Source organism: Streptomyces sp. NPDC018031 (genome assembly GCF_044327625.1).
GTDB lineage: Bacteria > Actinomycetota > Actinomycetes > Streptomycetales > Streptomycetaceae > Streptomyces.
Window position 1 is genome coordinate 30,280 of the sequence record NZ_JBIRFT010000022.1, and the last position, 55,452, is coordinate 85,731.

Genomic DNA, 55,452 nt, shown 5'->3' on the forward strand with positions numbered 1-55,452 from the left:
GTTGGGGTTGGGGTGTGTGGGGGGGGGTGGGGGGGGGGGGGGGGGGGGGGGGGGGGGGGGGGGGGGGGGGGGGGGGGGGGGGGGGGGCCCGCGGGGCCGCCCCCCCCCCGCGGCCGCACCGCGCACCCGCCCCGCGACCCGCCGCGACGGTCCGGATGGGCGACACCCCGCCCCTCTGGAGTCGTGCACGTCTCGGATGCGCTGAGACCATGGTGTCCGGCCGAGAAACGGGATGTGTGTCCGTATGCGCAGTGCCAAGGGTGAGGACGGCTACACCTTCGCCGCCCACGACACAGCCGCCGCCGTGGTGGACGGCACCGGCACCCTGGTGGCCTGGACATCGGCGGCGGAGCGGATGGTGGCGCGCCCGGCCGAGGAGGTGTGCGGGCACCCCGTGGCGGAGCTGCTCGCCGATCCGGCCCGGCTGGGCGAGGTGCTGGCCCAGCGGCCCTCCGGCCCGGAGCCGTGGGAGGGGCGCGCGGTCCTGCGGCACGGTTCCGGCGGCGAGGTCGAGGTCGGGTTCCGGGTGCTGCCGCTGGGCCGGGCGGCGGCCTGCGGCGTGTCCGGCTACCTGGTGGTGGGCGCGCCCGGCGAGCAGATCACCCGGTTGCGCCAGGACCACGCGCTGGCCGTCGGACTGTTCCAGCAGAACCGGTTCGGGCTGGCCGTCTTCGACACCGGGCTGCGTCTGGTGCGGACCAACACCCCGCTGCTGCCCTACACCGGGATCCCCGCCGACCTGCGCGGGCACCGCCTGGGGGACTTCCTGTGGGCGCGGGACGCCGAGGCCCTCGACGAGCGGCTGGCACAGGTGATCGCCACCGGGGACCCGCTGCTGGGCTTCACCACCCCCGCCCGCACCCTGCACGACCCGCGCAGCGGCGTGATCCTGCGGGTCTCCGCCTTCCGGCTGCAGGAACCGGACGGGCGGTGCCTGGGGGTGGCGGCCACCTTCAGCGACGTGACGGCCGAACACCGCATCCACGAGCGGATCGAGGTGCTGCACCGGGCCACCTCGGTGCTGGGCGGCTCGCTGTCGGCCCAGGCCACCAGCGAGGACCTGGCGGGCGCCCTGGTGCCGTCACTCGCCGACGCCATCGCGGTCGACGTCACCGAACCGGTGTTCACCGGCGGGGAGCCGGTGCCGGACCGGCGGGAGCGGCTGGCGCTGCGCCGCACCGCGGTGGCCGGGGAGGGCACCGCGGCACTGCGGACGCCCGGCACCGTGCACACCGGGGCCGTCCCGACCTCCCCGAGCCGCCCGGGCCGGGGCGTGCTGGTGCCGGACCTCGGCCTCCTCGGCGAGGAGGGTGCGGGCGGGGGCACCGGCCCCGGGCCACCCGACTGGTCGACCGCGGTCCCCGGCACCCGTTCGGCGATCAGCGTCCCGATGTGCGCCGGGAACACCCTGCTGGGCAACCTGATGCTGTGGCGGACCGCGCCCACCCGGCCCGCCTTCGAGAAGGGCGACCTGCACCTGCTGGAGGAGATCGCCGCCCGTGCCGCGCTGGCCCTGGACAACGTGCGCCGCTACACCCGCGAGCATCTGGCGGCGGTGAGCCTGCAGCGGTCCCTGCTGCCGCCGGCCACGGCGGACACCGCCGCGGTCAGGACCGCCAGCGTCTACCTGCCGGCCGATCCGATCGGCGGGGTCAGCGGGGACTGGTACGACGTCATCCCGCTTTCCTCGGCGCGCGTCGCCCTGGTGGTCGGGGACGTGGTGGGGCACGGGCTGCGGGCGACCGCCTCGATGGCCCGGCTGCGCACCGCCGTGCGGACCCTCGCCGACCTCGATCCGGACCCGGACGAACTGCTCACCCATCTGGACGACCTGGTGCTGCAACTGCCGCTGGGCGCGCCGGAACCGGCGGGGGCCCAGCAGCCCGTGGGCGCGGAGCAGCCCGGCGTGCCGACCCTGCCCGGCCCCGGCCTGTCGGGCGACTCCTCCGCCCAGAGCGGACCGGACACCTTCGCCGCCACCTGCCTGTACGCGGTGTACGACCCGGTGAGCGGCCGCTGTTCGATGGCGAGTGCCGGGCACCCGCCGCCGGCCGTGGTGGACGCCGACGGCACGGTGACCTTCGTGGCCATGAACCCCGGCCCGCCGCTGGGGGTGGGCGGGCTGCCGTTCGAGAAGTCGGTGATCGACGTCACGCCGGGCGGTGTGCTGGCGCTGTACACCGACGGCCTGATCGAGCGGGGCGAGGGCGACGTCGACGAGGGCATGGAGCAACTGCAGAAGCGGCTGGTGCAGACGGACGCGCTGCACCGGCCGCTGCACGACGTGGCCCGGGAGATCGTGGCCGGGCTGCCGCCCACCCGCCTGCCGGACGATGTGACGCTGCTGGTGGCCCGGACGCGGCGGGTGCCGGAACGGGACACGGCGACCTGGGCGCTGGAGGCCGACCCGGCCGTGGTGGCCCGTGCCCGGGAGCTGGTGATGCGACAGCTGACCGCCTGGGAACTGGACCTGCTGTCGTTCACCACCGAGCTGGTCGTCAGTGAGCTGGTCACCAACGCGATCCGGCACGCGGGCGGCCCGATCGAACTGCGGATGATCCGGACCGACGTGCTGACCTGCGAGGTGTCCGACCCCAGCAGTACCCAGCCGAGGATGCGCCGGGCCCGGGACACCGACGAGGGCGGTCGCGGTCTGTACCTGGTCGCCCAGCTCACCACCCGATGGGGCAGCCGCTACACCCGCGGGGGCAAGACCATCTGGGCCGAACAGGCGCTGCCGCCGATGCTGTGAGGGCCCCGGCGCCGGGTCCGGCGGCCGGCTGGGCACCGCCCCGGGCCGCCGGTGCGGCGGTTGTGCGCTGCTTGCCATGGCTTGTCGTGAGCACGTATGGGGCACTAAGGTCACAGGGCCTTGGTGCACGGGAAACCGGTGTGGAACCGGTGCGGCCCTCGCCACTGTGATCGGGAAGTCCGGCTCCATCCCCGCGGGGAAGCCACTGGGACGGCGTGGAAGTACCGCGGCGCCCGGGAAGGCGGAGTTCGGGCGGCATCACCCGTCAGCCAGGAGACCGGCCAGGGTGTGTCGTCCATCCACGAGGTGCTGGAGAGGTCTCCCTTCTCATGCATATAGCCGAGGGCTATCTGCCCCCTGTGCACGCCGCCGCCTGGGCCGCGGCTTCCGCTCCGTTCGTCTTCCACGGGGTGCGCGCGCTGACCCGCGAGGTCAAGACGCACCCCGAGAGCACACTGCTGGTCGGCGCCTCGGGCGCCTTCACCTTCGTCCTGTCCGCCCTCAAGATCCCTTCGGTGACGGGGAGCTGTTCGCACCCCACCGGCACCGGGCTCGGCGCCATCCTGTTCCGGCCGCCCGTCATGGCCGTGCTGGGCACCATCACGCTGCTGTTCCAGGCCCTGCTGCTGGCCCACGGCGGACTGACCACGCTGGGCGCCAACGCCTTCTCCATGGCCATCGTCGGCCCGTGGGCGGGATACGGCCTGTACCGGCTGCTGCGCCGGTTCGGCGCGCCGCTGATGGTCTGTGTGTTCTTCGGCGCGTTCGCCGCCGACCTGAGCACCTACTGCGTCACCAGCGTGCAGCTGGCCCTGGCGTTCCCGGACCCGAGCAGCGGATTCGCCGGCGCGCTGGCCAAGTTCGGCGGCATCTTCGCGGTCACCCAGATTCCGCTGGCGGTCAGCGAGGGGCTGCTGACGGTGCTGGTGATGCGGCTGCTGACGCAGTCGAGCAAGGGCGAGCTGGCCCGGCTGGGCGTGCTGCCGGGCGAGCGGTCCGGCGACGCGAGCGGCACGACCGGCACGAAGGGCGCGGTGGCCTGACATGAGCCGTAACGCGAAGATCAACGCACTGATCCTGGCGGTGGTCGCGCTGCTCGCCGTGCTGCCGGTCGTCCTGGGGCTCGGCGACGACAAGGAGGAGCCGTTCGCCGGGGCCGACGCCCAGGCGGAGACGGCGATCACCGAGAACAAGCCGGACTACGAGCCGTGGTTCAGTCCGCTGTACGAACCCCCGTCCGGAGAGATCGAGTCGGCGCTGTTCGCGCTGCAGGCCGCGCTGGGGGCCGGGGTGCTGGCGTACTACTTCGGGCTCCGCAAGGGGCGCCGCCAGGGCGAGGCCCGCGCCGCCGCGGCGGCCGCCGCCGCAGACCTGCCGCCGGCACCCGACGCGGGCGCGCCGGAAGAGCCGGCACGGCCCTCGGGCACCGCCGCCGACCGGTCCGCCTGACCCGGTGCTGCCCATCGACGCGGCGGCGCACAGCAGTCGCTGGCGCCACCGCCATCCACTGGAGAAGGCCCTGCTGGGTCTCGGCCTGACGGTGACCGCGGTCTGTCTGCCGCCCTGGCCGGGCGCGCCACTGGTGGCCGCCGCCACGCTGGCACTGCTCCTCGGCCCGGCGGGGGTCGCCGGACGGCAGCTGTGGCGGGCCTTCCGGATACCGCTCGGATTCTGCGTCACCGGGGCGCTGCCGCTGCTGGTGCAGGTGGGCGGTCCGCACGGGCCGCTCTCCCTGGCGCCGGGCGGCCCGGAGCAGGCCGGACAGCTGCTGCTGCGGACTTCCGCGGCCTCCTTGGGGGTGCTGCTGTTCGCCTTCACCACACCGGTCTCCGACGTGTTCCCCCGTCTGGTGCGGGCCGGCGTGCCGGCGGCCGTGGTCGACGTCGCGCTGGTGATGTACCGGATCAGCTTCCTGCTCCTGGACACGCTGTCCCGGGTCCGCCAGGCGCAGGCCGCCCGGCTGGGCCACACCAGCCGGGCGGCGGCGTGGCGGTCGGTGGCCGGGCTGGGCGCGATCGCGTTCGTCCGGGCCTTCGACCGGGCCGGCCGGCTGCAGGCCGGGCTCGCCGGCCGCGGCTACGACGGCACGCTGCGGGTCCTGCTGCCCCCGGCGACCGTGTCGAGGCGCTTCGTCGGCGCCACCGCGGCCCTGCTGACGGGCCTGGTCGTCCTCACCCTCGTACTCGAAAGGCTCGTCCCATGACCCCGTCGTCCCCGCCACCGGTCGTGGAGCTCGTCGACGCCGGATACGCCTACGAGGACGGTCCCCCGGTGCTGCGCGGGGTGTGCTTCGCCGTCAGCGAAGGGCGTTCGGTGGCGTTGCTCGGCCGCAACGGCAGCGGCAAGACCACCTTGATGCGGCTGCTCAGCGGCGGGCTGCGGTGCGCCTGGGGCGAACTGCGGCTGGACGGCGAGCGGGTGGGCCACGACCGCAAGGCGCTGACCCGGCTGCGCACCGCCGTCCAGCTGGTCGTCCAGGACCCCGACGACCAGCTGTTCGCCGCCTCGGTCGGCCAGGACGTGTCCTTCGGCCCGATGAACCTGGGGCTGCCGCCGGAGGAGGTGCGCGACCGGGTCGCCGAGGCCCTGGAGGCGCTGGACATCACGGCGCTGCACGACCGGCCCACCCATCTGCTCTCCTACGGGCAGCGCAAGCGCGCGGCCATCGCCGGGGCGGTGGCCATGCGTCCGCGGGTGCTGATCCTGGACGAGCCGACGGCCGGGCTGGACCCGCACGGGCAGGAGCGGCTGCTCGAAGTGCTGGGCCGGCTGCGGGAGACGGGCACCACGGTGCTGATGGCCACCCATGACGTGGACCTGGCGCTGCGCTGGGCGGACGACGCGGCGGTGCTGGCGCCGGACGGGCTGCGCACCGGCGAGGTCTCGGCACTGCTGGGCGACCAGGCGCTGCTGGACGCGGCGAGGCTGCGCCGCCCGTGGGGCATGGCGGCCGCGGAGGTACTGCGGGCGCACGGACTGCTGTCCGCGGGCGAGCCGGGGCCGCGGACGCCCGAGGAGTTCGCGCGCTGGACGGCGGCGGTGTCCGGCGGCTGACCGGCGCGGCCGCCCGCCGCCGTCCGCCCTCCGATGCGCTCAGGTGACACTGCCATCCGGGTCGAGGAGCACCCATCGAGCGGCTGCTCGGCCTTCCGCCTGTCCTGCCATCCGTCCGTCCGCAGTGTTCAGGGGTCTCCCAAAGAGCGCGCGTGACCGTATCCGGCCGGTGCGGAATCACGCCGGGGAGCAGGGAGCGGAGGCGTGGTGGGCGAGCGGTAGAGATAGCCGACGCCGCGGACCGAGACGATGGATCCACCGCCCACAGGCGTACGGTCGAGCTTGCCGCGCAGCCGGGAGATGACGAATTTGACCCGCCCGTGGGCGGTCGGGTCCGGATCGTCCCAGCCCTCGTCGAGGAGCCTCCCGACGTGCTGGATGACGCCCGCGTGGCGAACGAGTCGGTTCAGCACGCGGAACTCCGCTGTGGTGAGCGGCAGTCGGGAACCAGCGGCCCACGCCTGTTGCCGCTGCGAGTCCAGCCGCAGCAGGCCGTCGTCGTACACGTCGTCGCCCCGCCCCTCCGCGGCCCGGTAGCGGTGCAGTACGCGTTCGATGCGCGCGGCGATCTCGACGGGCTGACAGGGCTTGACGATGTAGTCGTCCGCGCCGCTGGTCAGTCCGACGACCACGTCGACGCTGTCGCTGCGCGCCGTCAGGAAGATGACCGGGACATCGCTGACGGTACGCAGTCGCCGCAGCACTTCGAATCCGTCGATGTCGGGCAGCATCACGTCGAGCAGCACGAGGTCCGGGCGCTGGAGGTAGGCGCTGCGCAGACCGGCTCGTCCGGTTCCCTCGACAAGGACCTCGTAGCCCCAGCGCATGAGCACCGCCCGGAGGGCCAGGAGAACCGCCTCGTCGTCCTCGACCAGCAGGAGTTGCGTCGGGCGGGCGGGGCCCGACTCCGGGCGGGCGGTGCCGGTCGGGAGCGTCCGGCCGGGCTCGGACGGGACCGGGCGCCGGGGCACTTCGATCCCGGTTGCCGGAACGCCCTGGTCCAGCAGGTACTGCGTCGCCATGGGGTAGCAGGCGGGGCAGAACCGGAACGGCACCCCGTTCACCAGCAGCGTGTACTCGGCCTGCCGGGGACAGCGCCGGCCCGCCAGCTCGACCGTGCAGGGGCCGCGCTGCCGCGCCTGACGGGAAGCCTCGCGCGCGCGAGCGCGCCGTCCCGCCGAGCGGCATGTGGCCGAGCAGTACTCCCGGGGGCGTCCCACGTTCCGGGGCGGCGGCAGCGCCCGGCCGCAGGCGAGACAGGCATCGGTCTGGGCGGACAGAGCGCCCCCCTTCTTCCCGCGCACGAAAGGGATTTCGTGCGCCTGCTTGAGCCCGATCGGACGGACTGCCCTTGGCCGCCGTCTCCCGATGCTGTTACCTGTAAGGAGCACGCCGGAAACGGCAGGGGGCCCGGCCGCCGCAGGGCGACCGGACCCACGTGTCACGGTCGCTCGGGCTTGCCGGCGTCGGCGACCGTGCCACTCACCGCGGTGAGCGCCCTCGCCACAACGGCGAGGGCCTGCGCGTCGGTCAGGACCGCGACCGCCTCGACCACACCGAGCACGGTACGCACCCCCTCCCACCACACATGCCGTGAAGCGCCCACTGACGGCCACCTCCGCGGCGACCCGGAAGGCACCGGCGCGGGAGCCCTCCCCGCCGCCGCGCCCTCCGCCACGTCCCCGTCGTCTCCGCACGAGCCGTCGCGCATCGGGATCCTCCTCTCGACGGCGCCGGCGACCTTCGCGGGCCGTCGCGACTTGCACGCGGCGGTCGGGCCGCGAGAGGTGCCACTCGGTGCGCCCCGGCCTGGTGCGGTCACCGGGGTGGTGTGGTGTCAACCGTCGCGTGCCGGACGGAGGGGTGGCAAGCAGATGCAAACAAGGTAGTCGGGGCGGTGGTGGCCGGGGCAGCGCGAGCGGGCCCGTGGCCCGGAGGTCACCGCAGGCCGCTGAGGGCCGCCGCGCACCTGCGCGCGCCGGTGCGGCGCAGGCCGGTCGCGCGCGGGGCCAGCATCACGGCCAGCGCCAGCAGCCGCAGCGGCACCAGCACTCGGGCCACCCGGCACCCGCGCGCGGCGCGGACGCCGGGCCACAGCGGCACCGCGCCGGCCGGTCCCGCCCCCGCCCGGACCGCCCGGTACACCGCCGCCCCCACCCGGACCACCCGGTACGCCGCCGCCCCCGCCCGCCACACCCTCGCCACCACCACGGAACCCTTCCCTCGACCGGTCGTGCCGCCGCCGAGGACCTAGCTCACCATCTCGGCGGGGTCCGCGTCCGGTTCCGGCGCGCGGGCACCCGGCACCGCCCGGGACGCCAGGCCGCCCGGCCGGCGCCCTCAGCGGCCGGCCGGCGGGTGGCGGCGCACCAGCACCACGGCCACGTCGTCGTCGTGACCGGACCCCGCGACCGCGGGCGCGAGGACGCGCTCGGCCAGCGCCTCCAGGTCCGGCGGTCCTCCGGAACCGTCCGCGGCGCCCGGCCGGTACCCGAGCCGCCCGGCCAGTCGCGCCACCCCGTCGTCGTAGTCGACGCCCGGCTCCTCGACCAGGCCGTCCGTGTAGAGCAGCAGCGTCGCGCCCTCCGGCAGGTTCACCTCGGTCACCGGGTAGTCCCGGCCCGCGCACGGGAAGATGCCCAGCGGCACCCCGCCCGGCACGTCGAGTGCGACGACCCGGCCGTCCGGCCCCAGCACCATGGGCGGCGGGTGGCCGGCCCGCACCACCCGCAGCGTGCCGTCCGCCGCGGTGATGTCGACGATGGCGCAGGTGGCGAAGAGGTCGGTGTCCAGGTCGCACAGCGTGCGGTTGGCGCGGGACATCAGCGAGGCGAGTTCATGGCCTTCGGTGGCATGTGCCTGCATCGCGATCCGCAGCTGGCCCATCACCGCCGCCGCCCGCGCGCTGTGGCCCTGGACGTCGCCGATGACCATGGCGATACGGCCGTCCGGCATCGGCAGCGCGTCGTACCAGTCGCCGCCGACGTCCAGCCCGTCCGAGCCGGGGCGGTACCGCACCAGCACGTCCAGCCCGGGCAGCCGCGGCAGCCGCCGGGGCAGCATCAGGTCCTGCAGTTCGGTCAGGTGGGCGCGCCGTTCGTCGAAGAGGCGGGCGCGGGCCAGGGACTGGGCGAGGATGCCGGACAGGCCCGCGCCGAGCACCTGGTCGTCGGCGGAGAACGTGTGCGGGTGCTCGTAGACGATCACGCAGACCCCGACCAGGCCGTCGGCGGTCGCCAGCGGCAGCACGGCCCAGGCGTGCAGGCCCGGCAGCGGCGTCAGCCGGGGGTCCCCGACCCGCTCCATGAACTCCTCCCGGGAGCTGATGAACATCGGCTCACCGTCGAGCAGCGGCGCCAGGTAGGGGTTGTCGACACCGATCTCACCGATCCAGCGCAGCCGGTCCTGGTGACCGTCGAATCCCCGGGAGCCCAGCAGCCGCATCCCGCCGTCCTCGGACTTCAGGAAGATCGCCATGCGCTGGCCGCCGAACGCCGGGAGCACGGTGTCCGCCATGGTCGAGACGATGTCCTCGGAGGAGGAGGCCGCGGTGAAGGCCCGCGTGATGCCGAGGACGAAGTCCTTGCGAGCCTGGCGTTCGTACTCCCGGGCCCGCTCCTCGGTGCTGTCCCGGGCCACGCCGACCATGCCCCTGGGCTCCCCGCCCGGCGTGTAGACCACCCGGCTCTCGGCGTCGATCCACCTGACCGCCCGGTCGTCACGGCGCACGATGCGGTAGTGCACCACGTAGCGCCCGGTGCGGAGGCTCTCCTCCAGCGCCTGGTCGACGGTGGCCCGGTCGTCCGGGTGCAGTGCCGCGTAGAACGTCTCGACCCGGCCGTCGAACTCGGCGGGGGCGATACCGAAGAGCCGGCAGATCCGTTCGTCCCAGACCAGCCGGCCGGAGGGGAAGTCCCAGTCGAAGGAGCCGATGCCGGCGTTGGCCATGGCCATTTCCAGCATGCCGGCCCGGTCCCGGGTCCGGAACGGCAGCAACCGGGTCCCGGCCTGCGGCTTCGTGCCGCCGGTGGCCTGGCGTTCCAGGTCGAGCAACTGGTCCAGGCGGTACGCGCACAGCGCCGCCAGGGCGAGGAAGTCGCGGTGCCGGGCGGTGTCCAGGGTCTCCCGGCGGGAGAGTTTGAGGACCGCCGAGCCGATGCAGCGGGTGCCGATCAGCAGCGGCAGCACCGCGAACTCGGCCGCCGCGGTCTCCGGGGCGGGCTGCCCCGACTCCTCGGACTCCCCGGGCAGCGCGTAGACGGCCTCGTGCTCGCGGACCACCTGGGCGGCCGGCAGCCCGGCGTCGAGCGACATCACCCGGTACTGGTCCAGCACCCGCTCGTCCAGCCCCTCCGCGGCCACCAGCCGGATCATGCCGTCGTCGTCCGCCCGGTAGAGCAGCCCCATGTCCACGGCGTCGCCGCGGCCCGGATCGACCGCGGCCATCAGCGCGGCCAGCAGGGATTCGGCGTCCGCGCTGGACAGCAGCCGGGCGACGGCATGCTCGTCCAGGCCGCTGCGGCCGCCTTCCGGGCCCCGGTGACCGTCCGCCGGGCCTACACCCATTCCCTGTCTCCGTCTTCCGCCACACACTCCGGCCCGCCCGCCGCGGTCCCATGTTCTCCCAGGCCGGTGCGGTTCGCATCAGCAGCGGGCGATGTCCGATTCCCGCCAGCATCCGGCCCGCGGCTGCCGCACAGTGGAGGCGTGATGGATGAGGACAGCATGTACGAGGCGGTGTGCAGCCGGGACGCCAGGTTCGACGGCGAGTTCTTCTTCGCGGTCTCCACGACCGGCATCTACTGCCGGCCGAGCTGCCCCGCGGTCACCCCCAAGCGGCAGAACGTCCGGTTCTTCCCGGCCGCCGCCGCGGCCCAGCGGGCGGGCTTCCGGGCCTGCCGCAGGTGCCGGCCCGACGCGGTGCCGGGGTCGGCGGAGTGGAACGCGAGGGCCGACGTGGTGGGGCGGGCCATGCGGCTGATCGGGGACGGGGTGGTGGACCGGGAGGGAGTGGCCGGACTGGCGGTCCGGCTGGGCTACAGCGCCCGGCAGGTGCAGCGCCAGCTGAACGCGGAGCTCGGCGCGGGCCCGGTGGCGCTGGCCCGGGCCCAGCGGGCGCACACCGCCCGGGTGCTGCTGCAGACCACCGCGTTGCAGTCGGCGGAGGTGGCGTTCGCGGCGGGATTCGCCAGCGTCCGGCAGTTCAACGACACCATCCGCGAGGTGTACGCGGCGACGCCGACCGAGCTGCGGGGGCACCGGCCGGCGGCCGCGGCCCGGGCCGGACGGGCGACGGCCGGCCGGGCCGGACGGGCGGCGTCGGCGGTGCGCGAGCGTCCCCCCGGCCCCGGTGACGGGCCGGGCGACCGGGCGGGCGGCACCCGGCAGCCGGGCCGGGTGGTGATCCCGGCCGCCGTGGCCGCCGGGACGGGCGGACCGCCCACGCCGCCCCAGGGGCCGGGGGGCATCCCGCTGCGGCTGGCCTATCGCGGCCCGTACGCGGGCGCCGAGCTCTTCGACTACCTGGCCCACCGGGCCGTCCCGGGCGTCGAGGAGGTGACCGGGGGGCACGGTGCCCGGACGGCCCCCGGAGCCGGTCGGGGCCGGGTGTACCGGCGCACCCTGCGGCTGCCGCACGGCTTCGGGGTGGCGGAGGTCACCGAGGGCCCGGACGACCAGGGCTGGCTGGCGTGCCGGCTGCACCTGAGCGAGCTGCGCGACCTGACCACCGCCACCCAGCGGATACGGCGGCTGTTCGACCTGGACGCCGATCCGTTCGCGGTGACCGAGCGGCTGGGCGCGGACCCGGTGCTGGGCGCCCGGGTGGCCCGCCGGCCGGGCATGCGGGCGCCCGGGGCGGCCGATCCGCAGGAGCTGGCGGTGCGGGCGGTGCTGGGCCAGCAGGTCTCGGTGGCGGCCGGGCGCCGGCTGGGGCAGGCCCTGGTGGAGGCGTACGGCGAGCCGCTGCCGGCGCCCGCCTGGGGCTCGCCCGGGCCGGGGGCCTGGGGCTCGCTGACCCGTCTGTTCCCGTCGGTGGAGACACTGGCCGAGGCGTCGCTGGCGGAGATCGGGATGCCCGAGTCCCGCCGTGCCGCGCTGCGCGCGGTGAGTACGGCGCTGGCGGACGGCACGGTGTGCCTGGACGCGGGCGTCGACCGTGAAGAGGCGGAACGGGCGCTGCTGGCGCTGCGCGGCATCGGCCCCTGGACCGCCGGGTACATCCGGATGCGGGCACTGGGCGACCCGGATGTCCTCCTCACCGGGGACGTCGCGATCGCCGCCGGCATGCGGGAGGCGGGGGCCCGGCCCGGCGACACCGAGGGCTGGCGTCCGTGGCGCTCCTACGCCATGCACCATCTGTGGCACCGGGAGCCGGCGGCCGGCGCGGCGGCGCGGTCCGGCCCGGAGTGAGGGCGGCGGGGCCGGCGCCGCGGGTGCGGGCCGGTCCCGGCAGGGGGCGGCGGGGCCGGGGCGGCGGCACCCGCTCGGCGGCGGCGCCCCGGGGTGCCGTTCCGGCGGCCGGCCGCCGCGGGGGTACCGGGGCCGGGCGGCGGACCGGTGCCGTGGCGCGGGTGCCGTGGCGCGGGTGCGGCGGGTCCCCGCGGCCCCCACAGCCGCGGCGACCCGCCGCACCGGCACCGGCCGGGTGGTCAGCGGATGTGGACGCCGGACAGGGTGCGGGCGATGACCAGCCGCTGGATCTCGCTGGTGCCCTCGAAGATGGTGTATATCGCCGCGTCCCGGTGCATCCGCTCCACCGGGTACTCACGGGTGAAGCCGTTGCCGCCGAGGATCTGTACGGCCTGGGCCGTGACGGTCTTGGCGACCTCGCTGGCGAAGAGCTTCGACATGGACCCCTCGGCGGCGGTGAACCGCTTGCCGTTCACCGCCATCCAGGAGGCGCGCCAGACCAGCAGCCGGGCGGCGTCGATCCGGGTGCGCATGTCGGCGAGCTGGAAGGCGATGCCCTGGTTGTCGATGATGGGACGGCCGAACTGCTCCCGGGTGCGGGCGTAGTCGAGGGCGACCTCGTACGCGGCGCGGGCGGTGCCCACCGCCATGGCGCCGACCGCCGGGCGGGACGCCTCGAAGGTGGCCATCGCCGCGTTCTTCACCCGGTCGCCGGCGGACCGGGCCTTCTCCCGGGCCCGGGCGAGACGCTCGTCGAGCTTCTCCTTGCCGCCCAGCAGGCAGGAGCCGGGCACCCGGACGCCGTCCAGCACCACCTCGGCGGTGTGCGAGGCGCGGATGCCGTGCTTCTTGAACTTCTGCCCCTGGGACAGGCCGGGCGTGCCCGGCGGCACGATGAAGGAGGCGTGGCCCTTGGACCCGAGCTCCGGGTCGACGACCGCGACCACCACGTGGACGTTGGCGATGCCGCCGTTGGTGGCCCAGGTCTTGGTGCCGTTCAGCACCCACTCGTCCTTGGCCTCGTCGTAGACGGCCCGGGTGCGCATGGCGGCGACGTCCGACCCGGCGTCCGGCTCGGAGGAGCAGAACGCGGCGACCTTCACGTCGTCGGCGTCGCCGTACATCTGCGGGATCCAGGTGCCGATCTGCTCCTCGGTGCCGTTGGCGAGCACGCCCACGGCCGCCAGCCCGGTGCCCATGATCGACAAGGCGATGCCCGCGTCGCCCCAGAACAGCTCCTCGGTGGCCATCGGGATGCCCAGTCCGGTGGGGTCGAAGTACTGCTGGGCGTAGAAGTCCAGGGAGTAGATTCCGACCTTCGCGGCTTCCTGGATGATCGGCCACGGCGTCTCTTCGCGCTCGTCCCACTCGGCGGCCGCCGGGCGCATCACGTCCGCGGCGAAGCCGTGAATCCAGTCACGTACGGCCTTCTGGTCGTCGTTGAGCTCGAAAGAGAACTCGGCCATGGCCCCTCCTGCACACTTGTTACTAGCGGTAACGTGAGTCTGTTACTCGTGAGTAGAAGATGTCAACTCCCTCGTTCGGCACGCCCCTCACCTGCGGCGAAGTGTTACGTTGCGCATGCGTCGCGGAAACACCAGGGGCGGGGAGGCAACCACCATGAACACCGGGACCGGCCGACGGGACGACGAACGGCCACGGGACGGCCGGGACACGGCCGCGCCCGGCCGCAGACCGGGGGACACCGAGGAGCGCCGCAGGGAGCTGCTGGAGGCGGCGGACCGGGTGGTGCTGCGCGACGGCCCCGAGGCCTCGATGAACGCCATCGCCGCCGAGGCGGGCATCACCAAGCCGATCCTCTACCGCCACTTCGGCGACAAGGGCGGCCTGTACCGGGCACTGGCCCAGCGGCACACCGACGCCCTGCTGGCGTCGCTGCGGGACGCGCTCGACGCGCCCTCCGACCGGCGGGAGCGGGTCGAGGCCACCCTGGACACCTACCTGGCGGCGGTCGAGGCGCGCCCGCAGGTGTACCGGTTCCTCATGCACCCGGCCGAGGACGACCAGCAGACCGAGTCCGACCAGGGCTTCGACGTGGGCCGGCACTCCGCTCCCCTGCTCCGCCGCATGGGGGAGGAACTCGCCGAGGTGATCGCCGAGCGCGTCGACCTGGACTCCGGGGACCGGGCGGCGGCCCGCGCCTGGGGCCACGGGATCGTCGGCATGATGTACGCGGCGGGCGACTGGTGGCTGCGGGAGCGCCCGTGCCCCCGGGCCGACCTGGTGCGCAACCTCACCGACCTGCTGTGGGGGCGGCTGGCGACGGCAGGCGACCGGCGGGACGGTCCCGGCTTCTGACCCCGCCCGGCGCGCGTTCCCGGCCGGTCAGCCCCGCCGGGGGCGCGCCCACGGCGCCCGGCGTGCCGCCCGCAGCGCCCGGCGCTGCCGCAGCCCCGCCAGCCGGTCGGTGAACAGCCCACCGTCGAGGTGGTCGCACTCGTGCTGCAGACAGCGTGCGAAGAAGCCGGTCCCCTCCACCCGCAGCGGCTCGCCGGTCATGGTCACCCCTTCCACGACCGCGCGGTCGAAACGGGGCGTCCCCGCCTCGATGCCGGGCAGCGACAGGCAGCCCTCGGGGCCGCGGACGGTCACCCCGTCCGCCTCCACCAGCCTGGGGTTGACGATGTGCCCCAGATGGCGGCGGTCCTCGTCGTCCGGGCAGTCGTGGACGAACACCCGCAGACCGACCCCGATCTGGTTGGCGGCGAGGCCCACGCCCTGGGCGGCGTACATGGTGGCGTAGAGGTCCTCGACGAGCGCGGCGAGCGACCCGTCGAAGACGGTGACCTCCTCGCAGGGAGCGCGCAGAACCGGATCGCCGAGCAGCCGCATCGGGTGCACCACGCCTGAGCTGCCGGGAATCACGCTCTTTCGCATGCCCGCAAGGGTACGGTCATGCGGGCCGGGGGTACCTCTCCCGGCCGAAGCGCCGAGGGGGAGGGATTCGGGACGACGGCCGGATCTCGATAGGCTGATCCACGACCGATGCCTCCCGGCAGGGGGTCGCTCCCGTGGCGGAAGGGCCGCGAGGGTGATTCAGGCGTGACGGGGGCGTATCCACCGGCGCCCCAGGGGGCATGGGCGCGGCGCCGGACGCAAGGAGGATCTAGGAGATGGCAGGCAACTCGGACCCGCTGTCGCCGCGGGCCAAGCTGGCCGTGACGGCGGGCAAGGCAGCGGCCGCGGTATCGAAGGCCGCGGGCCGGGGCAGTGGCTCGGTGATCGGGGGCAAGGTGGCCCTCAGACTCGATCCGGACCTGCTCCGCGCGCTGGCGCAACACCTCGATGTGACCCTGGTCTCCGCCACCAACGGCAAGACCACCACCACGCGGCTGATCGCCGAGGCGCTGCGGGCCGCCGGTCCGGTGGTCTCCAACGCGCTGGGCGCCAACATGCCGGCCGGCATCACCTCCGCGCTCGCCGCCGGCAGCGACGCCCGCTACGGCGTGATCGAGGTGGACGAGAAGTACCTGGCCGGAGTGGCCCGGGACACCGAGCCCAAGTGCATCGCGCTGCTGAACCTCTCCCGCGACCAGCTCGACCGGGCCGCGGAGACCCGGATGCTCGCCGAGAAGTGGCGCGAGGGGCTGTCCGGCACCAAGGCCGTCGTGGTGGCCAACGCCGACGACCCGCTGATCGTGTGGGCCGCCTCCTCCTCCCCCAACGTGGTGTGGGTCGCGGCCGGCCAGGAGTGGAAGGACGACGCCTGGTCCTGCCCGTCCTGCGGCGGCGTGCTGCAGCGTCCCGGCGACGACTGGGGCTGCGGCGAGTGCGGCTTCCGCCGCCCCGCGCCCAGCTGGGTGCTGCACGGTGACTACGTGCTGGACCCGCAGGGCTCGGCCTGGCCGATCCACCTCCAGCTGCCGGGCCGCGCCAACAAGGCGAACGCGGCCAGCTCGGCCGCCGTCGCCGCGGTCTTCGGCGTGCCGCCGCAGGTCGCGCTGGAGCGGATGTACCAGGTGCAGGCGGTGGCCGGCCGGTACGACGTGGTGACCTTCATGGACCGCCAGATGCGTCTGCTGCTGGCGAAGAACCCGGCGGGCTGGCTGGAGACCTTCTCGCTGATCGACGCCCCGCCCGCGCCGGTGATCCTCTCGGTGAACGCGCGCGGCGCCGACGGCACCGACACCTCGTGGCTGTGGGACGTGGACTACACCCGGCTCGCCGGGCGACCGATCTGCGTCATCGGGGACCGCAAGCTGGACCTCGCGGTGCGGCTGGAGGTCGCCGGCCTGGAGTTCCGGGTCTGCGAGGACGTCGACGAGGCGGTTCGGATGTGCCCGCCCGGCAGGATCGAGACCATCGCGAACTACACCGCGTTCCAGGACCTGCGCCGCCGCGTCGGCAACTGACCCCCCAACGCAGCCCGCTGGGCAGTACGTAGAAGGATTGCGATCATGAGCCAGAACAGCCTGCGCCTGGTGTGGGTCTACCCCGACCTGCTGAGCACCTACGGAGACCAGGGGAACGCGCTCGTCGTGGAGCGCCGCGCGCGCCAGCGCGGCCTGGACGTCTCCCGGCTGGACGTCCGCTCCGACCAGCAGATCCCCACCTCCGGGGACATCTACCTGATCGGCGGCGGCGAGGACCGTCCGCAGCGGCTGGCGGCCGAGCGGCTGCGCCGCGACGGCGGGCTCAACCGGGCGGTCGCCAACGGGGCGATCGTGTTCTCGGTGTGCGCCGGGTACCAGATCCTGGGCCACGAGTTCATCAACGACCTCGGCCAGCGGGAGCCGGGCCTGGGCCTGCTGGACGTGGTCAGCACCCGGGGCGAGGGCGCCCGGTGCGTCGGCGACGTGCTGGCGGACATCGACGAGCGGCTGGGCCTGCCGCCGCTGACCGGGTTCGAGAACCACCAGGGCGTCACCCACCTGGGGCCCACCGCCCGCCCCTTCGCCCGGGTGCGGTTCGGCAACGGCAACGGCACCGGGGACGGTTACGAGGGCGCGTACAACGACACCGTGTTCGGCACCTACATGCACGGACCGGTGCTGGCCCGGAACCCGCTCATCGCGGACCTGCTGCTCAAGCTGGCGCTCGACGTGAACGCGCTGCCGCCGGTCAACGACCAGTGGTACGACGCGCTCCGGGCGGAGCGGATCGCGGCGGCCACCCAGTCCGCCTGAGCCGTCGTCGACCGGTGGGCGCGCCCGCCTCGGGGGGCGTCCACCTGTTGGCCACCGCCCCGACGGAGCGCACCGGCTGGTTTAGGGTGGCGGTGATCCGACCGGACGAAGGGGTCCGGGCCCCGTCCGGTTGAGTTGCAGAGGTATCTCGGACATATGCGTATTGGTGTGCTCACCTCCGGCGGCGACTGCCCCGGTCTGAACGCCGTCATCCGCTCCGTCGTCCACCGTGCCGTCGTCGATCACGGCGACGAGGTCATCGGCTTCCACGACGGCTGGAAGGGCCTGCTGGAAGGCGATCACCGCCCCCTCGACCTGGATGCCGTCGCGGGCATCCTGGCCCGCGGCGGCACCATCCTCGGCTCCTCCCGGGTCCAGCCGGCGCACCTTCGGGACGGCGTCGAGCGGGCCAAGGGGCACGTCGCCGAGCTCGGGCTGGACGCGGTCATCCCGATCGGCGGCGAGGGCACCCTGAAGGCGGCCCGGCTGCTGTCGGACGCCGGTCTGCCGATCGTCGGGGTGCCCAAGACCATCGACAACGACATCGCGGCCACCGATGTGACGTTCGGTTTCGACACCGCGGTCGGGGTCGCCACCGAGGCCCTGGACCGGCTGAAGACCACCGCCGAGTCGCACCAGCGGGTGCTGATCGTGGAGGTCATGGGGCGGCACACCGGGTGGATCGCGCTGCACTCCGGCATGGCCGCGGGTGCCCACGCGATCGTGGTCCCGGAGCGGCCGTTCGACATCGACGAGCTGACCGACGTGGTCGGCCGGCGGTTCGCGGCGGGCAAGAAGTTCGCCATCGTGGTCGCCGCCGAGGGGGCCAAGCCGCGGGCCGGTTCGATGGAGTTCGACACCGGCGGCAAGGACATCTACGGGCACGAGCGGTTCGCGGGTATCGCCCGCCAGCTCTCGGTGGAGCTGGAGCGGCGCCTGGACAAGGAGGCGCGGCCGGTGATCCTGGGGCATGTGCAGCGGGGCGGCACGCCCACCGCCTACGACCGGGTGCTCGCCACCCGCTTCGGCTGGCACGCGGTGGAGGCCGCCCACAGCGGGGCGTTCGGCATGATGACGGCGCTGCGGGGCACCGACATCACCCTGGTGCCGCTGGCCGAGGCGGTGGAGCGGCTCAAGACCGTGCCCGCCGACCGGTACGTGGAAGCCGAGTGCGTGCTGTGAGCTGATCACGCGCCCCGACGCCGGGTCGCGCCGCTCGTACGGCGGCGCGACCCGGCGTGGTACCGCCCCCGCCCGGAACCGCCGGCGGGGGCGGTTCTAGTCTGGTGGGGCGGATCGGCGCAAAACCCGGCAGAACAGGGAGATCGGATGGACCACGGCGGACACGGCATGATGATGGATCTGCCGCCGTTCACGCTCTCGCGCGGGCTGGAGTTCGGGGGCGACACGTTCTTCCTCGTCGCCTGCGCGCTGGCGCTCGTGCTGTACGGGTGGGGCGTGCTGCGGCTGCGGCTGCGCGGGGACGGCTGGCCGATCGGCCGCGTCGTGGCGTTCGTCCTCGGCGTGCTCTCCATCGCCCTGGTCATGTGCACCAAGCTCAACGACTACGGCATGGTCATGTTCAGCGTGCACATGGTGCAGCACATGGTGATCAGCATGCTGTCGCCGATCCTGATCCTGCTGGGTGCCCCGGTGACGCTGACCCTGCGCGCGCTGCCCGCCGCCGGGCGCGGCCGCAAGGGCCCGCGCGAGCTGCTGGTGGCGCTGCTGCACAGCCGGTACATGCGGGTCGTCACCCACCCGGTCTTCACCATCCCGCTGTTCATCGCGAGCCTGTACGGGCTGTACTTCACCCCGCTCTTCGACACCCTGATGGCGAGCAAGCCCGGCCACATCGCGATGATGGTCCACTTCCTCGCCGTCGGCCTGGTCTTCTTCTGGCCGATCATGGGCGTGGACCCCGGACCGCACCGGCCCGGCTATGTGATGCGGATGCTCGAGCTGTTCGCGGGCATGCCGTTCCACGCCTTCTTCGGCATCTCCCTGATGATGGCCTCCGAGCCCATGGTCGACGCCTACAAGCACCCGCCGGCCTCCCTGGGCATCGACGTCCTCGGCGACCAGAACGCGGCCGGCGGCATCGCCTGGGCCTTCAGCGAGATTCCCTCGGTCGTGGTGCTGCTGGCGCTGGTCTACCAGTGGTACCGGTCCGAGCAGCGGCAGGCGCGGCGCAAGGACCGGGTCGCCGACCGGGACGGTGACCGCGAGCTGGAGGCGTACAACGCCTACCTCGCCTCACTGCAGGCGCGCAGCCGCTGAGCCGGACCGGATCCGCGCCGGCTATGGCGGTACCGGCCCCGCCGGTGGACGATGGTCTCCTAGGCCGTGGTCCGGGCGGAGCGCCGCCGGGACCTCGTTGAGGAGGTTGCGGGGATGCCCGGATCTGCGAAGGCGATGGCGTGGTGCACGGTGGTGGGGCTGGTCCTGGCGACCGCCTACACGGTGGTGCTGGGCAGCAGCAGCTGGCTGTGGTTCAGCTGGGCGGTGCTCGGACTGCTGACCGTGGGCGTGGTCGCGGCCCGGACCTGAGCGGGGCGCGGACGACGCAGGACGAACGGGCGGGGTGATGCCACCCCGCCCGTTCGCCGTGTCCGCCTGGCCCCTCCCCCTCAACGCCTCAGCGCCCGTCCGGGCCGGCCGGCGGCGGCGGAGCGGCCGGGGCTTCCGGGGCCGCCCCGAGCGAGCCCAGCCGGCGCCGCAGATGGACCCGCTCGGATTCGGTGCCGGCCAGTTCGAGCGCGCGCCGGTAGGCGGCCGCGGCCTCCGGGAGCCGGCCGAGCCGGTGCAGCAGGTCCGCCCGCGCCACCTGGTAGGGGTGGTAGCCGCGCAGCCGTTCCTCGCCCGCGAGCTCGTCCAGCAGGTCGAGACCGGCCTGCGGGCCGTCCCGCATCGCCACCGCGGCGGCCCGGTTCAGGGCGACGACCGGCGACGGCGCCAGCGCGAGCAGCACGTCGTAGAGCGCCACGATCTGCGGCCAGTCGGTGTCGGCGAAGTCCGCCGCCTCGTCGTGCAGGGCGGCGATCGCGGCCTGCACCGCGTAGCGGCCCGGCGCGCCGCCCACCAGTGCGGCGGGCACCAGGGCGCGGCCCTCCTCGATCAGCGTGCGGTCCCAGCGGCCGCGGTCCTGGTCCGCCAGCAGCACCGGCGCCCCGTCGGGGCCGGTCCGCGCCCCGCGCCGGGCGTGCACCAGCAGCATCAGCGCCAGCAGCCCGGTGACCTCCCGCTCGGCGGGGAGCAGCCGGTGCAGTATCCGCGTCAGCCGGATGGCCTCCTCGGCGAGGGCCGGCCGCTGCGGGTCCGGGCCCGAGGTGGGGGCGTACCCCTCGGTGAAGACCGAGTAGAGGACCTGCAGCACGCCCGCCAGGCGTGCGGGCAGCTCGTCGGGGGCGGGCACCCGGAACGGGATCCGGGCCTCCCGGATCTTCTTCTTCGCCCGCACGATCCGCTGGGCCATGGTGGCCGGCGGGACGAGGTAGGCCCGGGCGACCTCGGGCGTGGTCAGCCCGGCCAGGCAGCGCAGGATCAGCGCCCCGCGCGCCTCGGCCGGCAGGGCGGGGTGGGCGCAGGTGAAGAACAGCCCGAGCCGGTCGTCGGGCAGCCCCGTGCCGGTGTCCGCGGGCGGGGCGGGGCCGGCCCGGTCCGCCTCCACCTGCAGGAGGGCGAGCCGGGCGGCGTAGGCCTGGTCACGGCGCAGCCGGTCGACGGCCTTGCGGCGGGCCGTGGTCAGCAGCCACGCCCCGGGCCTGGCCGGTACGCCCTGCGCCGGCCAGTGCGCCAGGGCGGCCTCGATCGCTTCGGAGGCGACCTCCTCGGCCAGGTCGAGGTCGCCGAACCGGCGTGTGAGGGAGGCGAGGAGCCGGCCGTGTTCCTCGCGGAACACGGCCTCCACGGCCCGGCCGGCGCCACCCACCCGCTCCGGCACCGGTTCAGGCCCCGAAGTCGGCGACCGGGCGGACCACGACCGAGCCGCTGCCGCGCGCTCCGGGGCAGCGGGCGGCCCAGTCCAGCGCGGCGTCCAGGTGCGGGACGTCGATCACGTAGAAGCCGCCGAGGACCTCGCGGGTCTCGGCGAACGGCCCGTCGGTGACCGTCCGCTCGCCGTCCGGGCCGACCCGGACGGCGGTGGCGGTGACCAGGTCCGCCAGCGACTCCCCCGAGACCAGGATCCCGGCGTCCCGGACCGCCTTGTCGTACTCGGCCCACTCCCGGACGTCGCACTCGGCGGCCGCCCCGTTCTCGTCGATCGCGCCGGCGTTGATCAGCAGCATGTACTTCACGGTCGGAACTCCTTGTCGGTGCTGTGGTGTCCTCGCGCGGCGAGGCGCCGCACACCATGACGACGAACGGGGCGCGCCCGGATCGACATCGCGCGGGAGGATTTTCCCGCGGGCCCGCGCCACGCGCACGGCCCGGCCGCGGTGCGGGCCGTGGCCGGGCCGGTGTCCCGGCGGCCCGCCGCACCCCGCCACGGGCGGCGCCGGGCGCACCGCCGCCGCTCAGGGGTGCATGCGCGCCCCCTTGAGGACCCGGTCCACCGCGTTGCGCGGCCCGTGGAGGGCCATCCCCACCAGGTCGAGCCGGTCCCTGCCCACCGCCCGCACGGCCGCCCGGTTGTCCCGGTCGTCGCCGGTGCCGAACAGGTCCGAGGTGAAGACGGCGGTGGGCAGCTCACGGGCGAGCGCCCGGCCGTGCGCGGCGGTCAGCGTCGCCTTCGACCCCTCGAAGACCAGCACCGGCTGGCGGAACATCGGCAGGTACCCGCTGCCGTCGGCGTCCTCGTACGGTTCGCCGATCAGCTCGGGGACGGCCGTGCCGATCCCGCTGACCAGGAAGGCGGTCACGTTCAGCCGCTGCCAGGGCTCCAGGTCCTCGCGCAGCAGTACGGCGATCTTGGTGTCGAAGCGGACGGCGGCGGTCCCGCCCCCGGCGCCGCCTGCCCGCTCGGTCTCGTCGGTGTTTCTCATGCCGCGAGACTGCCGGGTGCCCGCCCGCCGGGTCTTGTACGTTCCTGGCATGGTCCCCGGTCAGCAGCTCTCCGCCTGGCGACCGCCGGTGGCCGGCGTCGTGGAGGTCCTGCACGCCCGCTTCACCGAGCACGCGTACCCGATGCACGTCCACGACGCCTGGACCCTGCTGATGGTGGACGACGGCGCGGTCCGCTACGACCTGGACCGCCACGCGCTCGGCACCCCGCGGGACACCGTGAGCCTGCTGCCGCCGCAGGTTCCGCACAACGGCTCGCCCGCCACCTCGCACGGCTTCCGCAAACGCGTGCTCTACCTCGACATGACGCAGCTGGACGAGAGCCTCATCGGCCCGGCGGTGGACGGCCCGATCCTCTCCGATCCCGTCCTGCGCACCCGGGTGGGCCAGTTGCACGCGGTTCTCACCCGGCGGGGGGAGGAGTTCGAGGCGGAGAGCCGTCTGGCCTTCGTCAGCGAGCGGCTGCGCGAGCACCTGCGCCCCAAGGCGGTCCGGCGCGGCACCGCGCCCTCCCGCGGGGTGGCCCGGCGGCTGCGCGAACTCCTCGACGAGCGGCTGCCGGACGCCGTCACCCTGGAGGAGGCCGCGCGCCTGGTCCACGCCCACCCGACCCATCTGGTGCGCGCCTTCAGCGCCGCCTTCGGTATCGCGCCGCACCAGTACGTGACGTCCCGCCGCGTCGACCTGGCCCGCCGGCTGCTGCTCGACGGGCGGCCACCGGGCGAGGTGGCGGCCTCGGTCGGCTTCCACGACCAGTCCCACCTCACCCGGCACTTCAAGCGGATCGTGGGCATCGCCCCCGGCCGGTACGCCCGCGCCGGGTCCGGCGGCGGGCCGCCGGCCACCCGTGCCTGACACGGCGGCGGGCGGCCGCCGCGCGCCGGAGGGGCCCCGCGTCGGGCCCGGCGGGGTGGCGGGCCGGCCTCCGCGGCCGCGGCGGGCCGGCTAGCGGAAGTCGTCCGCGTGGTCCTCGGCCCATGACCGGAAGGTCCTGGCGGGCCGTCCCAGGAGCCGTTCCACCGTGTCGGTGACCCGTTCCGGGGTGTCCACGAAGCCCGCCCAGGCCCGCAGCCGGGCATCGGCGAACTCCGCGCTGGCCCACGCGGCGGCCAGTTGCTCACGCGCCACTTCGGCGGGCAGTTCCTCCCACCGCACGTCGCGGCCGGTCACCTCGCCGATGATCCGCACCAGTTCGGCCTGCGGGATCGACTCCGGTCCGGTGATCACGTACGCGGCCCGCTCGTGCCCCCCGGTGGTGAGCGCGCGGACCGCCACGTCCGCGATGTCGCGCTCGTGGATCAGCGACCGGGCGGCCTGCCCGTACGGCAGCCGGACCACGCCCCGCCGGATCTGGTCCGCCCACCCCAGGGTGTTGCCGGCGAAGTCGATGGCCCGGACGAAGGTCCAGCTGAGCCCGGTGTTCCTGATGAGCCGCTCGATCTCCTGGTGGAAGACGACGGGCCGTTCGCCGTCCCGGAGGTCGGTGACGTCGGCGGACAGGTACACCACGCGCTCGGCGTGCTCGGCGATCAGCTCCACCACCCGGGGGCTCACCGGAAGGCCGGGCCACATCAGGAACACGCTCGTCACGCCGTGCAGCGCGGCTTCGATGCTGCCGGGGTCGGTGAGGTCGCCGCGGACCGCCTCGACCCCCGCGGGCAGCGAGGCGCGGTGCGGGTCACGGACCAGGGCGCGTACCCGGTGTCCGGCCGCCGCGAGTGCGGAGACGATGTGCCTGCCCACGTTGCCGGTCGCGCCGGTCACCAGAATCGTGCTCATGCCGCGACCGTAGAACCTCGACCGCGGTTGAGGTCAACCGCCGTGGCCGCCGGCCCGGTCGGGGCCGGCGCATGCCGCGTCCGGCGCCGGGAGCGCGCCGGAACACGACCGCGCCCCGCTCCGGTCGGAGCGGGGCGCGGGTGCCGCGGCGGTCAGGCCACGGTCACGACGGGGTGCGTCGCGGCACTACTTCTTCGGCTGCGGGGTGGCGTGCGGCTCGCAGGTCACGTCCTTGGCGTCCACCGTGCCCTCCAGCAGGTAGGCGTCCACCCGCTGGTTGATGCACGGGTTGGCCAGGTTGGTGACGCCGTGCGATCCCGCGTCCTTCTCGGTGATCAGGCGCGAGCCCTTGAGGCGCTTGTGCAGCTCCACGGCGCCCTCGTACGGGGTCGCGGCGTCGCGGGTGGCCTGCACGATCAGGACCGGCGGCAGACCCTTGCCGGTCTTCACCTCCAGCGGAGTCTGCTGCGGCACGCCCCAGGTGGCGCACGGCAGGTTCATCCAGGCGTTCGACCAGGTCAGGAACGGGTAGTCCTTGTGCAGCCGGGTGTTGTCCCGGTTCCACCGGCTCCAGCTGGTGGGCCACTTGGCGTCGGCGCACTCCACCGCGGTGTACACGGCGTTGCCGTTCTCCGAGGCGATGTTGCCCGCGGTGTCCGACATGTCGGGTGCCGCGGCGTCGACCAGAGCCTGCTCGTCACCGGCCAGGTAGGCGCTCCACACCTCGGCGACCGAGGTCCAGGCGGAGTCGTAGTACGGGGCGCTCTGGAAGAAGCCGAGAAGCTCGGCCGGGCCGACGAGGCCGCCGATCGGGTTCTTCTTGGCGGTCGCGCGCAGCGTCTCCCACTGCTTCTGGACCTTCTCCGGCGTGTCGCCGATGTGGTAGGCGGCGTCGTTCTTGGCGACCCACGCCTTCCAGTCGTCCCAGCGCATCTCGAAGGCGACGTCCTGGTCCAGGTTGGCCTGGTACCAGATCTTCTCCCGCGAGGGGTTCACCACGCTGTCGACGATCATGCGGCGCACGTGGTTCGGGAAGAGCGTCGCGTAGACACCGCCGATGTAGGTGCCGTAGGAGACGCCGATGAAGTTGAGCTTCTTCTCGCCGAGCGCGGCACGGACCACGTCGATGTCGCGAGCGGTGTTGGGCGTCGTCATGTGCGGCAGCATCCAGCCGCTGCGCTCCTTGCAGCCCTGCGCGTACTCCTTGGCGAGCTTGCGCTGGACCCGCTTGTCGGCCTCGCTGTCGGGCACCGGGTCGAGCTTCGGGGCCTTGACGTACTCCTGCGGGTCCACGCAGGAGATGGGGGTGGAGCGGCCGACGCCCCGCGGGTCGAAGCCCACGAAGTCGTACGCCTTCGAGGTCTTGGTCCACAGCGGGTTCTTCGAGGTCACCCGGGCCGGGAAGCGCAGACCCGAGCCGCCGGGGCCGCCGGGGTTGTAGAGCAGGGCGCCCTGGCGCTCCTCGGGCGTGCCCGTGCTGCCGATCCGGTCGACCGCGATCTTGATCTGACGACCGTTCGGCTTGGCGTAGTCCAGCGGGACGCTGACATAGCCGCACTTGATGGGCTTGGCCAGGCCCCAGTCGGCCGGGCAGTCCTGCCAGTCGATGCCTGCCTCGGCGGCACGGTCCGCGGCGATCTTCACACCGCGGGCCTCGGCGGCGCCGCCGGGCACGGTCTGGCCGGCGCTCGCCGAAGGCGCGGCGAGCGCCCCGGCTATGAGCACGCCGGTCACGACGCCACCGGTGGCGCCGAAGATTGCTGTACGTCTCACGTAGGTAACTCCCCCTGCTTTGATACGCCGCTTGTGGCGGCGGTGGTCACAGTGGCAGGAGGATCCTCGCCTGCCGTTCCCCGATCGGTACAGGTCAAACAGGTGTTTCTTTACCAACCCGTGAGGTCGGACGCATCGTCGAACAATCTGCGCAACCGCAGCGCGTCCGCCGCGACCGCCGTGACGAGTACGGCCGGTCCGGCCAGCGGGGTGGCCACGGCGGTGTCGCCGAGCCGCGGCAGGCGCGGCGGCCGGTCCGCGAACGCCGGGTCCACCACCAGGAGTTGACCCACCGCCCGGTGGCCGCCCAGCACCGCGGGGCCGTCCCAGCCCGGTGCCCGGGGCCCGTAAGCCGACTCCTGGTCCAGCAGCGGAACTCCCGAACGGTACACGGTGAGCCTGGTGGCGAGGCTGCCGGGCCCCTCCCCGGCGCGGCCCAGAACCTGCTCCTCGCGGAACGTCAGCCGGGCGGTGGCGGCAAGGGTGATACGGGTGTGCATCCGCAGGTCGCTGCCGTGGGCCGAGATCAGCGGCTCCGGCAGCCAGGCCAACTCCGCATGCTCCCCCACCGTGATCGACGTGTCGTAGTGGGCGGGCGCGCCGGTGCGGCCGGGCAGCGCGATGGTGGCCGCGGTGGTGGAGAACCGCAGCCGCGCGCCGTCGGCGAGTTCCGCGGTGAGGCCGAGCCGGTCACCGCCCAGCGGCGCGCTCATGGCGCCGACCAGCGCCACCCGGGCCTCCGGGCCGCGGGTGGCGAGCCGGCGCAGCGCGAGGGGGCCCTGGCCGTCGAGTTCGGCCAGTGCGGTGCCGCCCCGCCCGTCGGGCACCGCGCTGATCCGGGCGGCGGCCAGGACGCCGGAGGGGGCCGGCCCGGCCGCGGCGCCCGCGCCGGGAGCCGGCCGGGTGCCACCGGGCCGCGGCACGGGGCGGGTGGCGCGGGTCATGCCGGGGAACCCGCCCAGGCGGCGAGCCGCGCGCGGACCCAGTCGCGGACCGGCCGGACACCGTCCTCGGCGACCAGCGAGGTGAAGACCACCGGGAGCGGCCCGCGCTGTTCGGCGGCGTCCCGGGCCATGCGTTCCAGATCCGAGCCGACGTACCGGGCCAGGTCGGTCTTGTTGACCACGAGCAGGTCCGCCGTGGTCACGCCGGGGCCGCCCTTGCGCGGGATGTCGTCTCCGCCCGCGACGTCGATCACGAAGATCTGCGCGTCCACCAGCCCCTTGGAGAAGGTGGCGGTCAGGTTGTCGCCACCGGACTCCACCAGCACCAGGTCGAGCGGGCCGACGGTGTCCTCCAGGTCCTCCACGGCTTCGAGGTTGGCGGAGATGTCGTCCCGGATGGCGGTGTGCGGGCAGGCGCCGGTCTCCACGGCGGTGATGCGCTCGGGCGGGAGCACCGCGTTCCGCAGGAGGAACTCGGCGTCCTCGCGGGTGTAGATGTCGTTGGTGACGACCGCGATGCGCAGTTCGTCGCGGAGCGCCCGGCACAGCGCGGCCACGGTGGCCGTCTTGCCGGACCCGACCGGTCCGCCCAGTCCGATCCGCAGCGCGCGGCGGCTGCCGTCCGGGCGGTGCGGTTCGGCCGCGCTGTAGCTGTGCCGGTGGGGATAGGTCTCCGGGTGGTCGAGGTGCATGGCGGCTCCGGTCGGGTGCGGCGGGTCCCGGCCTCGGGGGCCGGGAGGGGCGGACGGGCGGGGGACGGGGGGTGGTTCAGGAGGCGAAGAGACGTACCGGCCAGCCGGCGTGCGCTTCGGCGGTGATGTCCAGCAGCGGGGCGGACGCGGCGGGCAGTACGTCCGGGCCCTGGTCCACGGCGCGCCGGGCCGCCTCGGCGGCGCGCTCGGCGACCTGGTCCAGCTCGGGGGCGAGCCGGGCCAGCACCGCGGTGGCGTCGAAGGGGTCGAGCCCCAGCAGCCGCACCACGGCGGTCGCCGGGCCGCTGACGGATTCGTGGCCGGCGAGCCCGGCGGCGTCCGGCGGCCCCAGGCCCGCGGCCCGCGCCGCGAGCCCGAGGACCACGGGTTGGTGGGCGCCACGGGGACGGGCGGCGGCGAGCGCGTCCAGTTCCGCGGAGGGCCAGGTGGCCCGTACCGCGCGGGTGAGCTGGCGGCCGAGCCGGCGGGCGGTGGCCCGCAGCGCCGGGGCCGGGGTGCGGGCGTCCGCGGCGGCGTCCAGCAGCAGCGGGTCGACTCCGGCGGCGGCCGCGGCGGCGAGCCCGGCCGCGGTGAGGCCGGCGGTGTGCAGCCGGCCCCGGCAGAACTCCTCCAGGGTGCGCGCGTCGTGGATCCGGCCCGCGGCGACGGCGGCTTCGGCGCCACCCGAGTGCGCGTGGCCGCCGGCCGGGAACCTGCCGTCGGCGAGCACCAGCAGGGCGGCCCGGGCCGCCGCCGGGCCGGGTCCGTCCACCGCGGGGCGTGGCCCGGCCTGTGGCGCGTGGCCGGGCGCGGCGCGTTCGTCGGAATTCATCAGAACAGGAAGTACCGCTGAGCCATGGGGAGTTCGGCGGCGGGCGCGGGTTCCACCGGCTCCCCGTCGATGGTGACGGTGAACGAGTCCGGGTCGACCTCGACCGCCGGCAGGGCGTCGTTGAGGCGCATGTCGGCCTTGGTGACGCCACGGGTGCCGCGGATGGCCGCGAACGGCTTGCCGAGGCCGAGCCGCTCGGGCAGCCCGGCGTCGAGCGCGGTCCCGGTGACGAAGTTCAGCGAGCCGCCGGCCGCGGCCCGTCCGACGGCACCGAACATCGGTCTCGGCAGCACCGGCTGCGGGGTGGGGATGGAGGCGTTGGCGTCGCCCATCTGCGCGTAGGCGATCTGGCCGCCCTTGATGACGAGGTGCGGGCGGACGCCGAAGAAGGCCGGGTCCCACAGCACCAGGTCGGCGAGCTTCCCGGTCTCCACGGAGCCGATCTCGTGGTCCATGCCCTGGGCCGCGGCCGGGTTGATGGTGTACTTGGCGACGTAGCGACGGGCGCGGAGGTTGTCGGCCCGGCCGTCGCCGGGCAGGGCACCGCGCCGCCGCTTCATCACGTGGGCGGTCTGCCAGGTGCGCAGGACCACCTCCCCTACCCGGCCCATGGCCTGGGAGTCGGAGGAGATGATGGAGATCGCGCCGAGGTCGTGGAGCACGTCCTCGGCCGCGATGGTGCTCGGCCGGATGCGCGACTCGGCGAAGGCGAGGTCCTCGGGCACGGACGGGTTGAGGTGGTGGCAGACCATCAGCATGTCGAGGTGTTCCTCGATGGTGTTGACGGTGTGCGGCCGGGTGGGGTTGGTGGAGCTGGGCAGCACGTTGGGCTGCGAGACGACGGTGATGATGTCGGGTGCGTGTCCGCCGCCGGCGCCTTCGGTGTGGTAGGCGTGGATGGAGCGTCCCGCGATGGCGGCGAGCGTGTCGCCGACGAAGCCCGCCTCGTTGAGGGTGTCGGTGTGGATGGCGACCTGGGCGCCGGTGGCGTCGCAGACGTTCAGGCAGGCGTCGATGGCGGCCGGGGTGGCGCCCCAGTCCTCGTGGATCTTGAAGCCGACGGCGCCGCCGCGCAGCTGCGCGTACATCGCCTCGGTGGAGACGGTGTTGCCCTTGCCGAGGAGGCCGATGTTGAGCGGATACGCCTCCATCGCCTCGAACATCCGGGCCAGGTGCCAGGATCCGGGGGTGACGGTGGTCGCCTTGCTGCCCTCGGCCGGGCCGGTGCCGCCGCCGACCAGGGTGGTGATGCCCGCGGCCAGGGCCTCGTCGGCGATCTGCGGGCAGATGAAGTGCACATGGGCGTCGATCGCCCCGGCGGTGAGGATCTTGCCGTTCCCGGCGATGATCTCGGTCTCCGGGCCGATCACGAGGTCAGGGTGGACACCGTCCATGATGTCCGGGTTGCCGGCCTTGCCGATGCCGGTGATCCGGCCGTCGCGCAACCCGATGTCCGCCTTGACCACCCCCCAGTGGTCGAGGACGACGGCGCCGGTGATTACCGTGTCGGGAGCGCCCTCGGCACGGGTGGTCCGGGACTGCCCCATCGACTCGCGGATCACCTTGCCGCCGCCGAACACCGCCTCGTCACCGGCCCGGCCGGGCCCGCCGGCCCGGTCCTCCTCGATCTCGACGAGCAGATCGGTGTCGGCCAGCCGGATGCGGTCGCCGGTGGTGGGGCCGAACAGCTCGGCGTAGTCGGCGCGGCTCAGCCGGGTCATCGGTCACCGCCGGCCGGCGGCGGGTCGAGCGGTCCGCCGGTCTCCCCGCGGAGCCCGGGGACGAACCGGGCTCCGGCCAGCGGGACGAGCGCCACCTCGGCGGGGATGCCCGGTTCGAAGCGAACGGCGGTGCCGGCCGCGATGTGCAGCCGCATACCGCGGGCCGCCGCACGGTCGAAGTCGAGACCGGGGTTGACCTCGGCGAAGTGGTAGTGGGAGCCCACCTGGACGGGCCGGTCGGCGGTGTTCAGCACGGTCAGCCGGGTCACCGGCCGTCCTTCGTTGAGCGGTACCGGCGCCTCCGCGTGGAGGGTCTCTCCGGGGATCACAGCGGCCTCCTGCGGTCAGACGATGGGCTCATGGACGGTGACGAGCTTGGTGCCGTCCGGGAAGGTCGCCTCCACCTGGACGTCGTGGATCATCTCCGGGATGCCCTCCATGACCTCGTCCCGGGTGAGCACCTTGCGCCCGGAGGACATCAGTTCGGCGACGGTTCGGCCGTCCCGGGCGCCTTCGAGGATGTGCACCGTGATGAGCGCGATCGCCTCGGGATGGTTGAGGCGCACACCGCGCGCACGCCGCTTCTCGGCGACGTCGGCCGCCACATGGATCAGCAGCCGTTCCTGCTCGTGCGGGGTCAGTTGCACGTTCCCACCTCACCTCGTCTCCGGCCGCCGCCGCTCGGGTGCGGCAGCCCTCGGGGCGCCGCGGTGCACGCCGCGGCAGCCGTGGAACCGGGTGCTCCCCTCTCGCAGCGGGACCCTAGCCGACTTCAACACACTGTTGACCTGCGGTTCCGTCCGGTCCCGCGAGGTATTGCAGATTAGAGCGGAACCTTTTCCGATGCGTTAACTGACGCTTTGCCAGGGCATGGAACTTCGCCGCTGGTCAGGCCGCGCGTCCGGCCGTCACGCCGCGTGCGGGGGCACATCCCGGGCACTCGGGGGGATACAGGAACGCTTCGACAGAAGGGCGGGGGTCGCAGTGTTCACAGGACCGCACGCGCCCCTGTGAGGCGAGGCGGGGGCAGCCGAAGGGCGGCCCTCCGTCCACCCGCCGCGCTCCCAGGCTTCACAGGGGCTGTCCGAGGGGTGTGCGCGGCCACTTCTACGAGGGTGCAGTCCTGGGCCCCGGCGCCGCACGCGTGGTCGGCGACCAGCTGCGCCATGGGGTCTGTGGTTGCGGTAACCGCTTTGAGTGGGCCGCGCAGGAGTGGCCCCGCATACGCCCATTGGGACGTGTGAGGTCGAGGCCAACGTCGTCGCCATCCCCGTCCCGCTCCTCCCTGGCGGCGGCGACGGTTCGTTCGGCTGCCAGACTTCTTGATCGTTCGCGGCAGGGACGTTCGGGTCGTGCGAGCGGCCCTGCGGCCTATGGACCTCCAGCGGAGCACCCATAGGGCTGCGAGCCGTTGACACGAGGATGTAAGCCGGGCCGCGCTCCACTTCCAGCTCAGCTGGAGCTGCGCAGAGCGAGCGCGCGGCTGGTACTCGTGCCGGGCCGCACGCACCAGTCCCTGAACTTCGCGATCACCAAATGGCTTGGCAGGGCTCCGTGTCGCCGCGTATAAAGAGCGGAACGCCTGGACGACGGTCCGGGCGGGGAATGGCAGAAACGGTCCCGTAGCAGCTAGCGGGGCGGATTGCGCATCCGGTGGAAGACAACGCAGCGCAGACCAGGCCGATTCGGTGAGGCTGACTGCGGAGCGGGCCTAGCGGCCCGTGAATCCTGAGCTCAGCGGCGACACGGATGGCCCGAGGGACTCACTTCCGAACGAGCTGCCCCTTGGTGAAGGTGGAATCCTTCTTCCCACCCCCCGATTCTTCGAGTCGGGGGGTCCTTTTTCAGCTCGCCGGGTAGCGGGGCTGCTTGTCGGTGCCGGTGCTGCGGATCTGGCCGGACTTCACGAGCGCGGCGCGTGCCCGGTAGAGGGTGGCTCCGCTACAGGTGACGAACTCGGCGAGCTGGCTGGTGGATGCTCCCGAGCCGGGGAACACGTCCCGCAGGGTCTCCGCGAGGGTGTTCTGGACGGCTTGGTTCTCTCCGCCGGCACGGCCGTCGAGGAGGACGGAGTTGCACGGCGACGGGCACGATGTTTTCGTGTGGTTCCGTGTGGCGGTTGTTGGCGCGGTGGATTTCATCCAGGCCGATGCCGATGGTTGCCGGGTTTTCGGGGCTGGCGCCGCGTCGTTTCAGCTCGCGGCCGACTACTGGGATCTTGTAGTCGGCGGTGCAAGCGCGTTCGCCAGGGGCCCCGTTGGACATCCGCACGGGGATCTTGAGGGACTTCGAACCCGCGCGGGTGAGTTCTTGCCAAGCACGCGGGGCGTCCAGTACACGGCCGAGGCGGGTGGATCCTCCCGGTCTCACCGCCGTCGTGGTGGGCGGAGCACGCGCCGGCCGGCCCACCGCCCCCGGCCCGCGCGAGGCCGCAGAACCGGCCCTGCCCCCCGCGGCGGGCCGACGCCGCCGAATGCCGCGTACCGGTTGCCGGAACCCGCTGCCCGATATTCGCTCTTGACGATGAGCCGACAAACCGGAAAAACTCTTGCCCGAACCATCGCACCATCCAGCTCCGCACCAACCCCCCACATCAGTAACGGAGCCCATCTGTGTCTCGAATAGCCACATGGCGCCGGGCCGCGCTCGCGGCCGGAACCTGCACCGCTCTCGCCTCGGTCCTGCTCAGCGGCGCCGCAGGCGCCCAGGCGACACCCCCCACCAGCACCGCGGCCGCCCCCGACATCGACGTCGCGGCGGTCAAGGCCGATCTGTCCGAACTGCAGTCCATAGCCGAGCAGAACGGCGGCAACCGGGCACACGGCCAACCCGGGTACAAGGCGTCCGTGGACCATCTCAAGGCCAAGCTCGACGCCGCCGGATTCACCACCACGGTCCAGGAGTTCTCCTATGGCGGCTCCACCGGCTACAACCTGGTGGCCGACTGGCCGGGTGGTGACGCCGAGCACGTCGTGATGGCCGGCTCGCACCTGGACTCGGTCGACGACGGTCCCGGCATCAACGACAACGGCTCGGGGTCGGCGGCCGTGCTGGAGGTCGCCCTGGCCGTCGCCAAGGCGGACCTGAAGCCCACCAAGCACCTGCGGTTCGCCTGGTGGGGCGCCGAGGAGTACGGCATGGTCGGCTCGACGCACTACGTCGACCAGCTGGCCTCCGGAGACCTGGCGAAGCTCGACGCGTACCTCAACTTCGACATGCTGGGGTCCCCGAACCCGGGCTACTTCGTCTACGACGACGACCCGGAGCTGGAGAAGGTCTTCACCGACTGGTACGCGGCGAAGAACATCACCACCGAGCCCGAGACCGAGGGCGACGGTCGCTCCGACCACGCTCCCTTCAAGGACGCCGGGGTCCGGGTGGGCGGCCTGTTCACCGGCGCCGAGGCCACCAAGAGCGAGGAGCAGGCCGCGAAGTGGGGCGGCACGGCGGGCAAGTCGTTCGACCCGTGCTACCACTCCTCCTGCGACTCCACGTCCAACATCGACGACAAGGCGCTGGACCTGAACACCGACGCGATCGCCCACGCGATCTGGGAGCTCGGTTCCTGACGCCCCCGCTCGCGGTCACTCCCCGCGGCCCGGACGCCGATCCCCGGTGTCCGGGCCGCGGTGCTCCGCCCGCGGTGCCGTAGCGCCGGCGTTCGCCGGCAGCGGGCGGCAGGGGGTGCGCGGTCGGCACCGCACCGATCGCCCGCCCCTCCGCAGCCGCCTCGTCCTGCCCCGGACGCCGCAGGTCGGCGGCTGGGACCAGGGCCGGGCGTCGCGCCCCCGGGCGGGGAGCGGCGCTCCGGGCGGGGCGCCGTCCCACCCCCGCCCGCCGAGCGAGCCGCCGCGCCCGGCCGAGCGCCCCGGCGCGCCGTGTCGTCCGTTCGGGGTCCACCGATCGGCCCAGTCGGCGGACCGCGCCACCGGGTACCCGAGTTGCGCACCGCCGACGGGCGTTCCACTGCCCCGGACACCGCCGCGCCGCAGGTGCGGCCGCTCGCCACGGACCACCGGACGGCGCGTCAGGCCTCCGCCGACCAGCGGCATTCACCCCCGATCGGCCTCCAAGTGATGTAAATCACACGCCGTCGTTTCAGCGCGGAACGCCGGTGGTGGTGCGTGACCATCCCAGGGACGACAAGCCCTCGTCACAGCGGCGAGGCAGCCCGGTCGGACGCCGAGTCCCGCCGCCGCACCGGGTCCTGGTCGACCTCGGCTGACCGGCGGGAGTGGAGGACCCGGCAGTACGGGGCCGTCGTGTACGCGAGCGCCGGCCCCTCGGGGTGAAGCCGCAGTGGCGGCCGGGCATTCTTCGCCTGCCCGAACCCGACAGGACACCCTTCACAGGCGGCTGACGAAGGGGTGCGTCATGAGCACGCGCACGGACAGACCCGCCGGAACGGCACGGATCCGCTCCACCTCCGCGGTGACCGCCGCGGCCCTCGGAGCCCTGCTGGTCCCCGCCTCGGCGACCGACGCCGAGGCCGCCGCGGTCTCGGCCAGGGCACTGCGGGTCGCGGAATCCAAGAAGGGCTCGCCCTACCAGTGGGGTGCCGTCGGTCCGCACCGGTTCGACTGCTCGGGCCTCACGCTCTACTCGTTCAAGCGGGTGGGCAAGCGGCTGCCGCGCACCGCCGCGGCGCAGTACAACCACACCCGGCACATCAGGGCCTCCCAGCGGCACCGCGGTGACCTGGTCTTCTTCCACTCCGGCGGCCGGGTGTACCACGTGGGCATCTACGCCGGCCACCACCGGATCTGGCACTCCCCCAAGACCGGGGCGGTGGTCCGGCTGGAGCGGATCTGGTCCCGCAGCGTGTGGTACGGGCGGGTGAACTGACCCGCGCCGCCCGGTGCCGCGCCCGGCCGGCCGGTTCGCCGCCCGGTACACGCGGCGCCGGTGCCCCCGGGCGGGTCGCGCGGCATCATGGAGAGGCCGGACACAGCGGGGGGCCTCATGCCGAGCGAGCAGTTCCAGTCCGATCGCACCTACGACCACGTCTACCTGCTCTTCATCGACACCGCCGGATACTCCTCGATCGTGCTGGCCAACCCCCGGGACCGGGCGGCACGCGCCTTCGACCTGCTGCGCGACCGGATCGGCGCGCGGGTGGACCAGCTGGCCGCCACCCACCGCTGCGCGCGCGGCGAACTGTGGTCGTGGCGGGGCGACGGAGGGTTCTTCGCCCTGCACGACGACCACGAGAGCGTGGCCCGGGACGTCGCGCTGGAGGCGGCCCGGGCGGTCCTCACGCTCGATCTGCGGCACCTGCGGGACGAGTTCGCCCGCGCCGGGGTCGCCGGTGACCTGCATCTGCGGATAGCGGTGCACAAGGGCACCATCCGGCACACCGGACCCGGCCGGACCGGGGCCATCCACTCCCCCGACATCAATCTCGCGGCGCATCTGGAGAAGGCCACGCCGCGGGACTGCGTCGCGGTGTCGGAGGACGTGCACCGGACCGCCGGACCGTACGCCGCGCTCTTCGAGGAGGTCGGCGGCCACGAGGGCAAGCGGGTCTTCCTGATGGCCGCCGACGGCGCGCCGGGCACCGCCCGCAGGGCGTGGCTGGCCGCGCGCGGACTCTCCGACGGCGCCGCGGTGCACACCTATCCCGAACGCCCCAGTTCCGTGGAGAAGGCACGGATGCTCGACGCGGCGACCGGCGAGGTGCTCGACATGGGAACCGCGCTGCGGGCGTCCTCCCGCCGGCTGGTGACCACCGAGCGGCCGGCGCACTACCGGGACGCCGTGCTCGGCTTCCTGCGCCGCGGCGGCGTCTACCGCTGCTTCCTGCTGGACCCGGTCTCGGACGCGGCGGCGACGCTGGCCCGCCAGCACCAGGAGGACATGAGCCGGAAGATCAAGGACTCACTGGAGCGGCTGGGCCGCTTCAAGGAGCGCTACGGCACCGAGGCCGACGGTCTGGAGGTGTACCAGACCGACGCCTTCCCCGGATTCTCGGCGCTCGCGGTCGACCCGCGGGAGCCCGACGGCCTGATCCTGTACTCCTCCTACCTGCTGGGCACCAGCCGGTACGGGGTGATCGAGCGGGGGGACATGCCGCACTACCTGATCAGCCCCGGCGCGGGCCGGGTGTACGAGCGGATCCGGGCCCTGACCCAGGCCCGGGCCCGGACCGGGAACGTCCAGCGGGTGCTGTGATCCGGCCCGGCCCGTGCCCGCCCCGTGCCCGTGTCCGCTCCGGCCGTCGTCCCGGTCGGGCCTCCCGGCCCAGGTCGCCGCTCGCCGCCGCCCGGCTCACCCGCCGCGACCGCCGTGACCGCCCGGGCGCCGGGCGGAGGCGGGCCGTCAGGGGCCCGGCGCCGGCCACGGCAGGGCGACCCACACCGTCTTCCCGCCGCCCGGGGCCGGGGTGACGCGGAGCCGGCCGCCCGCCTCGGCGGTCAGGGAGCGGATGATCACCAGCCCCCGTCCGTTGTCCTGCTGTACCGCGGCGGGCAGCCGCCGGGGCCGGCGGGGGTCGCTGTCGGTGATCCCGACGCGCAGTTCCTCGTCGCGGTCGAGCCGTATCCGCACGGTGAAGGCGGGCGACAGCCCCCGGGTGTGCACGATCGCGTTGGTGGCCAGCTCCGAGACGATCAGCCGCACGGTGTCCGCGGTCGGGTGGCCGGCCGGCAGCCCCCAGCCGGCGAGCACGTCGACCACGTGGCCGCGCGCCATGGCGACCGACGCGGGTTCGCTCGGCAGCGTGACGGATGCTTCCTGCTGGTCTGCCATCGGACCTGTTCCCTTCCCGCCGGGACCGGTGTCCGACAGGGGTGGGTGCGGGGCGTCGGATGAACCGTCAGCGGTCCCGGACGGCTCCACGCGCCAGGGTGCCACCGATGCCGCCGCTGCCGCGGGCGATCCGCGGACACCACCGGATCCCTGTCGCTCGAAGCGGTGACCTGTACTACGGAAGACCGCTTCCGGGGTCCGGCGCGGTGCGCGCGATCACCGCCACCGCCTGTGCCACCTGGCGGTCCGTCAGGTCCGCACGGGCGGTGAGCCGGAGCCGGGAGACGCCGTCCGGAACCGAGGGGGGCCGGAAGCAGCCGACCCGCAGCCCGGCGGCCCGGCAGTCCGCCGCCCAGGACACCGCCTGCTCCGGCGAGGGGGCCTTGACCGAGACCACGGCGGCGTCCGGGCGTACCGCGGCCAGCCCGGCGGCGGTCAGCCCCTCGTACAGCGCGGTGGCCACCTCGCGCACCCGCCGCGCGCGCCGCGGTTCGGTGCGCAGCAGGCGCAGGCTCGCCAGGGCCGCGCCCGCCGCGGCCGGGTTCAGACCGGTGTCGAAGATGAGCGTCCGGGCGGTGTTGACCAGGTGCTCGATGACCCGGGCCGGGCCGAGCACGGCACCGCCCTGGCTGCCCAGGGACTTCGACAGGGTGACCGTGGTGACCAGGTCCGGGGCGCCGGCCAGCCCGGCGGCGTGCGGGGCGCCCCGGCCCTCGTCGCCGAGTACGCCGAGGCCGTGGGCGTCGTCGACGAGGAGCCCGGCGCCGCCGTCCCGGCAGGCGTCGATCAGCTCCTTCAGCGGCGCGGCGTCGCCGTCGACGGAGAACACCGAGTCGGTGACGGCCAGCGCGGGGGCGCCGGACCGGTCGAGCGCCTTGCGGACCGCGTCCGGGTCGGCGTGCGGGACCACGGTGGTGTCGGCCCGGGAGAGACGGCAACCGTCGATGAGCGACGCGTGGTTGCCCTCGTCGGAGACGATGACCCCGCCGGGAACGGTCAGCGCGGTGACGGCTGCGAGGTTGGCCGCGTATCCGGAGGAGAGGACCAGAGCCGCCTCGAATCCGCAGAATTCCGCGAGTTCCCGCTCAAGCCGGGCATGGAGTTCGGTGCTTCCGGTGACCAGCCGGGAGCCGGTGGACCCGGCCCCCCAGGTGTGCGCGGCCTCCGCCGCCGCGCCGGTCACCTCCGGGTGCCGGGACAGGCCCAGGTAGTCGTTCCCGGCCAGATCCAGCAGGGGGGACTCGGCCGGCCGGGGACGTAGTTCGCGGACGAGTCCGGCGCGGCGGCGGGCCTCGCGCTGGGCGTCGATCCAGTCGAACGGTCCGTCCTGGCGCTTGGCGGGCATGGGCCGTCCTTCGGGTGCGTCTCGCCTCGGGCCGTGGGCCCCTTTGTATGCAACGGCTAGAAAGTAACCCCCCGGAGGCTCGGGCAGGGTGTGGCAATACACACACCTCCAACACTCGACGTTGTGCGATCTCTCCTTGGCCGGGGGCGGTGGCGTAAGACAGGATCAGCGCCATGGACCTGCTGAACACGCTGGTGGAGAAGGGGCTGCGACGGGAGTCGCCGACCCGTGAAGAGGCGCTCGCCGTCCTGGCGACCTCCGACGACGAACTGCTCGACGTGGTGGCCGCCGCGGGCAAGGTACGCCGTGCCTGGTTCGGGCGGCGGGTGAAGCTCAACTATCTGGTGAACCTCAAGTCGGGGCTCTGCCCGGAGGACTGCTCGTACTGTTCGCAGCGGCTCGGCTCCAAGGCGGAGATCCTCAAGTACACCTGGCTGAAGCCCGAGGAGGCGGCGGCCGCGGCGAACGCGGGGGTCGCCGGCGGCGCGAAGCGGGTGTGCCTGGTGGCGAGCGGACGCGGTCCGACCGACCGCGACGTGGACCGGGTGTCCGAGACCATCGCCGCGATCAAGGAGCAGAACGGGGAGGTCGAGGTGTGCGCCTGCCTCGGTCTGCTCTCCGACGGGCAGGCCACGCGGCTGAAGGACGCGGGCGCCGACGCCTACAACCACAACCTCAACACCTCCGAGGCCACCTACGGGGACATCACCACCACCCACACCTACGCGGACCGGGTGGCGACCGTGCAGCAGGCGCAGGCGGCCGGCATGTCGGCCTGCTCCGGCCTGATCGCGGGCATGGGCGAGACCGACGAGGACCTGGTCGACGTGGTCTTCTCGCTGCGCGACCTGGACCCGGACTCGGTCCCGGTCAACTTCCTCATCCCGTTCGAGGGGACCCCGCTCGCCAAGGAGTGGAACCTCACGCCGCAGCGGGCGCTGCGGATCCTGGCCATGGTGCGGTTCGTCTGCCCGGACGTGGAGGTCCGGCTGGCCGGCGGCCGCGAGGTGCACCTGCGGTCGATGCAGCCGCTCGCCCTGCACCTGGCCAACTCGATCTTCCTCGGGGACTACCTGACCTCCGAGGGCCAGGCGGGCAAGGACGACCTGGCGATGATCGCCGACGCGGGCTTCGAGGTGGAGGGCACCGACACCACGACGCTGCCGGAGCACCGCCGGGACGCGGTGGCCGGAGGCGGTTGCGGCGGACACGGCGACGGTGGCTGCGGGCCGTGCGGCGGCGAGTCGGCCGCGGAGCCGGCGGCCGCCGGGACGACGCCGGTGGCGGTCGCCGCCGACCAGGCCCGCACCGACCTGGTCGCCGTGCGGCGCCGGGGTGCCGGGACGGACGTGCCGCCCAATGCCTGAGCCGCTGACCGCCGGTGAACTGCTCGCCCTGGACCGGCAGCACGTCTGGCATCCGTACGGGCCGATGCCCGGCCGCCAGGAGCCGCTGCTCGTGGAGTCCGCCGCCGGGGTGCGGCTGCGGCTCGGCGAGCCCACCGAGGGACGTACCGAGCTGATCGACGGCATGTCCTCGTGGTGGGCGGCGGTGCACGGCTACAACCACCCGGTGCTCAACGAGGCGGTGCGCGCCCAGCTGGACCGGATGAGCCATGTGATGTTCGGCGGGCTCACCCACGAGCCCGCCGTCCGGCTGGCGACCCGGCTGGTCGAGATCACCCCGGAGCCGCTGCAGCACGTGTTCCTCGCCGACTCCGGGTCGGTGTCGGTCGAGGTCGCGGTGAAGATGTGCCTGCAGTACTGGCGCTCGGTGGGCAGGCCGGCCAAGCAGCGGCTGCTGACCTGGCGCGGTGGCTACCACGGTGACACCTGGCAGCCGATGTCGGTGTGCGACCCGGACGGCGGGATGCACAAGCTGTGGTCCGGGGTGCTGCCCCGGCAGGTGTTCGCGGACGCCCCACCGGCCGGTTTCGACGCCGAGCCCGACCCCGCGTACCTGGACCACCTGCGGGAGCTGTTCGCCCGGCACGCCGACGAGGTGGCCGCGGTGATCGTGGAGCCGGTGGTGCAGAACGCGGGCGGCATGCGCTTCCACTCGCCCGGGTACCTGCGGGTGCTGCGGGAGCTGTGCGACGAGCACGACCTGCTGCTGGTCTTCGACGAGATCGCCACCGGGTTCGGCCGCACCGGAGCGCTCTTCGCCGCCGAGCACGCCGGGGTCTCGCCCGATGTGATGTGCGTGGGCAAGGCGCTGACCGGCGGCTATCTGACGCTGGGGGCCACGCTGTGCACCAGCCGCGTCGCGGAGGGCATCTCCGGCGGCGAGGTGCCCGTGCTCGCCCACGGCCCCACGTTCATGGGCAACCCGCTGGCGACCGCGGTCGCCTGCGCCTCGATCGACCTGCTGCTGTCGCACGACTGGCAGCGGGAGGTCAAGCGGATCGAGACCGGGCTGCGGGCCGGGCTGGCGGAGGCCGCCGGGCTGCCCGGGGTCCGCGACGTCCGGGTGCTGGGCGCCATCGGCGTGGTCCAGCTGGACCACCCGGCGGACATGGCGGCCGCGACCCGCGCCGCGATCCGGGAGGGCGTCTGGCTGCGGCCGTTCGGCGAGCTGCTGTACACCATGCCCCCGTTCGTGACCGGGGACGAGGACCTGGCGCGGATCTGCGCGGCGGTCCGCGCGGCGGCCGCGGCGGGGTGACCCGCCGGGCGGCCGGGCCGGTCCGAAGTTCGACAGGAAAGGTACGTGGAAGACATGTCGGTGCTCGTCGTCACCGGAACCAACACCGAGATCGGCAAGACGGTGGTGACGGCCGCGGTGGCGGCCGCCGCCCTCGCGCAAGGCCGGACGGTGGCCGTGCTCAAGCCCGCCCAGACCGGTGTCGCCCCCGGTGAGCCGGGCGACGTGGCGGAGGTCACCAGGCTCGCCGGGCCGGTGACGGGCTCCGAACTCGCCCGCTACCCGGACCCGTTGGCACCGGACGTGGCCGCCCGGCGGGCCGCGCTGCCCACCGTCGGCCCCAAGGACGTGGCGGCCGAGGCCGAGCGTCTGGCCGCCACGCACGACCTGGTGCTGGTGGAGGGCGCGGGCGGCCTGCTGGTGCGCTTCGACGAGGAGGGCGGGACCCTCGCGGACGCGGCGCGGTTGCTGGCGGCGCCGGTGCTGGTGGTCACCCAGCCCGGCCTCGGCACCCTCAACACGACCCAGCTGACCGCCGAGGCACTGCGCGCCCGGGGCCTGGTGTGCCCCGGCGTGGTGATCGGCCGCTGGCCGGCCGCCCCGGATCTCGCGGTCCGGTGCAACGTCGCGGACCTGCCCAAGGACGCGGGCGCGCCGCTGCTGGGGGCGGTGCCGGACCAGGCGGGCGCGCTGCCGCCGGAGGAGTTCCGGGCGGCGGCGCCGGGCTGGCTGGCGCCGGTCCTGGGCGGCGGCTGGGACGCGGCGGCCTTCACCGCGCACCACGCGCGCTGACCGGGACGCCGGCCGGCGGCCGGGCCGCCGGCCGGGTCCGCCGTCGGCGGCCGCCGGCGCCGGCACCCGCCGGCGGCCGGCCGAGTCCCGTCGGCGGGGGTCAGCCGGTCCAGCCGCGCAGTTCCTCGGCGATCGCGCTCACGTCGGCGGTGCCGTCCTTCACCAGCCGGGCCAGGTCGCGGACCCGCTCCGGCGTGGTGGTGACCTCCAGCCCGCTGGCGACCAGGTAGGCGTAGGCGACGGCGGAGGCGAACAGCGCGTTGGAGCGCTCCAACGAGGGCACCAGCAGCAGCAGTTGCAGCAGCGCGGCGGCCCGGGTCTGCGGGTCCGGGTAGACCGGGGTGCCGAAGATCTCCGCTTCGTGGCGGCTCACCGCGGCCACCAGCGCGCCGTAGTCGGTGACCCGGGGGTCGCCGGGAGTGCTGTGCTCGGCGACCATCAGCAGCCAGGCGAGGTCTATGCGGACGGTCAACGGCGCACGTCGCCCTGGTCGCCGAACTCGTCGGCGAACACGCCGCGGTACTGCTTCATGAAGTCCGCGGCCGCGTCCACGAAGGTCTGGCCGACCTCGCCGGCGTCCTTGCGGACCAGTTCCTCGATGTAGCGGTTCACGCTCATGCCCCGCTGGAGTGCGCGTTCCCGCGCGGTCTCCGCGGTGGTCTCGTCCACCCGGACGTTCAGCTGGGTCTTCGCCATACCCTCCACGCTAGCGCTGATCCGCTAGCACCGGCAAGACGCGTGACGGCACCGGTACCGGCGCGCCCGGCGCACGCCCGTCCCCCGCGAGGGCGCCCGTATCCGCGGACGACCGCCTACGCTCGACCGGAGAGCGGTCGCGCACCGTCGCGGTGGTGCGCGGGACGGAAGGGAGCGGCCCCTTGACCCCAGCGGCGGCAGCGCCGGCCGGCGGTACCGGACCCGTCGGCCCGTCCGGTGCCTCCGATGCCCCCGGCCCGGGCACCGCCACCCGCGTACCCGGCCCGGGCCCCGCCACCCGCGGCACGGGGCGGGGCTGAGCGGCCGTGCTCCGGGCCACCCTGCGCAGCTTCTTCGCCCACAAGGGGCGGCTGGCGCTGTCCGCGCTCGCGGTGGTCCTGTCGGTCGCGTTCGTCGTCGGCAGCCTCGTCTTCTCCGACACCGTCAACCGCACCTACGACGAACTGTTCAGGTCCACCGCCTCCGACGTGGCCGTACAGCCGGCGTCCGCGTTCGACGAGAACCGCACCTACAGCACCGGGCGCACCCCGACCGTGCCGGCGGACCTGGTCGACCGGGTCCGCGCCGTCCCCGGGGTGGCCCGGGCCCGGGTGGACGTCACCGTCGAGGACGTGACCGTGGTGGACGCCCGGAACAGGGAGGTCGGGCCGACCAGCAACGCCCCGACCACCGCGACCAACTGGCACCCGGGCGAGCGCAGCCCGGTCCGGCTCACCGAAGGCCGTCCGCCGCGCGGCGACGGCCAGGTGGTCATCGACGCGGACACCGCGGACCGCCGGGACATCCGGGTCGGCGACCGGCTGCGGATGATCGCCGGCCCCGGTACCTTCCCGGTCCGCGTCGTGGGCGTCGCCGCCTTCACCACCACCAACCCGGGCGTGGCGATGTTCTTCCTGGACACCCCGACCGCGCAGGCCAGGCTGGTGCACGAGCCGCGGGCGGCGACCGCCATCGACGCCGAGGCCGACCCCGGGGTCTCCGACGAGACGCTCAAGCGACGGATCGCCGCCGCCCTCGACGGTGAGGACGGCCTCCGCCTGCGCACCGGCGACGAGCAGGCGGAGTCGGACGCCGCCGCGTTCGGCAGGTTCCTGGACATCGTCACCTACGTGATGCTGGGCTTCGCCGGGGTGGCCGTGCTGGTCGGCGTCTTCCTGATCGTGAACACCTTCTCCATGCTGATCGCCCAGCGCACCCGGGAACTCGGACTGCTGCGGACCCTGGGCGCCGACCGCCGCCAGGTGCGCCGGTCGGTGCTCACCGAGGCGCTGCTGCTCGGCGCGGTGGGCTCCACGCTGGGGCTGGCCACCGGCCTGGGCCTGGCGGTCGGGCTGATCCGGCTGCTGGGGCTGCTCGGGATGAACCTCACCGCGGCGGACCTGGTGGTCCACTGGCACACGCCGGTGGCAGCGTACACCGTGGGCCTGGGCGTCACCTTCGTCGCCGCCTATCTGCCGGCCCGGCGCGCCGCCCGGGTCTCCCCGATGGCGGCGCTCGGCGAGGTGGAGGCGGCCGGCACCGGGCGCCCGCTGCGCACCCGGGCGGTGGCCGGTCTGCTGCTCGCCGCGGCCGGCGGGGCGGCCCTGCTGGGCTGCGCCCGGGAGGACAGCAGTTCCTCGGCGGCCGCGCTGCTCGGGCTGGGGGTGGGACTCACCCTGATCGCCATGGTGGTGGCCGGCCCGCTGCTGGTGCGCCCCCTGGTCCGGGTGCTCGGCGGCGCCTTCCCCCGGCTGTTCGGCCCGGTGGGACGGCTGAGCCAGCGCAACGCGCTGCGCAACCCGCGCCGGACCGGTGCCACCGCCTCGGCCCTGATGGTGGGGCTGGCCCTGGTCGCCGGGATGTCGGTGGCCGGGGAGTCGATGAACACCTCGTTCGAGGAGCAGATCGACAAGGCGCTCGGCGCCGACTTCGTGGTGCAGAGCGACACCTTCGGCCCCTTCTCCGAGCAGGTCACCGAACGGGTGCGGACGGTGGACGGGCTGGGCACCCTGGTGCGGCAGCGGTACGTGCCGATGCGGGTGCGGCTGCCGGACGGCGAGACCGTGCGCACCACCGGCGGCGCCTTCGACCGGCGCTTCGACGAGGTCGTCTCGATGGAGTACGCCGCCGGCAGCACCGCCCGGGCCCTGGGTCCGGGCCGGGTCGGCATGGAGGTGGCGTTCGCCCGCGAGCACGGCGTCCGCGAGGGCAGCCGGATCACCGCCACCTTCTCCACCGGGCGCACCGCGCGGCTGACCGTCGGCGCGCTCACCCAGTCCGAGTCCGGGAAGGGCCTCGGCTCCGAGGGCGGGATCATGATGGGGATCGCGACCGCGGAGAAGTACCTGCCCGGCAGCCAGGACTCGGCGCTGTACGCCAACGCCGCCCCCGGCACCGAGCCGCGGGAGCTGCGGAAGTCCCTGGAGCGCGCGCTCGCCCCCTTCCCCCAGGTGCAGGTGCGCGACCAGGCCGACTACAAGGAGCTGGTGCACGACCAGATCGCGGTCCTGCTGTACCTGGTCTACGCCCTGCTCGGGCTGGCGATCGTGATCGCGGTGCTCGGGGTGGTGAACACGCTGGCCCTGGCGGTGGTGGAACGCACCCGGGAGATCGGCCTGCTCCGGGCGATCGGGCTGTCCCGGGCCCAGACCCGCCGGATGGTGCGGCTGGAGGCGGTGGTGATCGCGGTCTTCGGGGCGGTCCTGGGACTGGGGCTCGGCCTGGTGTGGGGCGTGAGCATGCACCAGCTGCTCGCCCTGGAGGGGATGACCGCGCTGGCCGTCCCGTGGCCCACGATGGTGGCGGTGCTGGTCGGCTCGGTGGTGGTGGGACTGGTCGCGGCCCTGCTGCCGGCGCGGCGCGCCGCGCGGATGACCGCGCTGGACGCGATCGCGCACGAGTGACCGGACGCCCCGCACCGGCCCGCCGGCCCGCCCGGCCCGTGAGACGGCGGCGGTACCCGGTCGACCCGCCACCCGGTCCGATGGTGGGATGCGGCCATGAACGATCTTCGTATACGGGCCGCGGCGCCGGCCGACCTGGACACCGTCCTCGCCTTCTGGAAGGAAGCCGCGGAAGGCACGAGCATCAGCGACGACCGGGACGGGGTGGCCCGGCTGCTGGCCCGGGACCCCGGGGCCCTGCTGCTGGCGGAGCGGGACGGCGAGCTGGCCGGGACGGTGATCGCCGGCTTCGACGGGTGGCGCTGCCATCTCTACCGCCTCGCGGTGCACCCCCGCCACCGGCGGCGCCGGGTGGCCACCGCGCTGCTGGCGGCGGCCGAGGAACGGTTCACGGCCCTGGGCGGGCGGCGCGCCGACGCCATGGTGCTGGACGGCAACGAGACCGCCCACCACGCATGGCGGGCCCGGGGCTACGGCCGTCAGCAGGAGTGGGGCCGCTGGGTGAAGCCGCTCCCCTCGTGATCACCCGCCGCGGCTCCTCCGCCGGCCCGTCACCCCAGGCATCCTGGTAAGCCCCTGAGATCCCGTGGGATCCGGCTCCCGCCGCGCGCCGCGGCGGGACCGGCCCCCGTCCCGAAAGGTGTGAGCGTCCACTCATGGGTGAACCCCCCGGTAGCCGACGTCGCGCGATACCTCCGCCGCTGACCGACGATGGGACGGAGGTGAACCGATGACCGAAGTGCTCCTCCTGGCAGTCGCCCTGCTACTCACCCTCGCCTGCGCGGTGTTCGTCGCCGCGGAGTTCTCGCTGACCACGGTCGAGCGCTCGGAGCTGGAGATCGCCGCCGACCGCGGCGACCGGGGCGCGGAACGGGCACTGCACGCCGTACGGAGTCTCACCTTCCAGCTCTCCGGAGCGCAGCTCGGCATCACGGTCACCGGACTGATCATCGGCATGCTCGCCGAACCGTCCATCGCCGCCCTGCTCACCGGCCCCATCGAGGCGATGGGGCTGCCCCCGTCCACCGCCTCCTCGGCCGCGCTGGTGCTGGGCACCGTACTGTCCACCGTGGTGCTGATGGTGGTCGGCGAGCTGGTCCCGAAGAACTGGGCCATCTCCCGCCCGTTGCCGGTGGCCCGCGCGGTGGCCGGGCCGCAGCGCGCGTTCAGCGCCGCCTTCCGCCCGCTGATCCGGCATCTGAACAACACCGCGAACCGCATGGTGAGCCGCATGGGTCTGGAACCCACCGAGGAACTGGCCTCGGCCCGCGGGCCGCAGGAGCTGGTCGCGCTGGCCCGGCACTCGGCCAGGCAGGGCGCGCTGGAGGCGGACACCGCCGAGCTGTTCGTCCGCACCCTGAGCCTGTCCGACCTCACCGCGGAGAACGTGATGACCCCGCGCGTGCAGGTCATCGCCCTGGAGGTGCAGGCCACCGCCGAGGACGTGGCCAACGCCACCCGGGCCACCGGCCTGTCCCGCTTCCCGGTCTACCGCGGCAGCCTCGACACGGTGGTGGGCATCGCGCACATCAAGGACGTCCTCACGGTGCCCGCCGAGCGGCGTCCCCGGCACCCGGTCACCGAGCTGCTGCGGGAGCCGCTGCTGGTGCCCGAGTCGCTGACCGTGGACCGGCTGCTGGACCGGCTGTCCACCAAGCGCAGCATGGCCGTGGTCATCGACGAGTACGGCGGCACGGCGGGCGTCGCCACCCTGGAGGACATCGTCGAGGAGGTCGTCGGCGAGGTCCGCGACGAGCACGATCCGCACGAGACCCCCGACCTGGCCCCGGCCGGCACCGATCCGGACGGCCGGCTGCTGTACGACGCGGACGGCGCGGCCCGGATGGACCAGCTGGAGGCCATCGGCCTGCGGGCGCCGGACGGGCCGTACGAGACCCTGGCCGGGCTGGTCGCGACGCTGCTGGGCCGGATCCCGGCCCGCGGCGACACCGTCGAGGTGGCGGGCTGGCGGATCGAGGTGGTGGACGCCGGCGGGCGGCGCGCCGCGGCGGCCCGGCTGCGGGCACCGCTGCCGGGCGAGCGGGGCACCCATGAGCCGGAGGCCGGCCGATGACCGCGGTCCAGTTGCTGATCGGCCTGCTGTCGCTGATCGTGAACGCCTTCTTCGTCGGCGCGGAGTTCGCGCTGATCTCGGTGCGGCGCAGCCAGATCGAGCCGTTCGCCGAGCGGGGCGACCGGCGGGCCCGCAGTGTGATGTGGGGCCTGGAGCACGTCTCGGCGCTGCTGGCCGCCGCCCAGCTGGGCATCACGCTGTGCACCCTGGTGCTCGGTGTGGTGGCCGAACCGGCCATCGCGCACCTGCTGGAACCGGTGTTCCACGCCGCGCACCTGCCGGAGGGGCTGATCCATCCGGTGGCCTTCGTGATCGCCCTGTCGGTGGCCACCTATCTGCACATGCTCTTCGGAGAGATGGTGCCCAAGAACATCGCGCTCGCCGAGCCGGTGCGTTCGGCACTGGTGCTGGGCCCCCCGCTGGTCGGCCTGGCCCGCGCGCTGCGGCCGGTGATCTTCACTGTGAACTCCTTCGCCAACGGCATCCTCAAACTGCTGCGGGTGGAGCCGAAGAACGAGGTCGCGGCGAGCTTCTCGGACGACGAACTGGCCCGGATGGTCTCCGACTCCAGCGAGGCCGGGCTGCTGGACGACCGGGCCACCGAGCGGCTGCGGGAGGCCCTGGAGCTGGGCCGCAGGCCGGTGCGCGAGGTGGCGCTGCCGGTGACCAGCGTGGTCTCGGCGACGCTGGGGGTGACCCCGGAGGGTCTGGAGCGGCTGGCCGCCGAGTCCGGCTTCTCCCGCTTCCCGGTCATCGACGAGGACGGCCGGATCCGCGGCTACCTCCATGTGAAGGACGCGCTCGACGCGCGCCCCCGGGACGTGTCGTTCCGGACCCGTCAGATGCGGCCGATCGCCCGGGTGCGGGCGGAGACGCCGCTGGACGACGTGCTGCACGCGATGCGCCGCAGCCGCACCCATCTGGCCGCGGTGATCGGCGTGGACGGGCGGCCGGTCGGCCTGGTCACCATGGAGGACCTGCTGCGGGTGCTGGTGTCCTGAGCGGACGTTCGGTGCCGGCGGCGGGCCCGGCGGCGGCCGGCCCGCCGTCGCGCCACGGCACGGCGGGGATCGCCGCCCCGCCGTCCGCCCGCGCCGCCGGGCGCGGGCGGACCCGTCAGCGGCCCCCGGGAGGGACCGGCCCGTGGGCGGTCGGGTCGTACCGGAAGACGGTGAACTCCACCCGGCCGATCACCCTCTTCCGCGGCGTCCTGCGATACAGCTCCGGCGGCCGGAAGATGTTGTCGTCCCAGACGTCCTCGCCCGGCTCCAGGTTCCACACCACCGTCGTGCCGTTCCGCGCACCGCCCTCGAAGTAGATGTGCGTCGTCGCCATGGAGCGAGCATGCTCGCGCCCGGCGCTCGGCGCACCCCGAACCGGTGCCGACGACTCCGGACCGACCGGTTAGGATCTTCGGCGCCATGCAGACCAACGCGATCCACTCCAGCTACGTCGCGATCGGCGACTCCTTCACCGAGGGCATGTCGGACCTGCTCACCGACGGCAGCTACCGGGGCTGGGCGGATCTCCTCGCCGCCCGGCTGGCCGCCCTCCACCGGGTGGCGGCCGGCGACGGCGGCGTCCCGGCCGCCTTCCGCTACGCCAACCTGGCGGTGCGCGGGAAACTGATCGGCCAGATCGTCGACGAGCAGTCGCACGCCGCGGCCGCGATGGGCGCGGACCTGGTGACCCTGGTCGGGGGGCTCAACGACGTTCTCCGGCCGCGGTGCGACATGGGTGTGGTGTGTGCCCGGCTGGAGGAGGCCGTGGAGCGGCTCGCCCCCACCTGCCGCCACCTGGTGCTGATGCGCAGCCCGGCCCGGCGCGGACCCCTGCTGGAGCGCGGCAGGCCGCGGATGGAAGCGCTCTTCGGCCACATCGACCGGCTGGCCGAGCGGCACGGCGCGGTGGTGGTCGACCTGTTCTCCGCCGAGGTGCTGGGGGACGCCCGGATGTGGGCCGAGGACCGGCTGCACCTGAACGCCGAGGGCCACCGCCGGGTGGCCGAGGCGGTGTGGCAGGCGCTCGGCCACCCGGCGGAGTCCGACTGGACCGAGCTGCTGCCGCCGCCGGTGCGCCCCGGCTGGCCGGCCCGGCGCGGCGCCGACCTGCGGTTCGCCCGGCAGCATCTGATGCCGTGGATAGGTCGGCGGCTCACCGGCCGGTCCTCGGGCGACGGGCGGCCCCCCAAGCGCGCCGAACTGTCGCCCTACGAGCTGTGACGCCACCGGGCCGCGGACGGTCCGGACACCCGCCCTCGTAGCAAGCCACAAACCGGGGCGGGGCGCTGGCCTGCACAAACGACCAGTAGAATCTGGACACGTGACTGTTAAGCCGCGCATCCCGAACGTTCTGGCCGGCCGCTACGCCTCCGCGGAGCTGGCCGTCCTGTGGTCCCCCGAGTACAAGGTGACGCTGGAGCGGCGGCTGTGGCTCGCCGTGCTGCGCGCCCAGAAGGACCTCGGGATCGAGGTCCCGGACGGCGCGCTCGCCGACTACGAGCGGGTGCTGGAGACCGTCGACCTGGCCTCGATCGCCGAGCGTGAGAAGGTCACCCGGCACGACGTGAAGGCCCGTATCGAGGAGTTCAACGCCCTCGCCGGCCATGAGCACGTGCACAAGGGCATGACCTCCCGCGATCTCACCGAGAACGTCGAGCAGCTGCAGATCCGGCTCTCCCTGGAGCTGGTGCGGGACCGCACGGTCTCCGTCCTCGCCCGGCTGGGGAAGCTCGCGGCCGAGCACGCCGAGCTGGTCATGGCGGGCCGCTCGCACAACGTCGCCGCGCAGGCCACCACCCTCGGCAAGCGCTTCGCCACCGCCGCCGACGAGCTGCTGGTGGCCTACGACAGGCTCCGGGACCTGCTGGCCCGCTACCCGCTGCGCGGCATCAAGGGCCCGGTGGGCACCGCTCAGGACATGCTCGACCTGCTGGGTGGCGACGCCTCGAAGCTCGACGAGCTGGAGCGCCGGATCGCCGGGCACCTCGGCTTCGCGCACGCCTTCACCTCGGTCGGCCAGGTCTACCCGCGCTCGCTCGACTACGAGGTGGTCACCACGTTGGTGCAGCTGGCCGCCGCGCCGTCCTCGCTGGCCAAGACGGTCCGGCTGATGGCCGGCCACGAGCTGGTGACCGAGGGCTTCAAGCCCGGGCAGGTCGGCTCCTCGGCGATGCCGCACAAGATGAACACCCGGTCCTGCGAGCGGGTGAACGGCCTGGCGGTGATCCTGCGCGGCTACGCCTCGATGGCCGGGGAGCTGGCCGGAGACCAGTGGAACGAGGGCGACGTGTCCTGCTCGGTGGTGCGCCGCGTCGCGCTGCCGGACGCCTTCTTCGCCTTCGACGGGCTGCTGGAGACCTTCCTGACGGTGCTGGACGAGTTCGGCGCGTTCCCCGCCGTGATCGCCCGGGAACTCGACCGCTACCTGCCCTTCCTCGCCACCACCAAGGTGCTGATGGGCGCGGTCCGGGCCGGGGTGGGCCGGGAGGTCGCCCACGAGGCCATCAAGGAGAACGCGGTGGCCACCGCGCTGGCGATGCGGGAGCAGGGCGCCGAGCGCAACGACCTGCTCGACAAGCTGGCCGCCGACGAGCGCATCCCGCTGGACCGCGCCGGTCTGGACGCGCTGATGGCCGACAAGCTGTCGTTCACCGGGGCGGCGGCCGACCAGGTGCGCACCGTGGTGGCGCGCATCGAGGAGATCGCCAAGGAGCACCCGGAGGCCGCGGCCTACACCCCCGGGGCGATCCTCTGACCCCGCGGGACCTCGAGGCCGCCCGCGACCGCGTCGTCCCGGACGTGGTCGCGGACGGCCTGCATGTGCTGTTCTGCGGCATCAACCCGGGGTTGATGACCGCCGCCACGGGGCACCACTTCGCCCGGCCCGGCAACCGGTTCTGGCCCGTGCTGCACGCCTCCGGTTTCACCCCGCGCCTCTTCGCGCCGGCCGAGCAGGAGGAACTGCTCCACCACGGGCTGGGGATCACCAACGTGGTCGCCCGCGCCTCGGCTCGGGCCGACGAGCTGAGCGCCGAGGAGTACCGCGAAGGCGGCCGGCTGCTGGTCGAGAAGGTGCTGCGGCTGCGGCCGCGGTGGCTCGCGGTCGCCGGGGTCACGGCCTACCGGATCGCCTTCGCCGACAAGCGCGCCGCGATCGGCCCGCAGCAGCGCACCATCGGCGGCACCCGTATCTGGGCACTGCCCAACCCCAGCGGGCTCAACGCCCACTGGACGCTGCCCCGGATGGCCGAGGAGTACGGCCGGCTGCGCGCCGCCGCCTTCGCCGGGACGGAGGGGACCGCACCGGCGGACCGTGCCGTGCCCCCGCCCCGGTCCGCCCGGGGCTGAGCCCCGCCGCTCGCCGGGCCCGGCGGAACAGCGGAACTGGTGATCCGCCGCTCGCCGGGTGGTGCGGCCCGGTGCGGCGCACAGCCGCTCCAGTGGTACGCGTGCGGGCTTCCAGCAGCCGCAGCCAGGGTGGGCAGCGGCCGGGGCGCACCACTGTCCCGGCCCGGGTGGGCCCGGCCCGTGGCCGCCGCCGTCCGGCGCGCCACGGGACGGGTCCGCAGGAGCCGTCATCGGCCGTCACCTCGCCGGGCGCCGCGCCCGGCGAGGGGTCCGGATCCCGGCGGGCGCCCGGCGCCGGCCCACCAGCGGCTGGGCCGCCTTCGCCGACGAGCGCAAGCCCTGGGCCCACCGCGCCGACCAGCTGCCCTCCGCCCTCCCGAACACCGCCGACATCCCAGGCCCGGAGGACGCCAAGCCCTGGGACCGGCGCCGGGGGCGGCCAGGGGCCGGGAGGCCGGGACCGGCGGCGAGCGGTGGACCGCCGGCGGGGCGCCGGGCCGGGCCGGCCCCGGCTCACCGCCGGTTGCCGGAGCCGTCCGGCAGGGTGCCCGCCGGTGTGCGGACGGGGGCGTCCGGCTCGTCCCGCGCCGGACCGGCGGGTGCCGTCCCGGCCGCTCGCCCGGCGGCACGCTCGCCGGGCAGCAGGGCCCGTGCGGCCTCCAGCGCACCGGCGAGGAGGTGGGCGCGCCCGGCGACCACCGGCCCCAGTACGGCGAGGACGAGGACATAGCCGGCGATGAACGGGGCGAGGCGGTCGTCGAGTCCCGCGCCGGCCGCCATGGCGGCCAGGATCAGCGCGAACTCCCCGCGTGCCAGCAGCGTGGTGGCGATCTCGGCGGCGGGCTGCGGGCCGTGCCCGTACAGGCGCGCCACCAGCAGCCCGGCGGCCACGTTCATCACGAGGGTGAGCGCCGCCGCGGCGGCCACCGGTCCGGCGACGGACGCGACGTCCCCCGGGTCGATGGCCAGCCCGAAGGCGAAGAAGAAGATCGCCGCGAAGGCGTCGCGGAGCGGATGCACGAGCTTGCGGATCCGCGGCCCGGTGGGGGTCCCGGCCAGGATCAGGCCGACCATGAAGGCGCCGATGGCATCGGCGACCCCGAGCACCTCCGACACCCCGGCGACCAGGACCGCGGCGCCGAGGAAGCTGATGACCAGCAGCTCGTCGTCCCGGACGGCGATCAGCCGCCCGATCAGCCGGGTGCCGTAGCGGGCCGTGGCGGCCAGCGCCAGCAGGAACCCGAAGGCCTTGCCCGCCTGCAGGAGGATCTCCGCGACGCCCTGGGCACCGCTGATGACGGGCTGCAGTGCGGCCAGGTACAGCGCCAGGAAGATGTCCTCCACCACGATGACGCCCAGGATCAGCCGGGTCTCCGGGCGGGCGAGCCGGCCCAGGTCGATGAGGATCTTGGTGACGATCGCGGAGGACGAGATGCCCAGCACCCCGGCGAGCACCAGGGCCTCCCGGGCACCCCAGCCCAGGGCGATCCCGAAGCCCAGCCCGGCCCCGACGTTCAGCAGCAGGTAGACCCCGCCCGCGGTGAGCAGGCGCCGGCCGCCGCTCCGCAGGTCGTCGAGGTGGAATTCCAGCCCCAGGTAGAACAGCAGCAGCACCAGACCGAGCGCGGAGAGCATCTCGAAGTCCTGGGCGTCCTCGACGAGGACCAGCCCCGGGGTGTGCGGGCCGAGCAGGATGCCGGCCAGGATGAACAACGGGATGGTCGGCAGCCCGATCCGGCTGCCGAGACGGGCCAGGAAGGCGGCCGCCAGGAAGGCGCCGCCCATGGCGAGCAGGGTGTCAGCATGTCCCACGGGTCACCGCCTTCGGGGGCGTGGCGGGGCCGGGATGTCGGCGGGTGCGGGGTCGGATACGTCCTCCTTCGTCAGTGGGTCCGTCAGGACGCCGGTGATCGTCGGCCGCCGCGCGCCGGACGGTCCGCCCGGCCGCGGTCAGGGCCGATCGAGGTCAGGGCCGACCGAGGTCAGGGCCGACCGGGCTCAGGGCCGGCCCAGGTCAGGGCCGGCCGGGCGACCGGTGGCCGCCCGGGGCCGGCGGCGGATGCGCCGCCGCCACCCCGGCCGCGACCAGGCCTGCCGCCGGTAGCAGGCCGTGCGGCGGCAGCAGGCCGGCGGCGAGCAGGGCCAGGGCGAGGGCCCGGAGCGCCCGGGCCGGCCCGCGCCGGGGCGCCCGCTGCCGGGCCGGCCGACGCTCTGCCGGACCGCGGACCGGGCGCGGGCCGCGCCACGCCGTCCGCTCCCCCGGGCCGTGCGGCGGCTCGTCGCCGGGCTGCGCCATGGCTCCTCCCTCGGTGCGGCGGTCACGGCGGCTGCTGCCACCGTCACACGGCGCGGCGGGGCGCGGCCATCGGTGGCAGCACCCATTTCGGCGGGGGGCCGCCCCCCATCCGGCGGCCCGGTCCATGGGTGCTGCCACCGATGTGCCCGGCGCGCATCCGGTGCAGGATGGCCATGCGGCCGGTGGACAGGGCGCACCGGAACGGACCGGCACCGGAGGGAGGGCGCACGCGATGTCCTTGTACTGGCGGATCTTCCTGCTCAACGCCCTGGTGGTGGTCACGGCCACCGCGCTGCTGCTGGGGCCGGTCACCGTCTCCACCCCGGTCCTGCTCACCGAAGCCGCCATCCTCACCGCGGGGCTGGCCGTCATGCTGATCGCCAACGCCGTGCTGCTGCGCATCGGCCTGGCTCCCTTGCAGCGGCTCACCCGGGCCATGACCACCACCGACCTGCTGCGCCCCGGGCAGCGGCCGGCCGCGGGCGGTCCCGGCGAGGTCGCCGGGCTGATCACGGCCTTCAACGCCATGCTCGACCGGCTGGAGAGCGAACGCGCCACCAGCGCCGGCCGCACGCTGACCGCCCAGGAGGCGGAACGCCACCGCATCGCGCAGGAGCTGCACGACGAGATCGGCCAGACCCTCACCGCCGTCGTGCTCGACCTCAAGCGGGTCGCCGGCCACTCGCCGCCCGCGATCCGCGAGGAGCTGCACCGGGTGCAGGAGACCACCCGCGCCAGTCTGGACGAGATCCGCCGCATCGCACGGCGCCTGCGCCCCGGCGTCCTGGAGGAACTCGGGCTGGTCAGCGCGCTCAGGGCCCTCGCCAACGAGTTCACCGGCTCCGCCCTGGCCGTGCACCACCGCATCGGCACCGACCTGCCGCCGCTGGGCAGGGACGCCGAACTCGTCCTCTACCGGGTCGCCCAGGAGAGTCTGACCAACACGGCCCGCCACTCCGGCGCCCGGCGCGTCGATCTCGAACTGCGGCGCACCCCCGCCGGCGTGGCACTCCGCGTCCAGGACGACGGCCACGGCACCGGCGGCGCCGCCGAGGGAGCCGGCATCCGCGGCATGCGTGAACGCGCCCTGCTCATCGGGGCCGACCTCGCACTCGGCCCCGTCCCCGGCGGCGGCACCGAGGTGCGGCTGTCCGTCCCCGCCCCCCACCGGAGCCGCTGACCATGCCCGAGGCGAACCGAACCCGCATCCTGCTGGCCGACGACCACGCCCTGGTGCGCCGCGGAGTCCGCCTCATCCTGGAGAGCGAACCCGATCTGACCGTCGTCGCCGAGGCCGGCGACGGCGCCGCGGCCCTCGAAGCCGCCCGTGCCCACCAGCCGGACCTCGCCGTCCTCGACATCGCCATGCCCCGGCTGACCGGTCTGCAGGCCGCCCGGGAGCTGGCCCGTACCCAGCCGCGGACCCGCATCCTCATCCTGACGATGTACGACAACGAGCAGTACTTCTTCGAGGCGCTGGCGGCCGGGGCCTCCGGGT

53 protein-coding genes and 1 riboswitch (1 of these 54 only partly in view) are annotated in these 55,452 nt (G+C 74.3%); of the genes, 28 read left to right on the forward strand and 25 right to left on the reverse strand.

The genetic code is table 11. The features are described 5' to 3' along the window. Positions 1-244 precede the first annotated feature (244 nt). The 5 genes from ACH4B3_RS30760 (at position 245) to ACH4B3_RS30780 (ending at position 5,806) form a co-directional block, all read left to right on the forward strand. On the forward strand, positions 245-2,752 hold the full coding sequence (locus ACH4B3_RS30760; protein WP_398468417.1) for a SpoIIE family protein phosphatase: 2,508 nt from the start codon (positions 245-247) through the stop codon (positions 2,750-2,752). 104 nt (positions 2,753-2,856) lie between these two features. After that, a riboswitch (cobalamin riboswitch) is annotated at positions 2,857-3,053 on the forward strand. Positions 3,054-3,081: 28 nt separating this feature from the next. Further along, positions 3,082-3,795, forward strand: a complete 714-nt coding sequence (locus ACH4B3_RS30765) for an energy-coupling factor ABC transporter permease (protein ID WP_398468419.1) — start codon at positions 3,082-3,084, stop codon at positions 3,793-3,795. Between the two features lies 1 nt (position 3,796). Then, on the forward strand, positions 3,797-4,201 hold the full coding sequence (locus ACH4B3_RS30770) for an energy-coupling factor ABC transporter substrate-binding protein (RefSeq protein ID WP_398468421.1): 405 nt from the start codon (positions 3,797-3,799) through the stop codon (positions 4,199-4,201). A 4-nt stretch (positions 4,202-4,205) separates the two neighbouring features. Further along, a complete protein-coding gene (gene cbiQ, locus ACH4B3_RS30775; protein ID WP_398468423.1) occupies positions 4,206-4,955 on the forward strand; it encodes a cobalt ECF transporter T component CbiQ in 750 nt (249 codons plus the stop codon). Then, the gene (locus ACH4B3_RS30780) at positions 4,952-5,806 is read left to right on the forward strand and encodes an energy-coupling factor ABC transporter ATP-binding protein (protein ID WP_398468425.1); all 855 of its coding nucleotides are present in this window, start codon (positions 4,952-4,954) and stop codon (positions 5,804-5,806) included. The genes cbiQ and ACH4B3_RS30780 overlap by 4 nt, the downstream gene beginning before the upstream one ends. Before the next feature lie 128 nt (positions 5,807-5,934). On the opposite strand, the gene ACH4B3_RS30785 is transcribed toward ACH4B3_RS30780, so the two are convergent. From ACH4B3_RS30785 to ACH4B3_RS30800, 4 genes are all read right to left on the reverse strand, one after another. Next, positions 5,935-6,870 carry a response regulator transcription factor gene (locus tag ACH4B3_RS30785; RefSeq protein WP_398468427.1) on the reverse strand — a complete coding sequence of 312 codons (936 nt, stop codon included), beginning with the start codon at positions 6,868-6,870 and terminating at the stop codon, positions 5,935-5,937. 377 nt (positions 6,871-7,247) lie between these two features. Then, positions 7,248-7,412: a hypothetical protein gene (locus ACH4B3_RS30790; RefSeq protein WP_398468429.1), complete on the reverse strand. Its 165-nt coding sequence runs from the start codon at positions 7,410-7,412 to the stop codon at positions 7,248-7,250. Positions 7,413-7,744: 332 nt separating this feature from the next. Further along, positions 7,745-8,017, reverse strand: coding sequence for a hypothetical protein (locus tag ACH4B3_RS30795; RefSeq protein ID WP_398468430.1), 273 nt, complete (start codon positions 8,015-8,017; stop codon positions 7,745-7,747). Positions 8,018-8,146: 129 nt separating this feature from the next. Then, positions 8,147-10,372 carry a SpoIIE family protein phosphatase gene (locus ACH4B3_RS30800; RefSeq protein WP_398468432.1) on the reverse strand — a complete coding sequence of 742 codons (2,226 nt, stop codon included), beginning with the start codon at positions 10,370-10,372 and terminating at the stop codon, positions 8,147-8,149. A 144-nt stretch (positions 10,373-10,516) separates the two neighbouring features. Between ACH4B3_RS30800 and ACH4B3_RS30805 the strand changes: the two genes are divergently transcribed. Further along, a complete protein-coding gene (locus ACH4B3_RS30805) occupies positions 10,517-12,217 on the forward strand; it encodes a DNA-3-methyladenine glycosylase 2 family protein (RefSeq protein ID WP_398468434.1) in 1,701 nt (566 codons plus the stop codon). A 239-nt stretch (positions 12,218-12,456) separates the two neighbouring features. Here ACH4B3_RS30805 and ACH4B3_RS30810 read toward each other — a convergent pair whose 3' ends face one another. Continuing rightward, entirely contained in the window at positions 12,457-13,683 is a 1,227-nt protein-coding gene (locus tag ACH4B3_RS30810) for an acyl-CoA dehydrogenase family protein (RefSeq protein ID WP_398468436.1), read from the reverse strand. A gap of 154 nt (positions 13,684-13,837) precedes the next feature. Between ACH4B3_RS30810 and ACH4B3_RS30815 the strand changes: the two genes are divergently transcribed. Next, positions 13,838-14,536, forward strand: coding sequence for a TetR family transcriptional regulator (locus ACH4B3_RS30815; RefSeq protein ID WP_398468438.1), 699 nt, complete (start codon positions 13,838-13,840; stop codon positions 14,534-14,536). A 27-nt stretch (positions 14,537-14,563) separates the two neighbouring features. Here the strand turns inward: ACH4B3_RS30815 and def are convergent, their stop codons facing one another. Beyond that, positions 14,564-15,115, reverse strand: a complete 552-nt coding sequence (gene def, locus ACH4B3_RS30820; RefSeq protein ID WP_398468440.1) for a peptide deformylase — start codon at positions 15,113-15,115, stop codon at positions 14,564-14,566. Between the two features lie 236 nt (positions 15,116-15,351). On the opposite strand from def, the gene ACH4B3_RS30825 reads away from it, so the two are divergent. The 5 genes from ACH4B3_RS30825 (at position 15,352) to ACH4B3_RS30845 (ending at position 19,914) form a co-directional block, all read left to right on the forward strand. Further along, entirely contained in the window at positions 15,352-16,590 is a 1,239-nt protein-coding gene (locus ACH4B3_RS30825) for a MurT ligase domain-containing protein (RefSeq protein ID WP_398468442.1), read from the forward strand. A 45-nt stretch (positions 16,591-16,635) separates the two neighbouring features. Next, entirely contained in the window at positions 16,636-17,364 is a 729-nt protein-coding gene (locus tag ACH4B3_RS30830) for a type 1 glutamine amidotransferase (protein ID WP_398468444.1), read from the forward strand. Between the two features lie 156 nt (positions 17,365-17,520). Next, positions 17,521-18,546, forward strand: a complete 1,026-nt coding sequence (locus tag ACH4B3_RS30835) for a 6-phosphofructokinase (RefSeq protein WP_398468446.1) — start codon at positions 17,521-17,523, stop codon at positions 18,544-18,546. A gap of 147 nt (positions 18,547-18,693) precedes the next feature. Beyond that, positions 18,694-19,644, forward strand: coding sequence for a cytochrome c oxidase assembly protein (locus tag ACH4B3_RS30840; RefSeq protein ID WP_398468448.1), 951 nt, complete (start codon positions 18,694-18,696; stop codon positions 19,642-19,644). A gap of 114 nt (positions 19,645-19,758) precedes the next feature. Then, a complete protein-coding gene (locus ACH4B3_RS30845; RefSeq protein WP_398468450.1) occupies positions 19,759-19,914 on the forward strand; it encodes a hypothetical protein in 156 nt (51 codons plus the stop codon). A gap of 88 nt (positions 19,915-20,002) precedes the next feature. On the opposite strand, the gene ACH4B3_RS30850 is transcribed toward ACH4B3_RS30845, so the two are convergent. From ACH4B3_RS30850 to ACH4B3_RS30860, 3 genes are all read right to left on the reverse strand, one after another. Further along, a complete protein-coding gene (locus ACH4B3_RS30850; protein ID WP_398468452.1) occupies positions 20,003-21,307 on the reverse strand; it encodes an RNA polymerase sigma factor in 1,305 nt (434 codons plus the stop codon). A gap of 4 nt (positions 21,308-21,311) precedes the next feature. After that, entirely contained in the window at positions 21,312-21,662 is a 351-nt protein-coding gene (locus ACH4B3_RS30855; RefSeq protein ID WP_398468454.1) for a YciI family protein, read from the reverse strand. Positions 21,663-21,881: 219 nt separating this feature from the next. Then, entirely contained in the window at positions 21,882-22,349 is a 468-nt protein-coding gene (locus tag ACH4B3_RS30860) for a DUF2000 family protein (RefSeq protein ID WP_398468456.1), read from the reverse strand. A gap of 49 nt (positions 22,350-22,398) precedes the next feature. Here ACH4B3_RS30860 and ACH4B3_RS30865 point away from each other — a divergent pair, with 49 nt between their 5' ends. After that, positions 22,399-23,223, forward strand: coding sequence for an AraC family transcriptional regulator (locus ACH4B3_RS30865; RefSeq protein ID WP_398468458.1), 825 nt, complete (start codon positions 22,399-22,401; stop codon positions 23,221-23,223). A 90-nt stretch (positions 23,224-23,313) separates the two neighbouring features. On the opposite strand, the gene ACH4B3_RS30870 is transcribed toward ACH4B3_RS30865, so the two are convergent. From ACH4B3_RS30870 to ACH4B3_RS30910, 9 genes are all read right to left on the reverse strand, one after another. Continuing rightward, the gene (locus tag ACH4B3_RS30870) at positions 23,314-24,147 is read right to left on the reverse strand and encodes an SDR family oxidoreductase (protein ID WP_398468459.1); all 834 of its coding nucleotides are present in this window, start codon (positions 24,145-24,147) and stop codon (positions 23,314-23,316) included. A gap of 186 nt (positions 24,148-24,333) precedes the next feature. Continuing rightward, the gene (locus ACH4B3_RS30875; RefSeq protein ID WP_398468461.1) at positions 24,334-25,920 is read right to left on the reverse strand and encodes an alpha/beta hydrolase; all 1,587 of its coding nucleotides are present in this window, start codon (positions 25,918-25,920) and stop codon (positions 24,334-24,336) included. Between the two features lie 110 nt (positions 25,921-26,030). Beyond that, on the reverse strand, positions 26,031-26,864 hold the full coding sequence (locus ACH4B3_RS30880; protein ID WP_398468463.1) for an urease accessory protein UreD: 834 nt from the start codon (positions 26,862-26,864) through the stop codon (positions 26,031-26,033). Further along, on the reverse strand, positions 26,861-27,556 hold the full coding sequence (gene ureG / locus ACH4B3_RS30885) for an urease accessory protein UreG (RefSeq protein WP_398468465.1): 696 nt from the start codon (positions 27,554-27,556) through the stop codon (positions 26,861-26,863). Before ureG ends, ACH4B3_RS30880 begins: the two co-directional genes overlap by 4 nt. 76 nt (positions 27,557-27,632) lie before the next feature. Then, positions 27,633-28,388 (reverse strand): urease accessory protein UreF, encoded by a 756-nt coding sequence (locus ACH4B3_RS30890; RefSeq protein WP_398468467.1) that lies wholly within the window; start codon positions 28,386-28,388, stop codon positions 27,633-27,635. Further along, positions 28,388-30,109, reverse strand: a complete 1,722-nt coding sequence (locus ACH4B3_RS30895; RefSeq protein WP_398468469.1) for an urease subunit alpha — start codon at positions 30,107-30,109, stop codon at positions 28,388-28,390. Before ACH4B3_RS30895 ends, ACH4B3_RS30890 begins: the two co-directional genes overlap by 1 nt. Beyond that, entirely contained in the window at positions 30,106-30,438 is a 333-nt protein-coding gene (locus ACH4B3_RS30900) for an urease subunit beta (RefSeq protein ID WP_398468471.1), read from the reverse strand. Before ACH4B3_RS30900 ends, ACH4B3_RS30895 begins: the two co-directional genes overlap by 4 nt. A 15-nt stretch (positions 30,439-30,453) precedes the next feature. After that, positions 30,454-30,756, reverse strand: a complete 303-nt coding sequence (locus ACH4B3_RS30905; protein WP_398468473.1) for an urease subunit gamma — start codon at positions 30,754-30,756, stop codon at positions 30,454-30,456. 1,197 nt (positions 30,757-31,953) lie between these two features. Continuing rightward, the gene (locus tag ACH4B3_RS30910) at positions 31,954-32,106 is read right to left on the reverse strand and encodes a hypothetical protein (RefSeq protein ID WP_398468475.1); all 153 of its coding nucleotides are present in this window, start codon (positions 32,104-32,106) and stop codon (positions 31,954-31,956) included. A 615-nt stretch (positions 32,107-32,721) separates the two neighbouring features. Between ACH4B3_RS30910 and ACH4B3_RS30915 the strand changes: the two genes are divergently transcribed. The 3 genes from ACH4B3_RS30915 (at position 32,722) to ACH4B3_RS30925 (ending at position 36,280) form a co-directional block, all read left to right on the forward strand. Continuing rightward, on the forward strand, positions 32,722-33,678 hold the full coding sequence (locus ACH4B3_RS30915) for a M28 family metallopeptidase (RefSeq protein WP_398468477.1): 957 nt from the start codon (positions 32,722-32,724) through the stop codon (positions 33,676-33,678). Between the two features lie 805 nt (positions 33,679-34,483). After that, the gene (locus ACH4B3_RS30920; protein ID WP_398468479.1) at positions 34,484-34,954 is read left to right on the forward strand and encodes a C40 family peptidase; all 471 of its coding nucleotides are present in this window, start codon (positions 34,484-34,486) and stop codon (positions 34,952-34,954) included. Between the two features lie 117 nt (positions 34,955-35,071). Then, positions 35,072-36,280: a hypothetical protein gene (locus ACH4B3_RS30925; protein ID WP_398468481.1), complete on the forward strand. Its 1,209-nt coding sequence runs from the start codon at positions 35,072-35,074 to the stop codon at positions 36,278-36,280. A gap of 147 nt (positions 36,281-36,427) precedes the next feature. Here the strand turns inward: ACH4B3_RS30925 and ACH4B3_RS30930 are convergent, their stop codons facing one another. Both ACH4B3_RS30930 and ACH4B3_RS30935 read right to left on the reverse strand, forming a co-directional pair. Beyond that, positions 36,428-36,856: an ATP-binding protein gene (locus tag ACH4B3_RS30930; protein WP_398468483.1), complete on the reverse strand. Its 429-nt coding sequence runs from the start codon at positions 36,854-36,856 to the stop codon at positions 36,428-36,430. 175 nt (positions 36,857-37,031) lie between these two features. After that, positions 37,032-38,201, reverse strand: a complete 1,170-nt coding sequence (locus ACH4B3_RS30935) for an 8-amino-7-oxononanoate synthase (protein ID WP_398468485.1) — start codon at positions 38,199-38,201, stop codon at positions 37,032-37,034. A gap of 173 nt (positions 38,202-38,374) precedes the next feature. Between ACH4B3_RS30935 and bioB the strand changes: the two genes are divergently transcribed. From bioB to bioD, 3 genes are read left to right on the forward strand one after another with little or no spacing between them, the layout of a single operon-like run. Next, complete coding sequence (gene bioB / locus ACH4B3_RS30940; protein WP_398468487.1) at positions 38,375-39,568, forward strand: biotin synthase BioB; 1,194 nt, start codon at positions 38,375-38,377, stop codon at positions 39,566-39,568. Further along, the gene (locus ACH4B3_RS30945; RefSeq protein ID WP_398468489.1) at positions 39,561-40,865 is read left to right on the forward strand and encodes an adenosylmethionine--8-amino-7-oxononanoate transaminase; all 1,305 of its coding nucleotides are present in this window, start codon (positions 39,561-39,563) and stop codon (positions 40,863-40,865) included. The genes bioB and ACH4B3_RS30945 overlap by 8 nt, the downstream gene beginning before the upstream one ends. Before the next feature lie 54 nt (positions 40,866-40,919). Then, positions 40,920-41,636 (forward strand): dethiobiotin synthase, encoded by a 717-nt coding sequence (gene bioD / locus ACH4B3_RS30950; RefSeq protein ID WP_398468545.1) that lies wholly within the window; start codon positions 40,920-40,922, stop codon positions 41,634-41,636. Positions 41,637-41,736: 100 nt separating this feature from the next. Here the strand turns inward: bioD and ACH4B3_RS30955 are convergent, their stop codons facing one another. Both ACH4B3_RS30955 and ACH4B3_RS30960 read right to left on the reverse strand, forming a co-directional pair. Beyond that, the gene (locus ACH4B3_RS30955; protein WP_398468490.1) at positions 41,737-42,108 is read right to left on the reverse strand and encodes a fic family toxin-antitoxin system, toxin component; all 372 of its coding nucleotides are present in this window, start codon (positions 42,106-42,108) and stop codon (positions 41,737-41,739) included. After that, complete coding sequence (locus ACH4B3_RS30960; protein WP_398468492.1) at positions 42,105-42,332, reverse strand: antitoxin; 228 nt, start codon at positions 42,330-42,332, stop codon at positions 42,105-42,107. The genes ACH4B3_RS30955 and ACH4B3_RS30960 overlap by 4 nt, the downstream gene beginning before the upstream one ends. Before the next feature lie 326 nt (positions 42,333-42,658). On the opposite strand from ACH4B3_RS30960, the gene ACH4B3_RS30965 reads away from it, so the two are divergent. The 4 genes from ACH4B3_RS30965 (at position 42,659) to ACH4B3_RS30980 (ending at position 48,310) form a co-directional block, all read left to right on the forward strand. Continuing rightward, a complete protein-coding gene (locus tag ACH4B3_RS30965) occupies positions 42,659-45,235 on the forward strand; it encodes an ABC transporter permease (RefSeq protein ID WP_398468493.1) in 2,577 nt (858 codons plus the stop codon). A gap of 96 nt (positions 45,236-45,331) precedes the next feature. After that, positions 45,332-45,757, forward strand: coding sequence for a GNAT family N-acetyltransferase (locus ACH4B3_RS30970; protein ID WP_398468495.1), 426 nt, complete (start codon positions 45,332-45,334; stop codon positions 45,755-45,757). 208 nt (positions 45,758-45,965) lie between these two features. Then, positions 45,966-47,309, forward strand: coding sequence for a hemolysin family protein (locus ACH4B3_RS30975; RefSeq protein WP_398468497.1), 1,344 nt, complete (start codon positions 45,966-45,968; stop codon positions 47,307-47,309). Next, positions 47,306-48,310 carry a hemolysin family protein gene (locus ACH4B3_RS30980; RefSeq protein WP_398468499.1) on the forward strand — a complete coding sequence of 335 codons (1,005 nt, stop codon included), beginning with the start codon at positions 47,306-47,308 and terminating at the stop codon, positions 48,308-48,310. The genes ACH4B3_RS30975 and ACH4B3_RS30980 overlap by 4 nt, the downstream gene beginning before the upstream one ends. 115 nt (positions 48,311-48,425) lie before the next feature. Here ACH4B3_RS30980 and ACH4B3_RS30985 read toward each other — a convergent pair whose 3' ends face one another. Beyond that, on the reverse strand, positions 48,426-48,644 hold the full coding sequence (locus tag ACH4B3_RS30985; protein WP_398468501.1) for a hypothetical protein: 219 nt from the start codon (positions 48,642-48,644) through the stop codon (positions 48,426-48,428). A gap of 86 nt (positions 48,645-48,730) precedes the next feature. Here ACH4B3_RS30985 and ACH4B3_RS30990 point away from each other — a divergent pair, with 86 nt between their 5' ends. The 3 genes from ACH4B3_RS30990 (at position 48,731) to mug (ending at position 51,658) form a co-directional block, all read left to right on the forward strand. Continuing rightward, the gene (locus ACH4B3_RS30990; RefSeq protein WP_398468503.1) at positions 48,731-49,531 is read left to right on the forward strand and encodes an SGNH/GDSL hydrolase family protein; all 801 of its coding nucleotides are present in this window, start codon (positions 48,731-48,733) and stop codon (positions 49,529-49,531) included. 100 nt (positions 49,532-49,631) lie between these two features. Then, positions 49,632-51,065: an adenylosuccinate lyase gene (purB, locus tag ACH4B3_RS30995; protein ID WP_398468505.1), complete on the forward strand. Its 1,434-nt coding sequence runs from the start codon at positions 49,632-49,634 to the stop codon at positions 51,063-51,065. Beyond that, positions 51,062-51,658, forward strand: a complete 597-nt coding sequence (mug, locus tag ACH4B3_RS31000; protein WP_398468547.1) for a G/U mismatch-specific DNA glycosylase — start codon at positions 51,062-51,064, stop codon at positions 51,656-51,658. The genes purB and mug overlap by 4 nt, the downstream gene beginning before the upstream one ends. A 513-nt stretch (positions 51,659-52,171) precedes the next feature. Here mug and ACH4B3_RS31005 read toward each other — a convergent pair. Beyond that, a complete protein-coding gene (locus tag ACH4B3_RS31005) occupies positions 52,172-53,470 on the reverse strand; it encodes a cation:proton antiporter (protein ID WP_398468507.1) in 1,299 nt (432 codons plus the stop codon). Positions 53,471-53,672: 202 nt separating this feature from the next. Continuing rightward, on the reverse strand, positions 53,673-53,954 hold the full coding sequence (locus ACH4B3_RS31010; RefSeq protein ID WP_398468509.1) for a hypothetical protein: 282 nt from the start codon (positions 53,952-53,954) through the stop codon (positions 53,673-53,675). A 232-nt stretch (positions 53,955-54,186) separates the two neighbouring features. Here ACH4B3_RS31010 and ACH4B3_RS31015 point away from each other — a divergent pair, with 232 nt between their 5' ends. Next, positions 54,187-55,134 carry a HAMP domain-containing sensor histidine kinase gene (locus ACH4B3_RS31015; RefSeq protein ID WP_398468511.1) on the forward strand — a complete coding sequence of 316 codons (948 nt, stop codon included), beginning with the start codon at positions 54,187-54,189 and terminating at the stop codon, positions 55,132-55,134. A 2-nt stretch (positions 55,135-55,136) separates the two neighbouring features. Further along, a protein-coding gene (locus ACH4B3_RS31020; RefSeq protein WP_398468513.1) for a response regulator crosses the window boundary here: on the forward strand, positions 55,137-55,452 show its beginning. Its footprint extends 344 nt past the window's final position; the window shows 316 of its 660 coding nt (coding positions 1-316); it begins with the start codon at positions 55,137-55,139; its stop codon lies beyond the right edge, outside the window.

Coding starts and splice junctions, on each gene's coding strand:
- ACH4B3_RS30770 (WP_398468421.1), top strand. CDS start 3,797: ATGAGCCGTAACGCGAAGATCAACGCACTGATCCTGGCGGTGGTCGCG.
- ACH4B3_RS30980 (WP_398468499.1), top strand. CDS start 47,306: ATGACCGCGGTCCAGTTGCTGATCGGCCTGCTGTCGCTGATCGTGAAC.
- ACH4B3_RS30880 (WP_398468463.1), bottom strand. CDS start 26,864: ATGACCCGCGCCACCCGCCCCGTGCCGCGGCCCGGTGGCACCCGGCCG.
- ACH4B3_RS30830 (WP_398468444.1), top strand. CDS start 16,636: ATGAGCCAGAACAGCCTGCGCCTGGTGTGGGTCTACCCCGACCTGCTG.
- bioB (WP_398468487.1), top strand. CDS start 38,375: ATGGACCTGCTGAACACGCTGGTGGAGAAGGGGCTGCGACGGGAGTCG.
- bioD (WP_398468545.1), top strand. CDS start 40,920: ATGTCGGTGCTCGTCGTCACCGGAACCAACACCGAGATCGGCAAGACG.
- ACH4B3_RS30945 (WP_398468489.1), top strand. CDS start 39,561: ATGCCTGAGCCGCTGACCGCCGGTGAACTGCTCGCCCTGGACCGGCAG.
- ACH4B3_RS30935 (WP_398468485.1), bottom strand. CDS start 38,201: ATGCCCGCCAAGCGCCAGGACGGACCGTTCGACTGGATCGACGCCCAG.
- ACH4B3_RS30925 (WP_398468481.1), top strand. CDS start 35,072: ATGCCGAGCGAGCAGTTCCAGTCCGATCGCACCTACGACCACGTCTAC.
- ureG (WP_398468465.1), bottom strand. CDS start 27,556: ATGCACCTCGACCACCCGGAGACCTATCCCCACCGGCACAGCTACAGC.
- ACH4B3_RS30920 (WP_398468479.1), top strand. CDS start 34,484: ATGAGCACGCGCACGGACAGACCCGCCGGAACGGCACGGATCCGCTCC.
- ACH4B3_RS30960 (WP_398468492.1), bottom strand. CDS start 42,332: ATGGCGAAGACCCAGCTGAACGTCCGGGTGGACGAGACCACCGCGGAG.
- ACH4B3_RS30890 (WP_398468467.1), bottom strand. CDS start 28,388: ATGAATTCCGACGAACGCGCCGCGCCCGGCCACGCGCCACAGGCCGGG.
- ACH4B3_RS30810 (WP_398468436.1), bottom strand. CDS start 13,683: ATGGCCGAGTTCTCTTTCGAGCTCAACGACGACCAGAAGGCCGTACGT.
- ACH4B3_RS30800 (WP_398468432.1), bottom strand. CDS start 10,372: ATGGGTGTAGGCCCGGCGGACGGTCACCGGGGCCCGGAAGGCGGCCGC.
- def (WP_398468440.1), bottom strand. CDS start 15,115: ATGCGAAAGAGCGTGATTCCCGGCAGCTCAGGCGTGGTGCACCCGATG.
- ACH4B3_RS30840 (WP_398468448.1), top strand. CDS start 18,694: ATGGACCACGGCGGACACGGCATGATGATGGATCTGCCGCCGTTCACG.
- ACH4B3_RS31015 (WP_398468511.1), top strand. CDS start 54,187: ATGTCCTTGTACTGGCGGATCTTCCTGCTCAACGCCCTGGTGGTGGTC.
- ACH4B3_RS31010 (WP_398468509.1), bottom strand. CDS start 53,954: ATGGCGCAGCCCGGCGACGAGCCGCCGCACGGCCCGGGGGAGCGGACG.
- ACH4B3_RS30860 (WP_398468456.1), bottom strand. CDS start 22,349: ATGAGAAACACCGACGAGACCGAGCGGGCAGGCGGCGCCGGGGGCGGG.
- ACH4B3_RS30780 (WP_398468425.1), top strand. CDS start 4,952: ATGACCCCGTCGTCCCCGCCACCGGTCGTGGAGCTCGTCGACGCCGGA.
- ACH4B3_RS30845 (WP_398468450.1), top strand. CDS start 19,759: ATGCCCGGATCTGCGAAGGCGATGGCGTGGTGCACGGTGGTGGGGCTG.
- ACH4B3_RS30870 (WP_398468459.1), bottom strand. CDS start 24,147: ATGAGCACGATTCTGGTGACCGGCGCGACCGGCAACGTGGGCAGGCAC.
- ACH4B3_RS30865 (WP_398468458.1), top strand. CDS start 22,399: ATGGTCCCCGGTCAGCAGCTCTCCGCCTGGCGACCGCCGGTGGCCGGC.
- ACH4B3_RS30815 (WP_398468438.1), top strand. CDS start 13,838: ATGAACACCGGGACCGGCCGACGGGACGACGAACGGCCACGGGACGGC.
- ACH4B3_RS30895 (WP_398468469.1), bottom strand. CDS start 30,109: ATGACCCGGCTGAGCCGCGCCGACTACGCCGAGCTGTTCGGCCCCACC.
- ACH4B3_RS30825 (WP_398468442.1), top strand. CDS start 15,352: ATGGCAGGCAACTCGGACCCGCTGTCGCCGCGGGCCAAGCTGGCCGTG.
- ACH4B3_RS30805 (WP_398468434.1), top strand. CDS start 10,517: ATGGATGAGGACAGCATGTACGAGGCGGTGTGCAGCCGGGACGCCAGG.
- ACH4B3_RS30970 (WP_398468495.1), top strand. CDS start 45,332: ATGAACGATCTTCGTATACGGGCCGCGGCGCCGGCCGACCTGGACACC.
- ACH4B3_RS30985 (WP_398468501.1), bottom strand. CDS start 48,644: ATGGCGACGACGCACATCTACTTCGAGGGCGGTGCGCGGAACGGCACG.
- ACH4B3_RS30990 (WP_398468503.1), top strand. CDS start 48,731: ATGCAGACCAACGCGATCCACTCCAGCTACGTCGCGATCGGCGACTCC.
- ACH4B3_RS30835 (WP_398468446.1), top strand. CDS start 17,521: ATGCGTATTGGTGTGCTCACCTCCGGCGGCGACTGCCCCGGTCTGAAC.
- ACH4B3_RS30975 (WP_398468497.1), top strand. CDS start 45,966: ATGACCGAAGTGCTCCTCCTGGCAGTCGCCCTGCTACTCACCCTCGCC.
- ACH4B3_RS30930 (WP_398468483.1), bottom strand. CDS start 36,856: ATGGCAGACCAGCAGGAAGCATCCGTCACGCTGCCGAGCGAACCCGCG.
- ACH4B3_RS30765 (WP_398468419.1), top strand. CDS start 3,082: ATGCATATAGCCGAGGGCTATCTGCCCCCTGTGCACGCCGCCGCCTGG.
- ACH4B3_RS30760 (WP_398468417.1), top strand. CDS start 245: ATGCGCAGTGCCAAGGGTGAGGACGGCTACACCTTCGCCGCCCACGAC.